The 57,671-nt window shown below is 65.5% G+C and carries 51 protein-coding genes and 1 pseudogene; all 52 read right to left on the reverse strand.

Translation table 11 applies throughout. The features are described 5' to 3' along the window. Positions 1-105 precede the first annotated feature (105 nt). Entirely contained in the window at positions 106-2,178 is a 2,073-nt protein-coding gene (gene flhA, locus ABQZ09_RS17265; protein WP_184440698.1) for a flagellar biosynthesis protein FlhA, read from the reverse strand. A gap of 17 nt (positions 2,179-2,195) precedes the next feature. Further along, positions 2,196-3,326 (reverse strand): flagellar biosynthesis protein FlhB, encoded by a 1,131-nt coding sequence (gene flhB / locus ABQZ09_RS17270; protein ID WP_184557557.1) that lies wholly within the window; start codon positions 3,324-3,326, stop codon positions 2,196-2,198. Positions 3,327-3,570: 244 nt separating this feature from the next. Then, complete coding sequence (locus ABQZ09_RS17275; RefSeq protein ID WP_349777486.1) at positions 3,571-6,492, reverse strand: diguanylate cyclase; 2,922 nt, start codon at positions 6,490-6,492, stop codon at positions 3,571-3,573. Positions 6,493-6,900: 408 nt separating this feature from the next. After that, complete coding sequence (locus ABQZ09_RS17280; RefSeq protein ID WP_503019347.1) at positions 6,901-9,864, reverse strand: ligand-binding sensor domain-containing diguanylate cyclase; 2,964 nt, start codon at positions 9,862-9,864, stop codon at positions 6,901-6,903. 93 nt (positions 9,865-9,957) lie between these two features. Beyond that, positions 9,958-10,749 carry a flagellar biosynthetic protein FliR gene (gene fliR / locus ABQZ09_RS17285; protein WP_184557566.1) on the reverse strand — a complete coding sequence of 264 codons (792 nt, stop codon included), beginning with the start codon at positions 10,747-10,749 and terminating at the stop codon, positions 9,958-9,960. Positions 10,750-10,762: 13 nt separating this feature from the next. After that, positions 10,763-11,032 carry a flagellar biosynthetic protein FliQ gene (locus ABQZ09_RS17290; protein WP_005917968.1) on the reverse strand — a complete coding sequence of 90 codons (270 nt, stop codon included), beginning with the start codon at positions 11,030-11,032 and terminating at the stop codon, positions 10,763-10,765. Positions 11,033-11,527: 495 nt separating this feature from the next. Next, positions 11,528-12,373: a flagellar type III secretion system pore protein FliP gene (fliP, locus tag ABQZ09_RS17295; protein ID WP_039565001.1), complete on the reverse strand. Its 846-nt coding sequence runs from the start codon at positions 12,371-12,373 to the stop codon at positions 11,528-11,530. A 1-nt stretch (position 12,374) separates the two neighbouring features. Continuing rightward, positions 12,375-12,782, reverse strand: a complete 408-nt coding sequence (gene fliO, locus ABQZ09_RS17300; protein WP_184557569.1) for a flagellar biosynthetic protein FliO — start codon at positions 12,780-12,782, stop codon at positions 12,375-12,377. Beyond that, entirely contained in the window at positions 12,779-13,117 is a 339-nt protein-coding gene (gene fliN / locus ABQZ09_RS17305) for a flagellar motor switch protein FliN (RefSeq protein ID WP_039565006.1), read from the reverse strand. Before fliN ends, fliO begins: the two co-directional genes overlap by 4 nt. Beyond that, on the reverse strand, positions 13,114-14,127 hold the full coding sequence (gene fliM, locus ABQZ09_RS17310; RefSeq protein WP_349777487.1) for a flagellar motor switch protein FliM: 1,014 nt from the start codon (positions 14,125-14,127) through the stop codon (positions 13,114-13,116). The genes fliN and fliM overlap by 4 nt, the downstream gene beginning before the upstream one ends. A 9-nt stretch (positions 14,128-14,136) precedes the next feature. Beyond that, a complete protein-coding gene (locus ABQZ09_RS17315) occupies positions 14,137-14,679 on the reverse strand; it encodes a flagellar basal body-associated FliL family protein (protein ID WP_179455335.1) in 543 nt (180 codons plus the stop codon). A 166-nt stretch (positions 14,680-14,845) separates the two neighbouring features. After that, the gene (locus ABQZ09_RS17320) at positions 14,846-16,129 is read right to left on the reverse strand and encodes a flagellar hook-length control protein FliK (RefSeq protein ID WP_349777488.1); all 1,284 of its coding nucleotides are present in this window, start codon (positions 16,127-16,129) and stop codon (positions 14,846-14,848) included. Next, positions 16,126-16,581 carry a flagellar export protein FliJ gene (gene fliJ, locus ABQZ09_RS17325; RefSeq protein ID WP_039407767.1) on the reverse strand — a complete coding sequence of 152 codons (456 nt, stop codon included), beginning with the start codon at positions 16,579-16,581 and terminating at the stop codon, positions 16,126-16,128. Before fliJ ends, ABQZ09_RS17320 begins: the two co-directional genes overlap by 4 nt. Before the next feature lie 3 nt (positions 16,582-16,584). Continuing rightward, a complete protein-coding gene (locus tag ABQZ09_RS17330; RefSeq protein ID WP_039407763.1) occupies positions 16,585-17,961 on the reverse strand; it encodes a FliI/YscN family ATPase in 1,377 nt (458 codons plus the stop codon). Continuing rightward, positions 17,958-18,578 carry a FliH/SctL family protein gene (locus tag ABQZ09_RS17335; RefSeq protein WP_039407761.1) on the reverse strand — a complete coding sequence of 207 codons (621 nt, stop codon included), beginning with the start codon at positions 18,576-18,578 and terminating at the stop codon, positions 17,958-17,960. The genes ABQZ09_RS17330 and ABQZ09_RS17335 overlap by 4 nt, the downstream gene beginning before the upstream one ends. Beyond that, complete coding sequence (gene fliG / locus ABQZ09_RS17340; protein WP_039407758.1) at positions 18,575-19,564, reverse strand: flagellar motor switch protein FliG; 990 nt, start codon at positions 19,562-19,564, stop codon at positions 18,575-18,577. Before fliG ends, ABQZ09_RS17335 begins: the two co-directional genes overlap by 4 nt. 10 nt (positions 19,565-19,574) lie before the next feature. Next, positions 19,575-21,299 (reverse strand): flagellar basal-body MS-ring/collar protein FliF, encoded by a 1,725-nt coding sequence (gene fliF, locus ABQZ09_RS17345; protein ID WP_184557578.1) that lies wholly within the window; start codon positions 21,297-21,299, stop codon positions 19,575-19,577. Positions 21,300-21,312: 13 nt separating this feature from the next. Then, on the reverse strand, positions 21,313-21,684 hold the full coding sequence (fliE, locus tag ABQZ09_RS17350) for a flagellar hook-basal body complex protein FliE (protein WP_010373676.1): 372 nt from the start codon (positions 21,682-21,684) through the stop codon (positions 21,313-21,315). Between the two features lie 320 nt (positions 21,685-22,004). Beyond that, positions 22,005-25,514 (reverse strand): glycosyltransferase, encoded by a 3,510-nt coding sequence (locus ABQZ09_RS17355; protein WP_349777525.1) that lies wholly within the window; start codon positions 25,512-25,514, stop codon positions 22,005-22,007. 235 nt (positions 25,515-25,749) lie between these two features. Next, a complete protein-coding gene (locus ABQZ09_RS17360; RefSeq protein ID WP_184557581.1) occupies positions 25,750-26,493 on the reverse strand; it encodes an FkbM family methyltransferase in 744 nt (247 codons plus the stop codon). After that, positions 26,490-27,362 (reverse strand): 3-deoxy-manno-octulosonate cytidylyltransferase, encoded by an 873-nt coding sequence (locus tag ABQZ09_RS17365; protein WP_349777489.1) that lies wholly within the window; start codon positions 27,360-27,362, stop codon positions 26,490-26,492. The genes ABQZ09_RS17360 and ABQZ09_RS17365 overlap by 4 nt, the downstream gene beginning before the upstream one ends. Continuing rightward, a complete protein-coding gene (locus ABQZ09_RS17370; protein WP_349777490.1) occupies positions 27,283-28,557 on the reverse strand; it encodes a hypothetical protein in 1,275 nt (424 codons plus the stop codon). Before ABQZ09_RS17370 ends, ABQZ09_RS17365 begins: the two co-directional genes overlap by 80 nt. Positions 28,558-28,784: 227 nt before the next feature. Further along, positions 28,785-28,997: pseudogene (locus tag ABQZ09_RS17375) on the reverse strand (transposase); the annotation flags it as partial. 58 nt (positions 28,998-29,055) lie between these two features. Continuing rightward, on the reverse strand, positions 29,056-30,579 hold the full coding sequence (locus ABQZ09_RS17380; RefSeq protein WP_184557591.1) for an FkbM family methyltransferase: 1,524 nt from the start codon (positions 30,577-30,579) through the stop codon (positions 29,056-29,058). Then, positions 30,576-31,199, reverse strand: coding sequence for an LbetaH domain-containing protein (locus ABQZ09_RS17385; RefSeq protein WP_046342572.1), 624 nt, complete (start codon positions 31,197-31,199; stop codon positions 30,576-30,578). Before ABQZ09_RS17385 ends, ABQZ09_RS17380 begins: the two co-directional genes overlap by 4 nt. Beyond that, positions 31,189-32,334 (reverse strand): aromatic ring-hydroxylating oxygenase subunit alpha, encoded by a 1,146-nt coding sequence (locus ABQZ09_RS17390; RefSeq protein ID WP_046342573.1) that lies wholly within the window; start codon positions 32,332-32,334, stop codon positions 31,189-31,191. The genes ABQZ09_RS17385 and ABQZ09_RS17390 overlap by 11 nt, the downstream gene beginning before the upstream one ends. Before the next feature lie 13 nt (positions 32,335-32,347). Then, positions 32,348-33,013 carry a PglD-related sugar-binding protein gene (locus tag ABQZ09_RS17395; protein WP_249047570.1) on the reverse strand — a complete coding sequence of 222 codons (666 nt, stop codon included), beginning with the start codon at positions 33,011-33,013 and terminating at the stop codon, positions 32,348-32,350. Next, the gene (locus ABQZ09_RS17400; protein ID WP_167707212.1) at positions 33,010-33,789 is read right to left on the reverse strand and encodes an SDR family NAD(P)-dependent oxidoreductase; all 780 of its coding nucleotides are present in this window, start codon (positions 33,787-33,789) and stop codon (positions 33,010-33,012) included. The genes ABQZ09_RS17395 and ABQZ09_RS17400 overlap by 4 nt, the downstream gene beginning before the upstream one ends. Continuing rightward, positions 33,786-34,553 carry an SDR family NAD(P)-dependent oxidoreductase gene (locus ABQZ09_RS17405; RefSeq protein WP_014090117.1) on the reverse strand — a complete coding sequence of 256 codons (768 nt, stop codon included), beginning with the start codon at positions 34,551-34,553 and terminating at the stop codon, positions 33,786-33,788. The genes ABQZ09_RS17400 and ABQZ09_RS17405 overlap by 4 nt, the downstream gene beginning before the upstream one ends. After that, complete coding sequence (locus ABQZ09_RS17410; protein WP_349777491.1) at positions 34,550-35,590, reverse strand: ketoacyl-ACP synthase III; 1,041 nt, start codon at positions 35,588-35,590, stop codon at positions 34,550-34,552. Before ABQZ09_RS17410 ends, ABQZ09_RS17405 begins: the two co-directional genes overlap by 4 nt. A gap of 5 nt (positions 35,591-35,595) precedes the next feature. Next, entirely contained in the window at positions 35,596-35,820 is a 225-nt protein-coding gene (locus tag ABQZ09_RS17415; RefSeq protein WP_104603725.1) for an acyl carrier protein, read from the reverse strand. A gap of 64 nt (positions 35,821-35,884) precedes the next feature. Further along, the gene (locus ABQZ09_RS17420) at positions 35,885-36,994 is read right to left on the reverse strand and encodes a DegT/DnrJ/EryC1/StrS family aminotransferase (protein ID WP_047696145.1); all 1,110 of its coding nucleotides are present in this window, start codon (positions 36,992-36,994) and stop codon (positions 35,885-35,887) included. A gap of 120 nt (positions 36,995-37,114) precedes the next feature. Continuing rightward, positions 37,115-38,599, reverse strand: coding sequence for a sigma-54 dependent transcriptional regulator (locus tag ABQZ09_RS17425; protein WP_228315194.1), 1,485 nt, complete (start codon positions 38,597-38,599; stop codon positions 37,115-37,117). After that, positions 38,592-38,975, reverse strand: a complete 384-nt coding sequence (locus ABQZ09_RS17430; RefSeq protein ID WP_005997154.1) for a response regulator — start codon at positions 38,973-38,975, stop codon at positions 38,592-38,594. Before ABQZ09_RS17430 ends, ABQZ09_RS17425 begins: the two co-directional genes overlap by 8 nt. 8 nt (positions 38,976-38,983) lie before the next feature. Continuing rightward, positions 38,984-40,387: an RNA polymerase factor sigma-54 gene (gene rpoN, locus ABQZ09_RS17435; protein WP_349777492.1), complete on the reverse strand. Its 1,404-nt coding sequence runs from the start codon at positions 40,385-40,387 to the stop codon at positions 38,984-38,986. Positions 40,388-40,635: 248 nt separating this feature from the next. After that, positions 40,636-41,268 carry a response regulator transcription factor gene (locus tag ABQZ09_RS17440; RefSeq protein ID WP_003482986.1) on the reverse strand — a complete coding sequence of 211 codons (633 nt, stop codon included), beginning with the start codon at positions 41,266-41,268 and terminating at the stop codon, positions 40,636-40,638. 70 nt (positions 41,269-41,338) lie between these two features. Then, complete coding sequence (locus tag ABQZ09_RS17445) at positions 41,339-41,905, reverse strand: PilZ domain-containing protein (RefSeq protein ID WP_349777493.1); 567 nt, start codon at positions 41,903-41,905, stop codon at positions 41,339-41,341. Further along, positions 41,905-42,198 carry a hypothetical protein gene (locus ABQZ09_RS17450; RefSeq protein WP_184557619.1) on the reverse strand — a complete coding sequence of 98 codons (294 nt, stop codon included), beginning with the start codon at positions 42,196-42,198 and terminating at the stop codon, positions 41,905-41,907. Before ABQZ09_RS17450 ends, ABQZ09_RS17445 begins: the two co-directional genes overlap by 1 nt. 8 nt (positions 42,199-42,206) lie before the next feature. Further along, on the reverse strand, positions 42,207-42,620 hold the full coding sequence (gene fliS, locus ABQZ09_RS17455; RefSeq protein WP_047696154.1) for a flagellar export chaperone FliS: 414 nt from the start codon (positions 42,618-42,620) through the stop codon (positions 42,207-42,209). A gap of 150 nt (positions 42,621-42,770) precedes the next feature. Beyond that, positions 42,771-44,096 (reverse strand): flagellar filament capping protein FliD, encoded by a 1,326-nt coding sequence (gene fliD / locus ABQZ09_RS17460; protein WP_349777494.1) that lies wholly within the window; start codon positions 44,094-44,096, stop codon positions 42,771-42,773. A 218-nt stretch (positions 44,097-44,314) separates the two neighbouring features. Continuing rightward, the gene (locus ABQZ09_RS17465; RefSeq protein WP_228315190.1) at positions 44,315-45,499 is read right to left on the reverse strand and encodes a flagellin; all 1,185 of its coding nucleotides are present in this window, start codon (positions 45,497-45,499) and stop codon (positions 44,315-44,317) included. Between the two features lie 320 nt (positions 45,500-45,819). After that, positions 45,820-47,025 carry a flagellar hook-associated protein FlgL gene (gene flgL, locus ABQZ09_RS17470; RefSeq protein ID WP_349777495.1) on the reverse strand — a complete coding sequence of 402 codons (1,206 nt, stop codon included), beginning with the start codon at positions 47,023-47,025 and terminating at the stop codon, positions 45,820-45,822. After that, positions 47,025-48,899 carry a flagellar hook-associated protein FlgK gene (gene flgK, locus ABQZ09_RS17475; protein WP_228891248.1) on the reverse strand — a complete coding sequence of 625 codons (1,875 nt, stop codon included), beginning with the start codon at positions 48,897-48,899 and terminating at the stop codon, positions 47,025-47,027. Before flgK ends, flgL begins: the two co-directional genes overlap by 1 nt. 11 nt (positions 48,900-48,910) lie before the next feature. After that, positions 48,911-50,089 carry a flagellar assembly peptidoglycan hydrolase FlgJ gene (locus ABQZ09_RS17480; protein WP_349777496.1) on the reverse strand — a complete coding sequence of 393 codons (1,179 nt, stop codon included), beginning with the start codon at positions 50,087-50,089 and terminating at the stop codon, positions 48,911-48,913. A gap of 1 nt (position 50,090) precedes the next feature. Beyond that, entirely contained in the window at positions 50,091-51,209 is a 1,119-nt protein-coding gene (locus tag ABQZ09_RS17485; RefSeq protein ID WP_017112473.1) for a flagellar basal body P-ring protein FlgI, read from the reverse strand. 10 nt (positions 51,210-51,219) lie between these two features. Next, a complete protein-coding gene (flgH, locus tag ABQZ09_RS17490) occupies positions 51,220-51,912 on the reverse strand; it encodes a flagellar basal body L-ring protein FlgH (protein ID WP_047696166.1) in 693 nt (230 codons plus the stop codon). 38 nt (positions 51,913-51,950) lie between these two features. Beyond that, positions 51,951-52,736: a flagellar basal-body rod protein FlgG gene (flgG, locus tag ABQZ09_RS17495; protein ID WP_047696168.1), complete on the reverse strand. Its 786-nt coding sequence runs from the start codon at positions 52,734-52,736 to the stop codon at positions 51,951-51,953. An 851-nt stretch (positions 52,737-53,587) separates the two neighbouring features. Next, complete coding sequence (flgF, locus tag ABQZ09_RS17500; protein ID WP_019300290.1) at positions 53,588-54,343, reverse strand: flagellar basal-body rod protein FlgF; 756 nt, start codon at positions 54,341-54,343, stop codon at positions 53,588-53,590. A 144-nt stretch (positions 54,344-54,487) separates the two neighbouring features. Then, positions 54,488-55,711 (reverse strand): flagellar hook protein FlgE, encoded by a 1,224-nt coding sequence (flgE, locus tag ABQZ09_RS17505; protein ID WP_047696172.1) that lies wholly within the window; start codon positions 55,709-55,711, stop codon positions 54,488-54,490. Between the two features lie 31 nt (positions 55,712-55,742). Continuing rightward, the gene (locus ABQZ09_RS17510; protein ID WP_349777497.1) at positions 55,743-56,408 is read right to left on the reverse strand and encodes a flagellar hook assembly protein FlgD; all 666 of its coding nucleotides are present in this window, start codon (positions 56,406-56,408) and stop codon (positions 55,743-55,745) included. Positions 56,409-56,442: 34 nt separating this feature from the next. Next, positions 56,443-56,850 carry a flagellar basal body rod protein FlgC gene (flgC, locus tag ABQZ09_RS17515; protein ID WP_005914451.1) on the reverse strand — a complete coding sequence of 136 codons (408 nt, stop codon included), beginning with the start codon at positions 56,848-56,850 and terminating at the stop codon, positions 56,443-56,445. A gap of 3 nt (positions 56,851-56,853) precedes the next feature. Then, complete coding sequence (gene flgB / locus ABQZ09_RS17520) at positions 56,854-57,255, reverse strand: flagellar basal body rod protein FlgB (RefSeq protein WP_039415202.1); 402 nt, start codon at positions 57,253-57,255, stop codon at positions 56,854-56,856. Positions 57,256-57,671 lie beyond the last annotated feature (416 nt).

Raw genomic sequence — 57,671 nt, forward strand, 5'->3', positions numbered from 1 at the left:
GGAAGGGAGGCGTTGGTGCAACGCCGCTGCAGCGCTGGCAACCCGTTGCCTTCTCCCGCAGGCGGGAGAAGGTGGCGCGTAGCGCCGGATGAGGGGCGCTCGTCTTTAGCTGATGGTGCCGACCAGCTTCAGGCGCTTGTCTTCCGGCACTTCGCTATAGGCCAGCACCGACAGGCTGGGCACGCTGTGGCGCACCAGGCGGGCCAGCGCCGCGCGCACCTGGCCGGGGACCAGCACCACCGCCGGTTCGTTGCGGGCTTCCTGCTTGCCCACGCAATCGGCCAGGCTCTGGTGCAGGCGCTCGGCCAGGCCCGGTTCCAGCGCCACGCCATTGCCGTGGGTGGATTCCTGCAGCACGCGCTCCAGCTGCGGGGCCAGGGTGAACACCGGCAGTTCGGCGGACATGCCGGCGATCTCCTGCACGATGAAGCGGCCCAGCGAGGTGCGTACCGCTGCAGTGAGGGTGGCCGGGTCCTGGCTGTGCGGGGCGTGCTCGACCAGCGCTTCGACGATCTTGCGCAGCTGGCGTACCGGAATGCGCTCGATCAGCAGGTTCTGCAGCACGCGCACCACCACCGACAGCGGCAGCGCCTTGGGGGTGAGGTCCTCGACCATCTTGGGCGCCGTCTTGGCCAGGGTTGCCAGCAGCTGCTGCACTTCTTCGTGGCCGAGCAGTTCCGGGGCGTGTTCGCGGATCAGGTGCGACAGATGCGTGGCGACCACGGTGGCCGGGTCGACCACGGTATAGCCCATCGATTCGGCATAGGCGCGCTGATGCGGCTGGATCCAGGTGGCGTCCAGGCCGAACGCCGGGTCCTTGCCGGGAATGCCGTCGAGCTGGCCGAGCGCACCGCCCGGGTCCAGCGCCAGCTCGCGGTCGGGGTAGATTTCGGCGGTGGCCACCGGCACGCCGTGCACCAGCAGCCGATACGCGTTGGCGGACAGCTCCAGGTTGTCGCGGATATGCACCGGCGGCACCAGGAAACCGATGTCCTGGGTGAGCTTGCGGCGCACGCCCTTGATGCGCGCCATCAATTCGCCGCCCTGGTGCTTGTCCACCAGCGGGATCAGCCGGTAGCCCACTTCCAGGCCCAGCGGGTCGATCGGGCGCAGTTCGTCCCAGCTCAGTTCCGCGCTGGCCTGGGCGGCAGTGGCCGCCGCAGCCGCCTGCGGGTCGGCGGCCGCATCGCCTGCCGCCGGCGCCACCAGGCTGCGCTTGTACATTTTCCAGGCGATCACGCCCAGGATCAGGCCCAGCGTCAAAAACGCGACGTTCGGCATGCCCGGCACCAGGCCGACCAGGCCCAGGATCGCCGCTGCCACCGCCAGTGCGCGGTGCTGGCCGAACACCTGGCTGACCATCGCCCCGCGCATGTCCTGCGCCCGCGAGGCGCGGGTCACCAGCAAGGCCACCGAGGACGACACCAGCAAGGCCGGCAGCTGTGCCACCAAGCCGTCGCCGATCGACAGCAGGGTGTAGGTGGAGGCGGCATCCACGAAGCTCATGCCGTGCTGGAACATGCCGACGGCCATGCCGCCGACCAGGTTGATGAACAGGATCAGGATGGCGGCGATGGCGTCGCCGCGGATGAACTTGTTGGCACCGTCCATCGCACCGTAGAAGTCGGCTTCCTCGCGGACTTCCTCACGGCGGGCCTTGGCTTCCTCGCGCGTCAGCAAACCGGCGTTGAGGTCGGCGTCGATGGCCATCTGCTTGCCGGGCATGGCGTCCAGGATGAAGCGCGCGGTCACTTCCGACACGCGCCCGGCACCCTTGGTGATGACCACGAAGTTGATGATGGTCAGGATCGCGAACACCACGATACCCACGGCGTAGTTGCCGCCGATCACGAACTGGCCGAACGCCTCGATGACCTTGCCGGCCGCGGCGTGGCCGTCCTGGCCGTTGATCAGGATCACGCGGCTGGAGGCGACGTTCAGCGCCAGCCGCAGCATCGTGGTCATCAACAGCACGATGGGGAAAATGGTGAATTCCAGCGGGCGCTGCACATACACCACCGCCAGCAGCACCATCAGGGAGATGGCGATGTTGAAGGTGAACAGCGCGTCCAGCACCGGTGCGGCCAGCGGCACCATCAGCATGGCCAGCATGGCCATCAACGCCAGCGGGGCACCCAGGCCGTTGCGCAGCAACTCCATGACGCGGCGGGCGTTCATCGGGGCAGGTTGGGCGCTCATGCGCTGGCCCCCTTGCCGAACTCATCCACCTCGAGCGAGGGCAGTTCCGGCATCGGGCCGCCGTTCCACCCGCGCAACTGGTAGACGTAGGACAGGACCTGGGCCACGACCGAATAGAGTCTCACGGGAATTTCCTTGCCGATTTGGGCTTCCCTATACAAGGCGCGTGCCAAAGGCGGGGCGGTGACGATCGCCACCCGGTGCTGTTCGCCCGCTTCGCGGATGCGGAAGGCCATTTCGTCCACGCCCTTGGCCACCACGATCGGGGCGCGCATCTTGCCGCCTTCGTACTTGAGCGCCACCGCGTAGTGGGTCGGGTTCATCAGCACCACGTCGGCCTTGGGCACCGCTTCCATCATCTGCCGCTGCGACATCTGCATCTGCATCTGGCGGATGCGGCCCTTCACCTCCGGGCTGCCCTCGCTTTCCTTCATCTCGCGCTTGATCTCTTCGCGGGTCATCTTCAGCTTCCGCAGCCAGTTCCACTTCTGGTACGGCGCGTCGATGGCCGCCAGCAGCACCAAGGCGCCTGCGGTGTAGAACAGCAGGCTCTTGGTGAAGTCCAGGCCGTTGCCTACCGCCTGTTCCAGCGGCTGGTTCACCAGCGCGCGCAGGCCGGGCAGGCTCTTGGAGATGCACAGCCAGGCGGCCAGGCCGACGAACAGCAGGCGCAGCACCGACTTGACCAGCTCGGCCAGGCTGTTGCTTCCCCACATGCGCTTGATCCCGTTCATCGGGTTGAGCTTGGTGAGGTCGGGCATGATCGCCTTGCTGGAAAAATGCAGGCCGCTCATCATCAGCGGCCCGGCCAGCCCGGCCAGCAGGCACACGCCGATCAGCGGCAGCATCACCCACAGCAACTGCAGCAGCAGGTCGCCGAAATGGCCGAACAGGGCCATCGGGTTTTCGCGCATCTTGGGGTCGGGGCTGAGTGCGGTCTTCATCCAGACCGCCGCGCCATCGCCGATGCCGCCGGCCAGTGCCATCAATCCGAACACGCCGGCGCCAAACACCGCGGCGGTGGACAGCTCACGCGATTGCGGGAAGTTGCCCTGCTCGCGGGCCTCGCGCAGGCGTTTTTCGGTGGGAAGCTCTGTACGCTCGCCGCCGTCTTCGGACTCGGACATGGGGATGCCGGTGGGGGATTACGCCCTCTGATGCAAGCGGCATTCCAGAACCGCGACCACCAGCCCCGGACGCCGGCAGCGACACAGCGTGCCAAGCCTGCAGGCGGCGATCGTCCTGGACCGTGATCGTCCTGGACCGTTCACCCGCTTTGCCGCTTTGCCGCCCAGCGGCCGAGCAGGGCACGCGCAACGCACCGACGCGCCCCCACGGGGAGCCTGGGTCCCCGGCGCATGGGCCGCGCGCTCAGGCCACCGAAATCTCCGGTTCTTCCGGCTCGATGCGGTTGCGGCCGTGGCGCTTGGCTCGGTACAAGGCCGCGTCCGCACGCGCCAGCACGGTGGCGGCGGTGTCGCCGACGCGGTACCACGCCACGCCGATCGAGCAGGTCACCTGCAGCGCGCGCGCAGCGCCCACCTCGTAGGGCGACAGGCTGATCGCCTCGTGGATGGCGCGCAGCCGATGCTGGCCCTGACGGGTCATGCCGGGCAGCAGCAACAGCAGCTCTTCGCCGCCGTACCGGCCCACCTTGTCCGAATCGCGCAGGCAGGCGGTAAGCCGCGCGCCCACCTTGGCCAGCACCGCATCGCCGACCAAGTGGCCATGTTCGTCGTTGACCTGCTTGAAGTGGTCCAGGTCGATCAACACCACCGCCAACGGGTGTTCGGCTTGCGCGCAGGCCTGCAGTTCCTCGCCCATGGCCTCGAGAATGCCGGAGCGGTTGAGCAGGCCGGTGAGCGCGTCGTGGCTGGCCTTCAGCGCCAGCGCGGCGCGTGCGCTTTCCAGCTCGTGCTTCTCGCGCTCGAGCTGATAGGTGCGCTCGGCCACCAGCTCGGCCAGCATGCGCTCGCGCGCCATCAGATGACGGTGGCGCCAGCTCCACAGGCCGATCAGCAGGCCGCTGCAGATCAGCAGGTACAAGGCAATCGCCGGCGGGCTGCGCCACCACAGCGGTGCCACCGCAAAGGTCAGGTCCACGACCGGCGAGGCGGTGCGCCGATAGCGGTCCAGCACCTGCACCTGAAGGCGGAAGTGCCCGGACGGCAGCGGCGGTTGGTCGATCGACAGGTCGTCGCTCTGGATCCATTCGTCGTGCAGGCCGAGCAGGCGATAGCGCACGGTCAGCCGGCTCGGGTCGTCGTAGACCTCCATCGTGGACAGTTCGATATGCAGCGGTTTGTCGCTCCAGCCCAGCAGCTGCCCGCTGCGGATCGGGACGCCGCCGCGGCTCACGCTGTCGATCCGCACGCTGGGCTGGCGATCGTCGAACAACCGTGCCGGGTCGGCCAGATGGCTGACGCCGCGCGCGGTGCCGATCCACACCGAACCATCCGGATCCTCGGCGAACGCCGCTTCGGACACGTCGTCCCAGATCAGCCCCTGTGACTGCGACAGATGCGCCCAGCGTTCGCCGTCATAGACCTCCACGCCACGCGCATGGCCCACCCAGATCCGGCCCACGCTGTCGCCGCGCAACAGGTACACACCCACATCGCGCAGCGCGTCGTCGCTGATGGCCTGCAGGTCCACGCCGTCGGCCAGCACCATGCCGTGCCAGACGCCGGGGCGGTAGAAGGCCAGCCACACTTCGCCGCTGTCGCTGATATGGAACTTGCTCACCCACGGCTCGGCATCGCCACCGTTGACCTTCACCGGCACCTTGGTCCAGTGCGCGCCGCGCAGCCGGAACAGACCATTGGCGCTGGACACCCACAGCGTGCCGTCGGCGGTCTGCTGGATATCGGTGTAGGCAATGGCGGGCATGCCGGCAACCGGCTGCAGCGCGCCACCCTCGAGCGGACGCTCGATCACGAACAGTCCGCCGGCGGTGAGGATCCATAGCCGGCCTTGCCGATCCAGGAGCAGGCGTCTGGCGGTGCGCGGGAGTTTGGCCACCTCGGTGTTGCGACCATCGGGCCAGAAGCGCTGCAGGTGGCCGGCCGAGTTGAGCGTCCACAGGCTGCCTTCGCTGCTGCGCTGCATGCCCACGATCTGGATGCCGGCTTGCGGCAGCGCCGGTGCAAAGCGTCCGCCCGGGTGCGCCTGTCGTCCCACGCCGTGCTCGTTGCCGACCAGCAACGCGTGCTGCGCATCGCGTGCAATGGACCAGGTCGGGGCGGGCGGCATGCCCTGTGTGGCGTCCCAGTTCTCGATCCATTCGTAGCCGGCCCAACGCACCAGGCCTTCGCCGTCCACGGTCATCCAGAGGTCGCCGTCGCGATCGACCACGATCGCGTCGCTGCTGCCCGGTGGCAGCCCGTTGCCGGCGCCGAAGGTCCGCCAGCGGCCGTTTTCCCAGCGCACCAGGCCATCGTTGCGGCGCACCAGCACGCGTCCTTCGCGATCCAGCACCAGCGGTGCCTGTCGTCCGACCGTGCTGCCGTCCAGCAGCGGCAGCGGCCGCACGCGGAAGCGGTCGTCACCCGGCGCGCGGTGGAGCAGGGTCCCGGCGCCGCGGGCCCACAGCCCCCCGTCGCGATCGCGCAGCACGCTGGACCAGCGATCCTCCGGCACGCCCTGGTCGGGGCCATAGACCTGCACCCGGCGCTGCGCGTCGATGGCGCACAGCTTGCGCGCGCAGCCCACCCACAGGGTGTCGCCCTCCACCGACAGACTCATCGCCTTGGACAGTTCCGGCACCCGCACCCGCGTGGCGGTATCCAGCAGGTAGTCGCTATGCCACTTGCCGTTGCTGCGCGGGCGCAGCACCTCCAGTTCGCCGCCGTTGAGCATCACCGTGCCCCACGGCGGGCTGGCCAGCAGCATGCCGTCCTGCAGATGCTCGGCCTCGTCGCGGGCAAGCTTGCGGAAGCCATGTTCGTCGCCGACGAACAGCGCCTGGAAGCCGGCAACCCACAGGCGACCGTCCGGCGCTTCGCTCATGGCGGTGATCGGTTCGTTGCGCAGGCCGTCCAGCGGAACCTGCTGAAAGATGCGGCCGTTGTAGCGATACAGGCCGCTCTCGGTGCATACCCACAGCAGGGTATGACGGGTCTGCAACAGGCAGGTGCCGGCCAGGCCGAGCAGGCCCTGATCATGGGCGTAGCGCCGAATGCTGGCGCTCTGCGCACCAGCCAGGTCCGCAAACGACAGCAGGGCCAACAGCAGCACCGCGGTCAACGGTGGCATTCGGCCTGACGACCTCGATTGGCGGTGCAGGAACCCCACGGGCGTTTCGATCTCCCACGCATCCAAGCGTATGGTCCGCGCCCTCGCGCGGACGTCTCACGCTTGCCATTGGCGGCCCCATCCCAGGCCACGATCTATCGACTAGCGGCTGTGCATGCGATTTACTTTAATTGCATTTGACAATCGATCGACGCGGTGAATCAGCGGGCCGGACCGTGCCGCAGTCCTGTCGTGGAACGGCCGAGACCAGCGTCAATGCACGATCTGGATCGCGATCAAGGCTGTAGCGCAAAGCTGGACGCCAGGGCCGCGGGGGGCTGGCGCGGCGCATCCATCACGCCGCTGGCCAACCAGCGCGCCGTGCGCTGGACCGGCACTTGTGGCAGTGAGGGCGCGCACGCCATGTCGGTGCACACGCCGGCCCTGCGCAGCGCGGCACCGGTCGGATCAGTCGAGATGACCGGCCGGTGCGGCAGGGCGCACCGGCCCATGGTCGTAATCGATGCGATTGCGGCCGCTGCGCTTGGCGGCGTACAGCGCTGCATCGGCGCGGGCCAGCAATTGTTCGAGGGTTTCGCCGGGCTGGAACCAGGCCACGCCGATCGAGCAGGTGACATGCAGCCAGCCGCCATCGATGGGGTAGTCGCCGCAGATGCCGCGGTGCAGGGCATCCAGCCGATGCGTGGCCTCCTGCGTCAGCCCCGGCATCAGCGCCAGCAATTCCTCGCCGCCGTAACGGCCGATGCGGTCCTCGCCACGCACCAGCGTATCCATCCGCCGGCCCACCCCGGCCAGCACCGCATCGCCGGCCAGGTGGCCGTGCTGGTCGTTGACCAGCTTGAAATGGTCCAGGTCGATCAGCACCACCGCCAACGGCCGCGCCGTCGCATCGGCGCGTTCCAGCATGTCGCGCAGGGCCGCGAGGATGCCGGCGCGGTTGAGCAGGCCGGTGAGTTCGTCGTGGGTGGCCTTGAGCGCGAGCGCGGCACGGGCCGATTCCAGATCGCGCTTGTCCTGCTCCAGTTCGGCGGTGCGTTCGGCCACCAGCTGCTCCAGCTCGTGCTTGCGGCGCAGCAGCTTGGCGGTACGCCAGCGCAGCAGCGCGATCACCGCTGCAATGGCCAGCACCCCATAGCCGATCAGTGCGGGGATGCCGCGCCACCAGGGTGAGCGCAGCACGAAGTGGAACCGCGCCACGGCGCTTGCGCTGCGTTGATAGGCATCCAGCGCCTGCACCTCGAGCGTGTAACGGCCCGGTGGCAGCAGTGGGTAGGTGAGATGGCTGAGCGAGGTGGTGGTCCAGCGCGCCTGATGGCCTTCCACGCGATAGCGGAAACTGATCCGCTCGGCGCCGCCTTCGACGCCAGGCGTTTGAAGCTCGATGTCCAGCGGCGTTTCCGACCAGTCCAGCGCGCTGCCGGCCCGGACGATCTGGGTGCCGCGACGGACCTGGCCGATCTCGACCTTGAGCGCCTGTGCCGCAAACAACCGCTGCGGGTCGCGCAGATGGCTGAGCCCTCTGCTGCTGCCGATCCAGATGCTGCCGTCGTCGTCTTCCAGAAACGCATTGGACGCGAGGTCGTCCCACAGCAGGCCTTCTGCACGGGTGATGCGCGACCAACGTCCATGCTGGTACAGATCCAGTCCCTGGCTGCTGCCCACCCATAGCCGCCCCTTGCGATCGTGACGCAGGATGAATGGCATCACCCTGGACAACAACGGGTCGTCCACCGCCTGGACCGGCAGGCTGCCATCGGCCTGCAGGCGGCCATGCCATAGCCCGGTTTCGCGCAACGACAGCCAGATTTCGCCATCGGGTGCGAAATCGATCTGGTACATGTCCTGCGTGGGCAAGGTCCCGGTGACCGGCACGTGCACCCATGTCGTGCCGTCACGCCGGTACAGACCATCGCCGGTGGCGGCCCACAGGCGGCCTTGGGGGTCCAGGTCGATGTCACCAATGAACCTGGTCGCCATCGCCGGATCGGAGACCAGCGTATAAGGCGGGCTGGCTTGGCCGTGTCCGAGCCCGCGCGAGGTCGCAATCCAGACCGAACCGGTGGCGTCGAACAGGATCTTGTAGCCCGGCCGCGGCAGATCCATCACCTGCCGGGTCACTCCGGTGACTGGATCGCGCCGCGCGATGGCGCCGGAGTAATACGACAGCCAGGCCGCGCCGTCCGGTGCCACCGCGATGTTCAGCGTCTGCGACAACGGCTTGCCATCCTCCAGCCGCCACGGCTGCGCACGCACGGCGTGGCGCGCGAGCAGGTTGGCACCGCCGTCGGCGCCCACTGCGAGCGTGCCGTCGGGCAGGCGCTGCATCGACCAGATGGGCGCCGACGCCATGCCCTGCGCTTCGGTGAGGTGCTCGATAGTGCCGTAGCCGAGCAGGCGCTGCAGCCCGGTCCCGCGCGTGCCGATCCACAAGGTCCCGGTGCTCTGGAACAGCAACGGGCCAACCATCGCATCCAGCTGCAGGCCCTGATCGGTGCCGATATCGGTCCAATGCGAACCGTCCCAACGCACCAGGCCGTGATCCGACCGCGTCAGCATGCGGCCATGCGCGTCTTCCACCATCGTGGTGGCGCCGGACATGGTGTCGAAGCTGTTGTGCGGATTGGCCGGACGCTCCTGGAAACGGGAGGCGCCCGGTTCGCGCGACACCATGATGCCGCCGCCGCGCAACCACAGCCGGCCGCCACGCTCGCGAAAGATCACGCGCCACCGCCTGGCCGGTACGCCATCGGCGTCGGACAAGGTTTCGACCACGGTGCCATTGGCGTCCAGACGACAGACACCGGCATTGCAGGACACCCACAGGAACCGGCCATCGGCCAGCAGGGTAGGGCCGGTCTTCAACACGGTGCCAGCGCGCGTTTGCAGTGTCAGCGTCTGCACCTGCCAGGAACCGTCGGCCGCCGGCGTCAGCGCCAGCAGCGCGCCATCACTGATGACGGCCACGCCATTGCGGTAGCGCGCGATCACATTGCCGGCATCGGCCCTGATGCGCTTGCCCTCCTTCAGCACCTGCACGAACCGCTCGCCGCTGCGCACGAAGACGCCATTGGCGGTGGCAAGCCACAGCCGCCCCGCATCGTCCAGCGTCAGCGCGCGCGTATAGCGGGCATCCAGCCCGCTCTCCCGCTCGACGGGAATGAAGCGGTCGCGTTCGAAGCGGTGCAGCGCCAGCTCGGTCGCCACCCACACCTCGCCGCGCCGGTCTTCGACCAGCCCGTTGATGGTCATGCCCTGCAAACCGTCTGCCTGCCCGTAATTGCGAAGGCTGTAACTCTGTGCCTGCGCGCCGGTCATGCAGGCCAGCAGCAGCGCAACCGCCAGCAGCCACAGACGCGCCCGCGACGCAGCGCGTCGCGAAGCAGGGCAGGCGAACAGCGCTGAGATGAGCATCGGTTTCCGCGGAAAGAGGAGTGTGCCGATTGAACGGGCCAATCGTCCCCAGCGTTGACGGCGACTGGTTACAAAACTTGAGGTGTGGCGCGGTCAGCCCGTCAGTTCTCTGGCGGCATCGAAGGCAGTGTCGAACATGCGTTGCACTGGCGGGGCGAATTCGCTCGCAAAGCTGGACAACAGGAACAGTCCCAGCAACACCGTCAGCGGCAGGCCCAGCTGCATGGGGTTCAGCGCCGGTGCCGCCTTGGCCAGTGCGCCGAAGGCCAGGTTGACCGCCAGCATCGCCACCATCATCGGCAACGCCAGGGTCAGTCCGCCGCGCAGGATCTGCAGGAACAATGTCGGGGCGACCTCGGCAAAGGCGCTGGCGTCGGGGATTGCGGTGCCGATTGGCAGCGCCTTGTAGCTGTCCACCAGCAGCGCGATCACCGCCAGGTGGCCATTGGCGGCAAAGAACAACAGCCCGAAACCGATATAGAACCACTGTGCGATCACGCCGGAGGTCACCCCGCGCATCGGGTCGGACATCTGCGCGAACGACAGGCCGGTGGACTGCGACACCAGCTCGCCGGCCAGCGCGCCTGCCTCGAAGATCAGCTTGAGCATGAAGCCCATGCTCGCGCCCACCGCCAGCTCGCGCGCAATGCTCAGCACTGCGCTGGCGGTGAACCCGTCCCACTCGGGCACCGGCGGCAGGATCGGCGCCAGCGCCATCGCCAGGGTCCCGGTCAGCATGACCCGCACCCGCGCGGGCACCGCGCGCGTGCCGATCAACGGCATGGCGGTCAGCAATGCCCCGGTCCGCAGCATCGTCCACATGATCGCCCCGACCATTGCAAACGCGCGCTGGCCGTCGATCACCATCTGGGTGGCAGCATCCATCCGCGCCGGCCCGCTAGCCGATCAGATGCGGAATGCGCTGGAACAGCGCGATGGTGAACTCCACCAGGTGCCCCAGCAGCATGCTGCCGGTGGCAAACAAGGTGGCCGTCAACGCGACCGCCTTGGCCACGAACGCAATGGTGGGTTCGTTCAACTGGGTGGCGGCCTGCACCACGCCAATGACGACACCGACCACCAGCACCGCCAGCAACATCGGTCCGGCAATCCACAGGACGGTGACCAGGCCACCACGCAATTCAGTCAGGGCGATTTCAGGGCTCATGGGGTGCTGTGATGCAAGTGGGGTGCCAATGGGGGCGGGGATTCGGGATTCGGGATTCGGGATTCGGGATTCGGGATTCGGGAATCGGGATTCGGGATTCGGGAATCGGGAATCGGGAATCGGGAGGCGGGAATCGGGAGGCGGGAATCGGGAGGCGGGAGGCGGGAGGCGGGAGGCGGGAGTGTGAATAGGGGAAGGAGAGCTGAGCTGGTTCGACGGTGTATGGGCTCAGGAAGCTGCGGGCTGCAGGAGCTGGCCCCTCTCCTGCGGGAGAGGGGTTGGGGTGAGGGTGCGGGGCGAAGCCACCCGTGTTGCGTGGCTGCGCTGGGGCATTGCTCCGCTGTAGGCTTCGGCCGCTACTGGCTGCACTGGCTATCGCCGTTGTTGTTTGCTCTGCAGTAGCGTCGGCGTCTGCTGCTCGATCTCGGGACCGCCCACTGAAGCCGGCGAACCGGTAGACACGCAAGCAGGGCGGCGCGCATGCAGACCTTGCGGCTACGAGGCGTTGAAGCTTGCCGCCAGCGTGCCGACCACCAACACCCAGCCATCCACCAGGATGAACAGCAAAATCTTGAACGGCGCGGAGATCAGCATCGGCGACAGCATCATCATGCCCATCGACATCAGCACGCTGGCCACCACCAGGTCGATGATCACGAACGGGATGAAGATGAGAAAGCCGATTTCGAAGGCTGTCTTCAGCTCGCTGGTCACGAACGAGGCCACCAGCACCGGGAACGGCACCGCGTCCGGGCCGGCGTACTTGCCGTCGCCGGCCATGCCGGCGAAGGTCATCAGATCGGTCTCGCGGATCTGCGCCAGCATGAAGGCGCGCAGCGGCTGGGTGGTCAATGTCCAGGCGGTGGAGAAGTCGATCTGGTTGTTGAGGTACGGCTGCAGGCCGGCGCCCCACATCTTCTGCCACACCGGCATCATCACCAGTGCGGTCAGAAACATCGCCAGGCCCAGCAGCACCTGATTGGACGGGGTCTGGCCGGTGCCCAGCGCCTGGCGCAGCAGGCCCAGCACGATGGTGATGCGGGTGAAGGCAGTCAGCACCAGCAGCATCGACGGCAGCAGGGTGATCGCCGTCATCAGCAGCAGGGTCTGCAGCGGCAGGCTGACCGGCTGGTCGCCGATGCGGCCCACGCTCACGTTGGGCAGGGTCGGCAGCTGGTTGGAACCGGGCGGCACTGCCGCCGGGGCAGCGGCAGGGGCGGCGGCCTGGGCCATCGACGGCAGCGCGGCCGGGGCGGCGGCGGCCAGCAGCGGGCAGCTCATCACCAGCAGGATCAACACCAGGCGGAGGCTGCGCCCCCAGCGATTCCAGCTACTGAACATGTCACGGATCCTTGCGCAGCTTCTGAGCGAGCAGCTGGGCGAAATTGGGGAGTTGCTTGAGGTTGGGCAGGGTGGGTGCAGGCGTGGGCGGCAGCGGTTCGGGCAGGGTATGCAGGGTGCTGATGCCGCCGGCGGTGACGCCGAGCAACAGCTGCTGGCCGTTCACCTCCACCACCACCACGCGCTCCTTGGCACCCACCGCCAGGCTGGTCACCACGCGCAGGCCCTCGCTGCTGCGAAATCCGCTGCCGGGCATGCGCTTGAGCAACCAGCCCAGGCCGACGATCAGCGCGAGCACCAACAGCAATGCAAAGACTGCGCCAAACAGGCCGGGCGAGGACGGCGCCTGCGTGCCGACCTGGGTGGCCTTTGCCGCGGCAGGCGCCGCGGCGGCCAGCAGCCCGATCACCGCAGCCTCCGGATCCGTTCGCTCGGGCTGACCACATCGGTCAGACGGATGCCGAAGCGGTCGTTGATGACCACCACTTCGCCATGCGCGATCAGGGTGCCGTTGACGTAGACGTCCAGCGGCTCGCCGGCGCCGCGCTCCAGTTCCACCACCGAGCCCTGGTTGAGCTGCAGCAGGTTGCGGATCGGAATACGCGCACGGCCCACTTCCAGCGACAGCGTCACCGGCACGTCCAGGATGACGTCCAGGTTGAGGTCGGCGGCATTGTGGTCGTGCTCGGCCTGCAGGCTGTCGAAGGTGGCGGGCGCGGCGTCGAGGATGTCGGAGTTGATCATGAGTTGGAGTCCTGGGAGGGAACGGCGCGCGGGGCTTGCACGCCCGGCGGGCGCACGGCGGTGATCTTGACGGCGTTGTTGCCGTTGGAGACGCCGAATTCGCCGGTGAACAAGGGGATGTCTTCAACGCACAGCGGCACCTGGGCGGGCAGGTCGATCGGCAGGATGTCGCCGACCTTCAGGCCGGTGAGCTGGCGCAGGCTCATGCGCTTGCTGGCCAGCACGCTGGACAGGGTCACTTCGGCGGTGTCCAGCTGCTCGCGCAGCATCACGTTCCAGGAGTCGTCGCGGTCGTTGCGATCGCTCTGGATGCCGGCATCGAGCAGTTCGCGGATCGGCTCCAGCATCGAGTACGGCAGGGTGATGTGGATCTCGCCGCCGCCGCCTTCCAGCTCCACATGGAACCGGCACACCACTACGTACTCGCGCGGGGTGACGATGTTGGCGAAGTGCGGGTTGATCTCTGAATTGATGTACTCGAAGTCCACGTCCATCACCGGCGCCCAGGCTTCCTTGAGGTCGGCAAAGGTCTGCTTGAGCAGCAACTGGATCACGCGCATCTCGGTGGCGGTGAATTCGCGGCCTTCGATGCGGGTATGGAAGCGGCCGTCGCCACCGAAGAAGTTGTCCACCACGGTGAACACCAGGGTGGGTTCGAACACGATCAGGCCGGTGCCGCGCAGCGGCTTGAAGCGGATCAGGTTGAGGTTGGTCGGCACGTACAGCGAGTGCATGTACTCGTTGAACTTGACCAGGTCGATGCCGCGCACCGACAGGTCGGCCGAACGCCGGATCAGGTTGAACAGGCCGATGCGCCACAACCGCGCAAAGCGCTCGTTGACCATCTCCAGGGTCGGCATGCGACCGCGGATGATGCGGTCCTGGCTGGACAGGTCGTATTGACGCGCCTCGCCGGGCAACGGCTCCGGCTCGGTGTTGACCGCACCGGAATCCACGCCGTGCAGCAGGGCATCGATTTCGTCCTGGGAAAGCAGGTCACTGACGCTCATCGGGCAGCCTTACTGGGTAACGAAACTGGTGAACAGCAGTTCTTCGACGCACTTCTTGCCGGTTTCGCTGGTCATGACCTTCTGCGCTTCGGCCAGCGCGGACTTCTGCAGCTTCTGCTTGCCGGCCAGGTCGGCCACGTCGGTGGCCTTGACCTGGGACAGCAGCATCAGCAGGTGCGCGCGGATGGCGGGCGCGTTTTCGGTAATGAGCTTGAGCTCTTCGGGGTCGCGGGTGACCAGCTGCACTTCGACCTGCAGGTACTGCGGGCCATCGCCCGGGTCGGCCAGGTTGACCACGATCGCCGGGTCCATCGGGAAGTACTGGGCCGGCTTGGGCACTTCGGCCACCTTGGGCGCGTCGTGCTTGCCGCCTTTCTCTTCACCCTTGTGACCCAGAAAGAACCAGGCGCCGCCGCCGGCCGCGGCCAGCACGACCACGCCAATGGCGATCAGCAGAAGAGGCTTCTTGCCGCCTTTCTTCTTTTCGTCCTTGTCTTCGCTCTTTTCGGGTTTCTTTGCGGCTGCCACGGTGTGCTCCAGGGGAATGCTCACCCGATGGATGCAATCGGCATGCCAAAACTGCGACGGTTTCCTGGCGCAGCGTGCGCGCAGACGTGAAAACCCCCCGCAAGCCTTGCGCTGCAGGGGTGTAAGGCGGGCGGCAGCGGCGCCGGGGCGGCCGGTTTGCGCAGTGCGCCGGCCGATCCGGCGCGCTGGCTCAGGCGTAGGCGTCCAGCAATCCACGCTGGCGTAACACCACCGACGGAATTCCGACGGGCGGGCTGTCGTCCAGGCTGAGGCCATTGCCGTCGCGGCCACCGCCACTGCGGTTGCCGGTCTGGCCCTGCTGTTGCTGGCCTACATCGGCCTGCCCGAGCTGGAAGCCGTTCTGGCCGAGCATGTCGCGCAGCCGCGGCAGGCTCTGTTCCAGCGCCTGGCGGGTGTCGGCATTGGCGGCGGTGAAACTGGCGTTAACCTTGTCGCCGTCCAGATGCAGGCGCACCTCCACCGGGCCCATCTCGTTCGGGGTGACCTTGATGTGGGCGTGGCCAATCTTCTGATCAGCCAGCCAGCTCAGGCGCGCGCCCATGGCGTCGTCGAAGCTGTCGCTGCCCAGCTCCGGAGTGGGGGTGGGCGAGGCGCTGAAGATCGGTGCCGCCTCCTGCAGGCGGTTGAGTGCCGGCGCGGTGGTGGTCGGCAGGACGAACGCCGGGGCGTCCGGCGCGGCCGCAGTCGCGCTGTCGTCGGCGACCGGTTCCAGTGCCTTGGCGGCCATGCTCATCAGCGCGGCGGTCTGCGCATCGCCGCTCACTGCCGTGGTCGAGGTGGGCTTGGCGCCGGCAAGGGCGGCCGGCGCCAGCGCGCCCAGGGCGGGCAGGGTGGTCGTGGCCGTCGCGGTGGCGGCGGGGGCGGCTGCGTCGGTGGGCAATGCGGTGGCTGCGGGCGTGGCGCTGGCTGCGCCGGCCATGCTGGCGGTCAGCGCTGCGGCTGCGGCGGCCAGGACGTCGCCGCCCGGCAGCGCCTGGGCCAACAGGCCCATGCCGAAGCCGCCCAGGCCTTGCGGCGGCCAGCCGGCATCGGTGGCGGTGGCCGTTTCGGCGGTCGCGTCTTCGCTGGCAGCGGCGGCCTTGGCGGTCCTGCCGCTCTTGCCGGCGCCGGCGGCCGTGCTGCTATCGGTAGTTGCCGGATCCTTGGTAGCGCTGGAGGCGGCGGGCTTGGCCTGGCCGTCCTGCGCACGCGGCCGTGCGGTGGCATCGCCGGCCGCATCGTCGCGCGTGTCGTCGTCGCGCTGGGTGTCGGACTGCTTGGGCTTGGGTGCGGCCGGCTTGGCCGGCACGCGCTCGGGCGCCTGCGCGTGGCCGGGCGTATTGGCCGGATGGAGCATGCGCGCAAACTGGTCCTTGGCCGGGTCCTGCTCGGACGACGGGTCGCTGTAGCTGGACTTCTTGCCGTTACCGGCAAGCGCGCCAAGGCCGGCGGCGAAGGCGGACAGGGGGTTCATGCGGATTCTCCGTGAGTATCTTCGGCCCGCGCCAGGCGCGAGCGACGTGCGCCCAGATCGTCCATCTCGCGCTGGTCGCGGCGTTCGATCACCTTGTTCTCCTGGGCGCGGTAGCTGGCCGCCAGTTGCTCCAGCACCTGCTTCTCGCGGCTGGCCAATAGCAGGCGGGTGCGCTCGGATTCGACCTTGGCGATGTTGCTCTGCACGGTCTGTGCCTGCTGCAGCACGGCGCTGTCGAGCCGGTCCAGAAAGGCGCGGCGGTTGCTCAGTGCTACCGCGCTGGTGCCGGCCATGTGGCTGTTGGCGTATTCCTCGGCGTAGCGGCGCAGTTCTTCCAGGCGCGACTGATGGGTCTCCAGGGTGCGCTGGCGCTCGGCCAGGTCGCGGGCGACCTTGTCTTCCTGTTCCTGGGCCCGCCGCAGCAGGGGATCGATTCGCTTGGACTGCATCATGGATTAGTTCTCTGGTTCCACCAGCTGCTGCAGTGCAGACAGGCTGTCGCTCAGCACCGAGGCCTTGTGCACGTCCTGGCCGAGGAATTCGACGATCTCCGGCCAGCGCGCCAACGCTTCGTCGGTGGCCGGGTCGCTGCCACGCTGGTAGGCACCGATGGCGATCAGGTCGCGGTTGGCGGTGTAGGCGGAGAGCAGCCGCTTGAGCTTGCGGATGCGCAGGCGCCAAGGTTCGTCGGCGATGTCCTGCACCACGCGGCTGACCGAGGATTCCAGGTCGATGGCCGGGTACAGGCCGCTGTCGGCAACCCGACGCGAGAGCAGGATGTGGCCGTCCAGGATGGCGCGGGCGGCGTCAGCGATCGGGTCCTGCGGATCGTCGCCTTCGGTCAGCACGGTGTAGAACGCGGTGATCGAGCCACGGCCCTTGGCGCCGTTGCCGGCACGTTCCACCAGCGCCGGCAATTTGGCGAACACCGACGGCGGGTAGCCGCGGGTGGTCGGCGGCTCGCCCACCGACAGGCCGATCTCGCGCTGCGCCTGCGCAAAGCGTGTCAGCGAATCCATCAGCAGCAACACGTTCAAGCCCTGGTCGCGGAACCACTCGGCAATGGCGGTGGCGCGGTAGGCGCCGTGCAGACGCGCCAGCGGCGGGCGGTCGGCCGGAGCAGCCACCACGACGGCGCGGCGCAGGCCTTCTTCGCCCAGGGTGGTTTCGACGAAATCGCGCACTTCGCGGCCACGTTCGCCGATCAGCCCGACCACGATGACGTCGGCCGAGGTGAAGCGGGTCATCATGCCCAGCAGTGTCGATTTACCGACGCCGGAGCCGGCGAACAGGCCCACGCGCTGGCCGCGGCCGATCGGCAGCATGGCGTTGATGGCCCGCACGCCGACGTCCAGCGAGGTGGTGATGGGTTCGCGCGCCAGCGGGTTGATCGACACGCCGGCCATGCCGACGCTGCCTTCGGCGCGGATCGGGCCCTTGCCGTCGAGCGGGGTGCCGTCGCTGTCGATGACGCGGCCGAGCAGGCCTTCGCCCACTTCCACGCCGCCGCGGCGCCGCGAGGGCACCACGCGCGCGTTCGGCAGCAGGCCGTGCAGTTCGGCGCTGGGCATCAGATAGGTGCGTTCGCCGGCAAAGCCGACCACTTCGGCATCCACCCAGCCGCCATCGACCTCGACCTTGCAGGTCGCGCCCATCGGCGCTTCGCAACCGGTGGCTTCCAGGGTCAGGCCAACCGCGCGGCGCAGGATGCCTTCGCGGATCAGCGTACGGCCGGCGGTGGGCTCCAGGCCAAGCGCGCCCAGGCGGGTGGCCAGGCGCAGATTGCGTGCATCCAGCCAATCGGCCGGGGTGGCGCCGAACAGGGCGCTCACAGGCCTGCCCCGGATTTGCGCATGACTGTCTCCAGCGCGGCCCGCAGGCGCGCATCCAGGGTGCCATCGACGCGCACGCTTTCGGCATGCACGCGCAGGTCGCCGCGGCTCAGGCTCATGTCCGGGGCCACGCGGGTGGTGCTGCTGGGCGCCAGATGCGGCAGCAGCGCGGTGATGTCGTCCGGGTGCAGGCGCACCTCGACCTCGCGGCCGGCACCGCCCACCGCATCGACCGCCTCACCGACCAGGTCGGCCAGCAACTGCGGTTCCACCTGGTAGGCGCGCCCGACCAACTGGCCGGCGATGCGCACGGCCAGCTCGCCGAGCGCGCCGACCACTTCGTTTTCCAGCCGCGCCAGCGGGCGGGTGAAGTTGTCCAGGATGCCGTCGATCTGCGCGGTCAGGCGGCGCACCTCGGACTGGCCCTGGGCAAAGCCTTCGGCATGGCCACGCGCAAAGCCTTCCTGCTGGGCGGCGTCCTCGATGGCCTGGATCTCTTCCAGGGTCGGCGGGCGCAGCACCGGCTCGAGCATGGCCGGTTCGTCGTACTCCGGCTCCGGCAGGGCCGGGGCCATGTGCAGGTCGGGGGCCAGCCAGCGCGTGACCACGTCGTTCATACCATGGCCTCCGCACCGGCACCGCCGAGGCTGATGGCGCCCTCGTCAGCCAGGCGGCGGACGATGGTGAGGATTTCCTTCTGCGCCGCTTCCACATCGGCCAGGCGCACCGGGCCGCGCGCCTCCATGTCCTCGATCAGGATCTCGGCGGCGCGCTGGGACATGTTGCGGGTGATCTTCTCGCGCACCTTGGTGTCGGCGCCGCGCAGGGCCAGGCCCAGCCGCTCGCCGGAGACTTCGCGCAGCAGCGTCTGCAGGCCGCGGTCGTCCAGGTCCACCAGGTTGTCGAACACGAACATCAGGTCCTGGATCTTGCCGGCCAGGTCGGCATCGATCTTGCCGATCTCGCCCAGCACGCCCTGATCGGCGCCGGTGTCCAGGAAGTTGAGAATGTTGGCCGCCACCTTGATGCCGCCCACGTTGGACGATTTGAGGTTCTGGTTGCCGGCAAACTGGCGCTCCATGATGTCGTTGAGCTCGCTCAGCGCGTTGGGCGGAATGCCGTCCAGGGTGGCGATGCGCAGCAGCACGTCGGCGCGGGTGCGCTCGGGCAGCAGCTTCAGCGCTTCGGCGGCTTGGTCGCTGTCCAGATGCGCCATCACGATCGCGATGATCTGCGGGTGTTCATTACGCACCAGGTCGGCGACCGCGCGCGGGTCCATCCACTTCAGGGTGTCCAGGCCGGTGGTGTTGCGGCCCAGCAGGATGCGGTCGATCAGGCCGCCGGCCTTGTCGGCACCCAGCGCCTGGATCAGCACGTTGCGGATGTAGTCGTCGGCGCCCACGCCCAGCGAGGTCTTGCCCGCCAGTTCGCCGTTGAAGTCGTCCATCACCTTCTCGACCTGGTCGCGCGAGATGCCGGTCATGGTGGCCATGGCGATGCCGATCTTCTGCACCTCCTTGGGGTCCATGTGCTTGAGCACCTCGGCCGCATCGCTCTCACCCAGCGACAGCAACAGCACCGCGGCGCGCTGTACTCCAGTCATCGGTTGTGTATCAGGCTTCACTGGCGACCCATCCCTTCACGACTTGTGCGACACGTTTTGAATCGGCTTTGACTGCCTCGCGAGCCACGCGCATGCGCTCTTCGTAGGCGTCCGGCAGAGCGATCGGGGTCTTCTTGTCCTGACCGATCTGCGCGGTGTCTTCTTCCAGGCGGGGCATCAGGTCGTCGTCTTCGTCGACCATCCGCAGGTCAGCACTCTGTGGAGTGCCATCCTTGCCATCCTTGCCTTGCTTGTCCTTGACCGCGGTCACGCCAGTGAGCTGACGCAGGGTGGGGCGCACCACACCGAACAGCAGCGCCAGCACCACCACCGCACCGACCAGCAGGCGCAGACCGTTCTGCACGCGCGGGTCTTCCCACCACTTCGGGCCTTCCTCGCCCGCCACCGCTTCGCGCACGAACGGGGCATTCATGACCGACACCGTGTCGCCACGTGCCGCATCGAAGCCCACTGCCTGCTTGACCAGGCCCTCGATGCGGGTGAGCTCGGCGGCGGTGAGCGGCTGCTCCACCATCTTGCCCTTGGCACCGGGGCGCGGGACGTTGTCCAGCAGCACCGCCACCGACACCCGCTTGATGCGGCCGGCCGGCTGGCGGGTGTGTTGCAAGGTTCGGTCCAATTCGTAGTTGCGGGTGGCGCTCTTGGAACTTTCGGTCGGCGCGGCGGGTGCGGCGGCCTGGCCGTTGGCAGCTGCTGGAGCCCCGGGGGCGCCTGCGACGGCCGGTGCCGGCGGCTGGCCCGGGCTGTTGCTGGTGGCGCCCGGAGGGCCCTGCGGGCCGGTGGCGCTGGTGCTGGTGTCGCTGACCTGCTCGCTGCGCAGCTTGGCCGGCTCGCCGTTGTAGAGCTCGCGGGCTTCTTCCACCACCGAGAAGTCCATATCCACGCTGACCTCCGGGTTGACCCGGCCCGGGCCGGTCATCGGCTCGAGCAGCTCGCGGATGCGCTGGTTGTAGGAGCTTTCCTGGCGGCGCACCTGTTCGAACTGGGCGGCGTGCTGGGCAGCGTCACTGTTGGGGTCGGCGATGGAGAGCATGCGCCCGCTCTGGTCGACCACGGTGACGCGCTCGGGGGTCATGTCCGGAATGCTGGAGGCCACCAGATTGACGATGGCATCGACCTGGTTGCGCTCCAGGCCCTGGCCGCCGCGCAGTTCCAGCACCACCGAGGCGCTGGCCACATCGCGCTGGCGGGTGAAGGCGCTGGGCTTGGGAATGGCCAGGTGCACACGCGCCTCGCGCACCGGACGCAGGGTGCCGATAGTGCGCGAGAGTTCGGTTTCCAGCGCATGCTGGTAACGGGCGTTTTCCACGAACTGGCTGACGCCGAAGCCCGGGTCCTTTTCCATCAGCTCGAAGCCGCCGCCGGTTTCCTTGCCGGTCAGGCCGGAGCCGGCCAGCTTCAGGCGCGCGTCGTACAGGCGGTCTTGCGGCACCGAGATCGCGCCGGTGCCTTGGTCGATCTTGAACGGGATCTGCGCGGTGCGCAGCAGGTCGGCGGCTTCCGCGTTGCCCTTCTCATCCAGGCCGGTGTACAGCGCCTGGTAGCCGGGCTTCTGCGACCAGAAGAACACCGCCAGACCGGCCGCGACCGCTAGGGCGATCATCGCCATCATGGTCAGCTTGCGGGTGATCTGCAGGCTACGGACACGGTCGAACCATTGCCCCGCCTTCTCGGCGTTCTGGTTCATGTTTTCTTTGCTGATCGCGAGAGCCATGTGTCGTCAACCTTTACAGCGGCATGTTCATGACGTCCTGGTAAGCCTGGACGAGACGGTTGCGGACTTCCACGGTGGCGCGGAAGGCCACCTGGGACTGCTGGGAGGCGACCATGACCCGTGCCAGATCGGCACTGGGGTCGCCCATTTCGAATGCTTTGGACAGCGCGCCGGCCTTCTGCTGCGCCTCGTTGACGCCGCCGATGGCGCCGCGCAAGGTCTCGCTGAAGCTCGGTGCCTGGGTGGCCGGTGTTCCCTGTGCGCCGGCCAGCCCCTGGATCTGATTGCCGCGCGCCGCATCGCCCACCGCGCCCATCGGGCCTTGGCCCATCTGCGTCTGGTAGCTGCGGATCTGCGAGAGGATGGAGGTAACGGAGTCGCTCATGGGTGCGGTCAGCCAGGGAGGCATCCACACCAATGCAAGCGGCGTGCCGAAACCGCGCCGGGATTCCGGCGCCGGGGGCGGGGAGGGGCTTTAAGTCAGCTGCGGATGGGTCCGGCGCTGGGCGATCCCAGGAGTATTGGGTGCAGAGCGTCGGATCTGCGGCTTGGCTGCAGGGCCCTTGCCCGCCCACCCTCGCAGGACACGCCGCAAGGACGTCCCTGTAGGCGCTTACGCGGCATCCCTGCCGCGTAAGGTCCCGCGACGGTGGGCGGACAAGGACCAAGCGAGACGGTAGTGCATGCACCCGCGGCCTCGATCCGCTAATCCGGCAACCACGCCTCACGCCAGCGATCAAGATTGCGTCCGGTCAGCATCCAGTCGCGGCGCACCACGTCACGCAAGGCCGCGCCCTTTGCCGCTGAAGCGGCCGGGTCGGCCAAATGCTCGCGGATCGCGCCGATCCAGTCGCGGTAGCGGTTTTTCACCAGGGTCACCGGCAGGTTGCCCTGGTAGCAGCGCACATCGCTGGCGATCACCGGGTAGCCGCAGGCGCCGTATTCGAGCAGGCGCAGATTGCTCTTGCACTCGTTGAACAGGTTCTGTTCCACCGGCGCCAGCGCCAGGTCCAGATCCAGCGCCGCCAGTGCGGCCGGGTAATGATCGATCGGCACGCCAGGCTGGAACTGATGGATGTGCTGGCGCAACGCGAACGGGTACATCCCCATGAACACCCATTCGACCTCGTCGGCCAGCTCGCGCACCAGATCGGCGATCAGTTCCAGGTCGCCGGTGTGACTGACGCCGCCGGCCCAGCCGATGCGTGGCTTACCGCCCTGGCGCTGCTTGCGTTCGCTGCGTGCGGGCAGGGGCTCCCACCAATGCGGCGGCAGGCGGTTTTCGGCCACGCGGATGTCGCCATGCAGCCCGGCGAACGCCTCGGCCAGGGCGGGGGTGGACACCACGAAGCGGTCCACCATGCCCAGCCCGCGCCGCACCGTCTTGAGGATGTCCTTGGGCATGTGCTCGCGATGCGCGTTCTTCAGCGGCAGGTTGGGCAGGTAGTCGTCCAGCTCGTAGACCTTGAACGCGCGCGAAAGCGCCTGCATGCGCCGCATCGCTTCCAGTCGCGGCTCGCCGACCTGGCGTTGCAGGATCACCACGTCGGGATCCTGGCGCGCCAGCTCGCTGATCTCCAGATAGCCGTTGAACAGCACGCCTTCGACCATGCCGGCTTCGCGCAGGGCGCGCAGCGGCTGGATTACCCGGTAGTGGCCGCAGCCTTCGATATCGGCGGGCAGGGCGATCATCGTCGGCAGCGGTCGCCACGACTGCAGCGGCCGCCAACTGGCGCGCGGGTCGGCCAGCTGGAAGCCGGCGCCGGGATCCAGCGAGAAGCCCGGGTTGTAAGCCGGGTCGTTGGCCATCACCGGCAGCCAGCGCGCATACATCGCTTCTTCGTCGAGTGCAGTGGCGGGCGTCGCGTCGGGCGGGTCGATCAACAGCTGCGCGCGCGCGGCGTAGACATTGAGATAGCCGGCCTGCTGCAGGCGCAGACACAGGTCGACGTCGCTCCATTGCGCCAATGCCGGTTCCTGCGCAAAGCCGCCGGCGTCCAGGAACAGCTGGCGCGGCAGCATCAGGCATTCGCCACTGAGCGCGCTGTAGTTCTGATCCAGTTGCAGGCGCTGCAGATAGCCCGATTCGTCGAACGCCGCACCTGCGAAGGCGCGTGCTGCCGGTGCACCCAGGCCCAGCAGCAGGCCGGCGTGATGCACGGTGCCGTCGCCGCGCAGCAGCTTGCCGGCCACCGCGCCGACCTCCGGGCGCAGCGCGTGGTTGAGCAGCTGCGCCAACCAATCAGCCTTGATCGCTGCCGCACCGGCCGCCAACCACAGCAACACCTCCCCACGTGCCTGTTCGGCTGCCGCATTGCAGGCTGCCTCGCGCGAGGGCGCACCGTCGAAGCGCAGCACGCGGATCTGCTGCAGGCCGAGGTTGTCGATGCCCGCCAGCCAGTCGCGCAACGCCGGCTCGGCGCTGTCGCCGCGATCCAGCAACAGCAGTTCGTAGTGTGGATAGCCGGTGTTGGCGAGCACGCTTTCCAGGCAGCGCTGCACCTGCGCCAGGCGTCCATCCACCAGCACCAGGATGCTGACCAATGGTTGCTGTGCATGACGGTAGTCCACCGCGTGCCGGCCGGGGCCGTTGCTGCTCACCACCGCGTCCACGTACCCGCGCGCGGCAAGATGGCGGCTGATGGCGCGCTGCTCGTCTTCGTCGCCATGCCGCGTGGTGGCCGATGCCACCAGCAAGGGTTCGGCGATGTGCTGGATGCAGGCCAGGCCGTAGCGTTCGACCAGCCCAAGCTGGTAATCCAGTTCGAAGGCGTCGCTCGTTTCGGTTGCAAAGCCGCCATCGGCCACTAATGTCTGGTGCCGGAACAGCCAATGCCGCGACATCGTCGACGGTGAACTGAGCAACATGTCGAGATACAGCGCCGGCCGCATCGCCAGCCCCAGCTGACCGCCGTCCAGCGCGACCACTTCATCGGCGTAGATGGCCTGACACGTGTCCGGCAGCGCGAGCATCTCCAGCGCCAGCATCAACAGGCCACTGGCGGTGAACAGGCTGCCGGCCTGGACCAGCAGCACCCAGTCGGTGGACTGTAGCGTGGCGATGGTCTGATTGAGTGCGGGCACCAAGCCGTCCGGACCGATCAGCACACCGCGCCCGCCGTGCTCGGCGGCCTGCTGCGGCGAGCTGCTGATCACCCATGTCTGCTGGTTCCGATAACACGCCACTGCCGCCAGGCTGGCCTGGGTTGCGGACACCGCTGCCGCATCGCCGTCGCTGTCGACCACAATCAATGCGATCCGCGGGCCGCCCGCATGCGCCTGCAAACGTGCATCGATCAAGGCGCGCTGCACGGTGCTGGGATGACGCGCCCCCAACCAGGTGGCCGGCGACACCCGCTCGGTCATTCCTGCGCTCTGCATCAAGGCGTTGACCAGATCCACCGACTTGAACACCCGCGCCTTGTGCGGGCTGAGCGGCGCTACGCGCACCTGACGGTTGTCGCCGCCCTCGCGTCGCCAGCCGAGTTGGCGGATGCCCTGGCGCAAGTCCTCATGGCCCTGGTCGCCGATACCGGGCTGATCGCGGCCGGCCTGACTGAACTGCGCACTGGACACGCGAAAATGCGTGAGCGGGCTGGACAGAAAGGCCAGGTTGCCGTGACGCAGCAGCTTGACGTAGATCGCCAGGTCGCCAACCCAGTGGATGGCCTTGCCGTTCAACATCATCAGCTCGCTACCCAGCGCCACCAGGTCGGCGCGCCGTGCAAGCACGCAACTCGGCTCGCCGATGAAGTTGATGGCGTGGTCGGCCAGGAACGACACCAGCTCCGGCCCGTCGATCAGCACATCCTCGGCAAACGGGAAGCTGGTGGCCAGGATGTCCGGCAACGGCGCACCGTCGTCGTCGATCCGCAGCCGGCGCGAGGACGCCAGCGCGGTGCCGGGGTTGCGCTCCATTGCGCCCACCAGCTGCGCGACGCAGTCCGGCTCCAGCACGTCGTCGTCGTGCAGGAACTTGACGTACTCGCCCTGCGCCAGGCCGATCCCCTTGACCGTGCTGCCGAGTTCGCCGAGGCGGGGGGTATTGCGGTGGTAGCGGATCGGAAATGGGGCGTCAGCCAGCCTCGACGCCAGCACGGCCTCGATGGCGCCATCGGCGTTGTCGTCGCAGATCACCAGCTCCAGCGCCGTGTAAGTCTGCGCCAGCACGCTGTCCAGCGCCTGCGCGAAATAGCGTGGCTTGTAGGTCGGCATGACGATGCTGACAAGGGCGTTGGACGTCATCGGCGATCGATTGTCTTGAACAGTCAAAGGTGCATCCACGGCGCAGCAGCGGGGGGAGGGAAGAGGGCCTCACAGTGCACCGGAAGACGGCGAACCTGGGCGCACTCAGCCTAGCCGAAGATGCAACAAGCGTGCCGTGGTGCGTAAAGTGGGACGAGCCGGTTGGGGCGTGCCGCCGCACCCGGGACTGCGAGGAAGGTCGCAGCTAGGCGGCGTCCTTGCGGTACACCACCTCGATCCAGTCGGTGCGCAGGCTCCTGGGGTTCTTGGACAGCTTGGCGATGTCCCATAGCGAAAAGCCGGCTGCCTGCATCAAGTTGACCACGTCGACGAAGCTGGTGGTCTTGCCGTAGAAGTCGTACAAACCGATTTCGATCACTGCGCAGTCGGTGTGCTGCAGGATCGCTTTCGCGCCCTCCAGCACCTGACGCTCAAAGCCCTGCACATCGATCTTGAGAACATGCGCATGGGAAATCCCCAGTTCCGCGCACGCGTTGTCTAGGGTGGTCTTGCTGACTGCAATCTGCTCGTTCGACGCCTGGCGCGCATATCCAAGAGAATCGATGGAATCCGCATTGATCGGCAGCAATCCACCCAGGTGCGAGATGCCTTGCCGGTAGTACGGACTGACCTCTTCCTTCTCGCCCAGCGCCAAGCACACGGCTTTGCTGCCGAACTGCGCGGCTACTTCTTCCAGTGCGGCGAAATTCTGCGGATCCGGCTCGAACGAATAAAGCTGGCAGTCCGGATAGATCGATTTGAAATACCGGATCGACTCACCGCGATGCGCGCCAACATCCAGCACAACCGGTGCATCCGTCGTCAGCAACTGGTCGAAGAACCTGCGAGGCGAGTACGCCTGAGCATGTTCCTCATTTCTGAGATCGGACGCGCCACAGATTGGCGAGTGCATACCGGGCTGTGCGTTGGCTGTCTTGTCCTGGTTCATGGGGAGTTCTGCTCACCATGCTGTAGCGCACGCAGCGCCGTTTCCACCCGAACCACATCCGCTGGTGTATCGACTGCAATCGATTGGTTGCTCATCTGCACCATGCGCACTTCGAAGCCCAGTTCCAGAAAGCGAAGGATCTCGATGTCCTCGATCTCTTCCAACGTGGTCTTGCAAGACACCGAAGCGAACGCCTGCAATGCCTGCCTGGGAAATGCATATGCACACACCTGCCGCCAGGCACGCCGGAACTCGCCTTGCTTGGTGACCGGGATCGCCGCGCGCGACATGTACAGCAGACGCCCATCCGGGCGAACCACCACCTTGGGCACGCTCGGATTACGGAACTCGTCGATGTTGGCGACAGGGCAGTAACCGTTGATGACATCATTCGGTGAAGCTGCCGCAGCGTCGATCAGCAGACGCACGTCCTGCGGATTGAATAGCGGATCGTCACCTTGCACATTGATATAGGTGTCCACATCGAGCTGCTGCGCGACCTCGGCAACACGATCGGTGCCGGTCAGGCAGTCGCTGGAGGTCATCAAGGTGCGGATGCCGGCCTGCTCGCAGGTAAGTTGAATCACATCGCAATCGGTGGCGACGAGAATGCGCTCGGCTGGCGCCGCCTTGGCGCATTGCTGATAGGTGCGCACGATCATGGGCACGCCGCTTAACTCGATCAGCGGTTTTCCGGGCAGGCGCGAAGAGTCGCGCCGCGCGGGGATGATGATGGCGTAAGTCATGGAAGCCTCCTGGCACCCGATGGCATTGAGTAGCGAGGACGGCTCAACCGACTTTGCCTTGCCAAAAATCTGTGGAGTTGAGATCCAGCCGGCTGACTGCCTCGGCAGCCTCCAGCACCGCATCGCTGTCGGTGAACATCCGGTTCCACAAATCCATCGAAAAACCGTAGCTGTTGTCGCGAGCCACATTGAACAACGGGACGAACTTCAACGATGACCAGCTCAGATGCGGCTCCAGTGCCAGCAGCCGCGATTGCGCAAACCTGTAGCTATCGACCAGGGTCTCGGCCGGGAATCCAAGCCGGCGTGCGTAGTCTTTCCACAACGACGATTCGAAGGCGTACTGGCTGAGTTCTTGAAAATGCCGATTTGGCGCAAGTTCGTTCATTGGAGAGAATTCGTCATCCGCATAGCTTGCCGGTCGCGGATCTTCTGGCATCGACCATAATGCCTTCATGTCCTGCGTCCTACCAAGCATGGCTTTCTCGGTGAAAAGGAACGGGATGTTTCGACACCCTCCCGACAAAGAAATTGCGATCTTTCCCTGATTGCGCTTGCCTCTAAAATGCACATTGATGGCGTCGTGGGTTGAGCCGGTCAGTACATTGTCGCTACGGCAACGCACCGCAAACTCGATACCTTGCTCAGCAAGATGTTCCACGCCCAGGCGTGCGGAGCGCAGCACCGCATTACGGTATTGCAGACCCAGGTTATCCGGCTGAGGTACTAAAATCAGCTTATCCAGCCAGAGCCTGCAGCGGTCCAGCAGCTCGCTTGGTTGGTGGTCCCAGGTCACCATGCACTGGTACGCCCAAGGGAAATGCAGGCGATTCCAGGCAAGTACCAAGGGAGTAAAGTCGAACGCGAGCCCCTGCACGAAGATGCCGGTATCCGCCTTAGTCAGTTGGCGCGAAAGTTGCAGCCCGGGCAACAAGCGCGAGAAACTCTGCAATTCCTGCAGTAGTGCAATGCTGCCCTGGTCGTAATCGACGGCACGTACCGTGCGGAAACGGCCATGTGCCTTTGCGATCTGGTTCATCACCTCTGCTGCGTGATTGGAGAAGATGACCATCAGCACATCATCGACCGATTCGTCTTCCAGCGCCGAAGGTGCTCTGACCGGCAAGCCATGGACAGTCGTTCCCTGATTCTCCGGCCGTGGGCAGATGGTGTACTGCAAGTTCAACTGCTGAGCGATGGCTGGATAGAAGTCGCGAAAAAATTGTCCCGCACCCCAGCCGATCAACTTAGTGTTGCGCGGACTCAGTCCTGGATATTTGATGGTGGCTCGCTCGATCGAGCCGATTGCTAACGCCATGACAGGGCTTCCTTGTGTGCTTTGCTCGTCTTGCTGTGTCATCGAATTCGGAAATGTGGTTGTTTTCTATCGAATACCTCTGCGCCGGTTGCGATGGCGATCATTCAGCGCCATGTCGCGATCGAGTCGGCGAAATGGCGCCGGGCGCCTGACGGGTGCGTCGCATATGCGCTCATTTTCGGATAAGGCAGGTAGTGCGTATCGTGACAAGTTTTTTGATGCGTCCCGCGCAAACGTTCGGCCACCGGGAAGCCATAGGCCGCGATGCGGAGCGTGGCGTGATGGTGGAGCCCCCGCCAACTACGCCCGTCGTCGTGGTCCAGGCCGAAGTCCTGCTTCAACTCCTTGTGATCGCGCTCGATCCACCAGCGGGCCTTGATCGTGTTCACCAGTCCCTTGCGCAGCGTGTCTGCAGGAAGGTTGGACGAGAAGTAGGAAGAAAAACTTTGCGGGCGTCAGTCATCGCTCTATCTCTCCAAGCCGTGAATTTCCCTGGGCTTACTCCGCCCAGGGTGGTGGTGCGGCACCGGCGACGGGCGATGCATACAAAACGAGGTCGTAGTAGTGGCCGGGAGAGTGCTGGCGTAGACGGAAGTGATAGCCATCCACCAACTTGTCCAGTTGTTCCACGATATCCAGTAAATCCTGGGCGTAGTGGTACACACAGATAGCCATGCGGGGGCGCTGGGTGCGGATGAGGTGAGATGCGCCTTCGAGTGCCCTGGCTTCGAACCCTTCAATGTCCAACTTCAGTAATGTCAGCTTTTCCAATTCATCGTCAAGACGAGTAGTAGCAACGGAGATTCCGCCATCCGGCGACACATGGCTGGAAACAGTGCCGGTCTCCTCGAAGCGCAACGTCGTGTGTTCGTTGGAGATCGCTTTTTTGATGGCCCTGAAATCGTGCGGGGGAAGTGGGAGGGCGCTTGCGACGCCCTCCAATTTCTGGAAGTTGATATTGTCGGGTTCGAAGGCGGTGATGCTTTCGTAGCGATGGCGGGATGCTTCTAGAAACTTGTGGACGATGGGGCCTTGGAAGGCACCGCCATCGCAGAAATGTTCACGCGTGCCCAGCTGGAACGTGCTGGTATCGGCGTATTCTGAAAAGTACTCGCTGATCGGCGTCGCCCAGCAGCCCAGCAGGAGGCTGGAATCGTAGGTCAGGCGGAACAACAGGTTGCTATAGAGCGTAAAGATGCTGAATTCGTCGTCCAGTCGATCCGCAAAACGCAGAAATTCTTCCAGGCGCAAAAGCGTCCGCTGACGGTATACCTGGGCAGGCTCGTATACGGCGAGCAGCCCACAGTGGGCAACGGCCAGGCAGGCATCTACCCTTTCAATGCCTGCTTGGTCGCAGAGCTCGCGGGCCAAGCCCGATTCTCCCGGGCTATAAGAAAAGTCGATGGCCAATGCCTGGGGATGCTGGGCCGCTTGTTCGATGAACTGGCGAGAACTCCAGCGCGGCACCCCATGAACGGTGTCGCTGTCGCTTCGCTGATCATCAACGGCGGCGATTACATGGCCGGCGTGCTGGACGATCTTTGAGCCATAAATGTTGCCAATGCCCGAGCGTGGATGGAGCAGAAAGAGGGGGCGCTGCTCGAAGTGCGGGATCAGCGGATCCAGGGAAGGCGCAACGCTCAGTTGCTCAATACCCGCGCTGGTGCACAGGTCATTTGCAAACGCCCGTCCGCGCGGGCTGCAAGAGAAATCGATAGCGATCGCATCGGCATACTGCCCCGCCTTGGCAAGAAACTCCTGACCGCTCCAGCGCGGCGCGCCGTGAATGCGGTCCTGGTGGATGCTTTGATCATCAATTGCAGCAATAACATTGCGCAGGTGGGCAACGACCCTGGGACCATGCACCATGCCTGCATAGGATTCGGGAGCGACGAGGAAGACAGGACGGTTGGCAATCGCGGGTAGGCGCGCAATGACATCCTCCAGCGCAGGGCGCTCCTGCTCCGCAATACGGAGAATCCGTTGGCGAAGCTGCTCATTTCTTGAGTTCATGAACGTCATCTCTCGTAGGTATGAATGGGGGCGTCGTAGCGGGCGTCGAAATAGGTCTTGGCCGGCACGTCCTCGCGGTAGATACGCGGCCAGCCAAGTTCGCAGCTTCGTCCCACCTTGACGCCCCCACTCACGATGGCGCCGGTGCGCAGGATGCTGTTGCCGCCGATCTCGACGCCCGCGCCGATTTGCACACCGTTCTCTATCCAGCATGACGATTTGACGCGGCATGCCGGCCCGAGGTGTGCGCCGGCGTGGATGACGGTGTTGTAGTCGATCCTGCACCCGTGCCCGACGACAGCATTGGCACCCACGAATGCGTTGAGCCCGATGACCGTGTCAGAGGCGATGGCTGCGCTGGAGTGGATGAAGGGCTCCAGCTTGAAGCCACGTTCCATCGCTGCCTGCATCAGTTCTAGGCGCTTGAAGTTGCCGAAGCGTTCGTCGAACGCCACAAACATGGCCCCAGCGGTCGGATCCAGTCCGTCCAGCACGGCCAGATCGAATTCGTATTCCGCGTCTTGTGGCACATCGATCCTGATAACCGCCTCGTCCTGACGCGCCTGCTTCCAGGCGTGAAAGGCCAGGTCGAGGTATACGCTGCTGCCGATGATCCACCTAGATTTCATGTTCGGTCTCCATCAGCACCGTGTACCAGCGTTCGACCAGGCGATTCATGGATTCGTAGGCACCCTGGGTGGGTAGCGGAGCATCCGTGTGTAATGCCGCCTGCACCCGCTCCATGATGTCCACGTCTTCGCCCACCACCACCTTGCTGCCGTGCATCTGTGCCAGTAGCACTTGGCTGGAAGAACCGTAAGGCTGTTTCCTGCGTGCGCTAAACCAATAGATTTCCAGGTCGGTCCGGTCCGGTGCGACGGGGATGTGGTGTTCCAGCGTGAAGGAATAGCCGCCGTTGGGACTGGCGATATGCAAGTTCGGGAAGGCCAGCCAGTTGAAGTAGGCATCCTGCTTGCCCCAGCGTTCCACTTTCTCGTGCCAGCCGAAGTGCTGAAGCCTGGGGATGGGTGCTTCCGGGCCGCCGAAGCTGAAGCGACGCATTTCGCACCGCAAGGCTGCGGGCGATGTGTCCTGCAAGGCTCCCATGGACTCCTTGGCTTGTTCCTCGTTTACCTGGGGAACAAAGCTGACGCTCTTGGCCAGTGTCTTGGGGTGGACGAAGCGCGGGTGATTGGCATCCCGCAGATTTTCGTAAGCGAGTTTCCAGTTGTACCGGCCACGCCATGTGGTCACCATGACCTCGGTGTCATAGGCATTGGAACTGCTTTCCAGCAAGGCGATGAAGTCCGCCGAAAACTGTTCTTCGAGTGGCATCGGGTCGGGATCGAGGTTGACGAACAGCAGGTTGCCCACCTCGCGCAGCGCGAACTCGCGCAGCTTCAGACCGTGGCGTTCCTCATCGCCGAAGCCATAAAGGGCATCGCACTCGGGGATGTTCTCGACCTGGCCGTCGGCGTCGTATTTCCATGCATGGTAAGGGCAGACCAGCGGGCGCTTTCCCACCGCAGCGGTCTGTAGCAGCGCGCTGCGGTGCAGGCAGACGTTCTCGAACGCGCGCAGCCGGCCTTGGAAGTTCTGGATCAGCACCGGAATGCCGGCGAGCCTGCGGGTGATGAAGCAGTTGTTGTCGGGCAGCAGCATCTTCAGGCCGGCAAACAGCCAGGCCTTGCGGAAGATCTTGCGCTGTTCGCGGGCGAAGATGTCCGTGGACACGTAGTAGCTAGGGTGCATTCGCGATCGCATCGGCGCGGCTTCCTCACGAATCCTTGTAGTAGATGACCCGGGCCGGGTTGCCGAACACGCTGGCGCCCGCCGGCACGTCTTTCACCACGACCGTACCGGCGCCGACCACTGCGCCGTCGCCGATACGGATGCCGGGCAGGATGGTGGCGTGCGGGTGAATCGTCACTTCGTTGCCAACCACCGCGCCGCCGCCGATGAAAACGAAACTGCCGATCTGTACGTAATCGCCGATGCTGACTTCGTGCGCGATGATGGACGTAGAGAGTACGGTAACGAACTCGCCGAGCCGGCTACCCGACCCAATGGAAACGCGCGAATCGAATACACCTCCGCGCCCGATGTAGCCGGCAGCGGCCTCGCGCGACGGCGGCGGATGAAACACGATAAAATCCGCACCCTTGTCGATCAGCGCACGGGAATAGCGCCGCCGCGCTGCAGGGTCTCCGATCGCGCAGATGAAGATATCGCCTTCGACGGGGTGATAGGTGGAGGGGTCTCCTACGATCGGCCAACGCGATGTGCCATGCAGATGCGTGCGGCTATCCAGAAATCCCTTGATGTCCCACTCAACCCCGTGGGCTGGATCTTCGTGATACGCCAGCGATGCGATATCCCGCCCAAAGCCACCGGCGTTGACGATCAGCAGATGGTAGGGCGGGGCAGGTGTATCGGCGGTCATGCGAATTCCACGCCTCCATCCATGCTGAAGGCCTGTCCGGTCACCTTGCTGCTCGCATCGGAAAGGAAATACAGACAGGCCAGCGCCACGTCGTCGGGCTGTCCGATGCCCAGCGGATAGCGCTTGCGGCTTTCTTCGAACCAGGCCTTGTCCTCATTGATCAACGAGGTCTCGACCAGGCCGGGGCAGAGCGCGTTCGCGCGGATCTTGCGGCGCGCCAGTTCCAGCGCCAACGGCCGTAGCGTGCCGACCAGTGCAGCCTTGGAGCCGGCGTAGGGCCCCACACCCACCGTGCCGGTGAGTGCAGCGATGGATGAAAGGAAAATCACCGAACCTCCAGGCTTCAGCGATTGCCGCGCCAACAGGTGGCGGGTCAGCATCACAGGCGCCAGATAGTTGATGTCCATAACCTCGCGCAGGAATTTTTCGCTCACCAGCTTCATCGGCGACAGCCCGCGAATGCCGGCGCTGTGCACCACACCGTCGACGGGCCCGCAATCGGCAGCGAGTTGTTGCACGACAGCCGCATCGCTCAGGTCGCCAGCAAACAGGCGATGGCCATCGCCGTGCAGCGATGCCAGCGTGGTTTGCAGACGTTCCGCATCGCGCCCGGTGACGATCAGGCGTGCCCCTGCCGCGGCGCATGCACGTGCGACCGCTTCACCGATGCCTTTGGATGCGCCGGTCACCAATACGGTCTTGCCGTGCAGGCCATATAGGTCGCGCAGCAGCGCGGAAACAGGATCTTCTGCTGCCATGGTAGTGTCAATGCTCATAGGCGGATGGGCAGGGAAATCCCGCCATCGATGGTCAAGGCGCTGCGGGTAATCCAGCGGCTGGCCCCCGATAGCAGATACACCGCGCCTTTGGCGATGTCATCCGGGTCGATGCGCCCCAGGGGCGTCAGTCCGATCTTGTCGTCCAGGTCTGCTGCGGCGCCCAATTTCTTCAGCATGGGCGTGTCCACGTAGCCTGGCGCGATGCAGTTGGCGCGGATGCCGTGTTTGGCCTGTTCGAGCGCCAGCGTGCGGACCGCAGCTTCCAGCGCTGCCTTGGATGCTGCGTAGCCGGCGGCGGCCTGAGGCGCCGCGCGTGCGGACAATGCCGAGATATAGACCAGCGATGCGCCTTCGCTCAGGCGGCGCTTGACCAGCAACTGCTGCGTCAGCGCGATCGGTGCCAGATAGTTCACCGACAGCATTTGTTGCAGATGCTTTTCTGCGGCCATGCGGAACGGCACCAGCGCCGCGATGCCTGCACAGGAAACCAGCCCGTGATACCGTTCTGCAGCGTTGATCAGACGTGTACGGGTGTCTTCTTCGGTCAGATCGCCGGCCACCACCGCATGCCCATTGCCCTGCAACGCGACTGCAACCGCGTCCAGTCGCGCGATATCGCGGCCGGTGAGCACCACCCTCGCGCCCAGACGCGCACACAACGTGGCGACTGCAGCGCCAATGCCCGACGACGCGCCGGTCACTAGAACGGTCTTGTTTTGCAGCCCGAACGCATCAGTGGTTGCTGCAGGTGTGGCCGTCATGACTCGATCAAATCAGGAAACACCGCGCCCTCGATATCCACCAGGCAGGTGCCCCACGACAGCCCGATGCCGAAGCCGCATAGCAGCACGCGCTTGCGGCCGGATTCCAGTTCCTTGTTAATGCGCGCGGTCATGGTTACCGGCAGCGAGGCGCCGCTGGTGTTGCCGAAGTCGCGCAGTGTCGAAGGCACCTTTTCCACCGGCAGGCCGAGCTTTTTGCGAATGGTCTCGTTGATCATGCGGTTGGCCTGGTGGAACACGAAGTAGTCTATGTCCTCCTTTGCCACGCCTGTATAGTCGAGCAGCGTCTGCACTGCCGGCGGGATGCGTTGGGTGGAGAAACTCAGCACTGCCACGCCGTCCAGGATCAGGTCCACGCCACGCTTCCAGGCACCATCCGCCTCGTCGCGATACGGCACCAAGTGCTGGATGCCGACTGGTTCGCGGTGACCACCCACCGGCAGGATGATGGCTTTGTAGCCGCTGCCATCGCTGTTGAGGTCGAAATACATCGGCGGCGCGTCGGCGCTGAATTCCAGCGCCGTGGCGGTGCCGGAATCGGAGAAGATCGGGTCTTCCAGATTGGCGCTGCGGTCGCCGACCAGCAGCAGGCCCTTCTTGACGCCGCCGGCAGCGATCATCGAGCCGAGCAGGTTGATACCGAACGGATAGGCCGAGCAGCCCAGGTTGACGTCGAAGGCGACCGTGGCGTGCGACAGGCCGAGCCGGTCCTGCAGGATGATGGCGGTGGCCGGAATCGGATAATCCGGCGACTGCGTTACCACGATCAGTGCATCGATTTCCTCGCGCTTCCATTGCAGCCGCTCCAGCAACACCTCAGTTGCATCGAAGGCCATGTCCGAGAAGCACTGCCATTCCGAGGCCATGCGGCGCGTTTCAATTCCGATGTTGCGCACCAGGCGCTCGCGTTCGGAGCGGATCTGCGGCCGGCAATCGGTGAGGTTGGACACGACCCGCTTCGGCACGCAGGTCGCCATGCCGGCAAAGCGAACATTGTGCAGTGTGGAGGTCGGCATGGTGCTTACGCCTCGGTCAGTTTGTAGAGATCGCCCACGGTGACGGCGGCAGAGAGATCTTCGCCGGTGATGGTCTTGCCGTATTCCATGTCGAACATCACGATCACGCCGAGCGCCGCCAGCGAATCCCATTCCGGCAATTCCAGCAGCACAGTGTCCAGCGTGACCTCCACCGGTTCCTGGAAGTCGGTGGCGGAAAGGAAGTTCTCGATAAATGTTGCCTGGGTCATGCGATCTCGCCTGGTTGCCTGTTGAAGATGCGGGAGTCTGGAAACACGGTGTTGCGTGTCGCGGTCATGTGGCCTGTTCGCCGGCGATGATGTCGGCGATGGTATCGACCTGGTCGGCGGTCAGGCCGGGAAAGATCGGCAAGCACAATACTTGCGCGGCCACCGAGCGCGCTACCGGCAACCATGCCGGCGCGGACGAAGGGAGCGCGCGATACATCGGGAAGTCGCTGATCAATGGATAGAAGTAACGCCTCACCAGAATGCCGTGTTCGCGCATCAACTGATACAGTGCATCGCGCGACAGCGGGTAGTCGTCCTGCACCAGGATCGGAAAATACGCGTAATTGGCGCTGGACTGTTGCGGGCGTGCCACGCACTGGATGCCACGCACCTCGCTGAGCCGCTGCCGATACTGCGCATCGATGGCGCTGCGTTGCGCGATGGCCTCGTCGATGTGCTTGAGCTGCAACAGGCCGAACGCTGCGCTGATCTCGTTCATCTTGCCGTTGATGCCCGGTGCCACCACCGTGGTTTCGTCGACGAAGCCGAAGTTCTTCAAGTGCCCGATGCGCTGGTAGGTCTTTTCGTCAGGGCAGACAATCGCGCCGCCTTCGAAGGTGTTGAACACCTTGGTGGCATGAAAGCTCAACACGCTCAGGTCGCCGTGGCGCAGGATCGAGCCGCCCTCATCGCGCACCCCGAAGGCATGCGCGGCGTCGTAGATCACCTTCAGGTTGTAGATGTCGGCGATGCGCGTGATCGCGCTGGTGTCGCAGGCAGTGCCATAGCAGTGCACCGGCATGATCGCGGTGGTCTGCGGGGTGATGGCCGCTTCGATCTTGGACGGGTCCATGTTGAGCGTGACCGGGTCGATGTCCACGAACACCGGGGTAATGCTTTTCCACAACAACGAATGCGCCGTGGCCACGAACGAGTAGGGCGTGGTGATCACTTCGCCAGTGATGCGCAGCGCCTGCAAGGCCGTGATCAAGGCAGTGGTGCCATTGGTCAACAGCGCCAGATGCGGCACACCCAGGTAGGCGCACAACGCCTGCTCCAAGGCGCGGTGCATCTCGCCCCCGTTGCTGACGATGCGGCTGGTCCAGATCCGTTCCAGGTACGGCAGAAACTCTTCCAGCGGCGGCAGCAGCGGACTGGTGACGGGGATGGGCATCAATGCCTCGCTGGTGCGGGTGGATGTCGGGATTCCGCCGCAGCCGATGGCTGCGGACGGTGTACGCCTGAGCAAGCAAGCGCTATGCCAGCGAGCAGGACCTTGCGTGCGCCGGCACGCTCAGTTGGCCAGCTCGGTCTGCTCGCGGTCGATGCCGTACTTGCGCAGCTTCTCCACCAGCGTAGTGCGGCGCAGGCCTAGCAGTTGCGCCGCATGGGCCACCACGCCCTGCGTGCGTTCCAGCGCCTCGTTGATCAAGGCCAGTTCGATGTTGGCCATGTGGCCGCGCAGGTCGATGCCGTCGTCGGGCAGGCTGGCGGCCGAGGCCGGTTCCGCATCGGCGGCCTTGGGCTGCAGCGTGACCACATTGCTCGGCAGTGCAGCCACGTCGGTGGGCGCGGCCAACAGTGCCGGCTCGGGCGGCAACTCGACCGGAATGGCCGAGGCAAAATCGCCGCGATACCGCGCCGGAAGATCCTGCACGCGCACCAGACCGCCCGGGTGCAGCACAGCCAGGCGCTCCACCAGGTTGGTCAGCTCGCGCACATTGCCGGGCCAGTCATAGCTGCGCAGCGCCTGCAGGGCTTCCTCGGCAAAGCGCACTTCGCCACGGCCGGTACGCGCCAGCTGCCCGGCAATCGTCTGCACCAGCATGGCCAGATCGTCCACGCGCTCGCGCAGCGCCGGCATCTCGATCGGGAACACGTTGAGACGGTAGAACAGGTCCTCACGGAACTGGCCGTCGCTGATGCGCGCTTCCAGGTTGCGGTGGGTGGCAGCGATCACGCGCACGTTGCAGCGGATGGTCTGGCCACCGCCCACGCGCTCGAAGCTGCGCTCCTGCAGCACGCGCAGCAGCTTCACCTGCATTGGCAGGCTCATGTCGCCGATCTCGTCCAGCAGCAGGGTGCCGCCTTCGGCCATTTCGAAACGGCCCTTGCGGGCGCTCAGGGCGCCGGTGAAGGCGCCTTTCTCGTGGCCGAAAAGTTCGCTTTCCAGCAGGTCCGGCGGAATTGCGCCGCAGTTGATGGCGACAAACGGCCCATCACGGCGCGGCGAGTGCTGGTGGATCGCACGTGCCACCACTTCCTTGCCGGTACCGGACTCGCCCAGCACCAGCACGGTGGTGTCGAACGCGGCCACCTGGTCGATCAGCCGGCGCAGGCGGGTCACCGCCTCGCTGTTGCCGGTCGGTCCGGTGTCCTGTTGCACACCGGCCTGATGCTCGGCATCCAGCCGCTTGAGGCTTGCGCGTCGCAGCAGGGCTTCCAGCTGCGCGTGCCGCAACGGGGTATCCAGCGCCCAGACATTGGCCTCGTGCAGGCCATGGGTCTGCGCGAACGTGACCGGGCTGCCTTCCATCAGCAGCACCGGCGGCGGCAGCTTGGCATCGGCCAGCCAATCGAAGAACTTGTCGGCCTGCGCCGCATCCTGCGCCGAACCCACCATCACCGCCATCCATTCGTCGTGGCGATGACGGCCAGGATTGATGTCGGCGCCGTCGGTGACCCAGCGGGGATTGAAGTCCATGAATTCGAGCAGCGACACGGTGCGCTCGGCGCGCACGGCGTCACTGTCGATCAGCAGAATGCGGGACTCACTCATTCCTGGCTCCTTCCGTCAGGCCCTCCAGGATTGGCATGACTTCCTGGATATAGGACAGCTTGCTGACAAAATTGTCAGCACCCGCGCGAAGAGCGTGTTCACGATGCTCGGCATCGTCGAAGTGGCTCGCGATGACAATATACGGCGGATCGTCCTGCGTCTTGATCAGGCGCGTGGCCTGCAGCCCGCCCATCTCAGGCATCGCCAGGTCCATCAGCACGACGTTGGGGCGCAGCGACTCAGAGCGCTCGATCGCTTCCAGCCCATTGGCGGCACTGCCCACGATGTTGAGCCACTCCACTTTGCGAAAATGACGCATCGCAGCGTTGATGAAGCCCTCGTGGTCGTCGACCAGTAGCACGGTGAGTTTGCTCATAGTAATCCTTATCCTGCCCGGGCAAGCAGCGGTTTGTTGGTGCGGCGGCGCTCGCGTGCCGGGGCGATGTCGAGTTGTTCGCGGTACTTGGCCACGGTGCGGCGCGCAATGTTAACGCCTTGCCGCGACAGCAAACCGGCAATGGCTTCGTCGGCCAGCGGCCGGCCGGCCGGCTCGCTTTCGATCAAGCGGCGCACCATTGCCTTGACCGCCTGACCGGAGACGCTGGCGCCTTCCAGGCGCACGGCGAAGAAGTGCTTGAGTTCGAAGGTCCCACGCGGCGTCTGCAGGTACTTGCCGGTGGTGATGCGCGAAATGGTCGATTCGTGCATGCCGATCTCGTCGGCGATTTCCTTCAGTGTGAGTGGCGCCATCGCTTCCTCGCCACGCGCCAGGAACGCGGCCTGCCGTTCGACGATGGCGCGCGTGGCGCGCAGCAGGGTTTCGTAGCGCATCGACAGCCCACGGGTCAGCCAGCGCGCTTCCTGCAGCATGTCGCGCAGCGGCTGCCCGGCATCACCGGCGTCGGCCAGCGCGCGTTCGTGCACCGGGTTGATGCTGACGCGATGGGTGGTGGCCGGATTGAGTGCCACGCGCCAGCTGCCGTCGGCATGCCAGGCGAGCACGTCCGGGATCACGCTGGTATTGCTTTCCTGCAGGAGGTCGTCGCCCGGGCGCGGTTGCAGCGACAGGATCAACCGCACCGCCTCGCGCGCGTCGTCCACTTCGGCATCGTGCGCGCGCGCCAGCACCGCGTAGTCGTGGCTCGCCAGCAGGTCCAGGTCGCCAGCCAGGATGCGCGCGGCCAGATGCCGTGCCGGGACGCGGCCGGGCAGGGCGGTCAACTGCGCCTGCAGGCATTCGCGCAGGTCGCAGGCCCCCAGGCCGGCGGGGTCGCCGTGCAGCAGGCGCTGGCGGACTGCTTCGACCGCCTCGACCGTCATCCCCAGACGGGTGGCGCCCAGCTGCTGCAGCGTCGCCAGCGCTTCGGTCAGATACCCGGCGTCGTCGGTCTGCTCCAGCCAGAACGCGGCCGCCCCCAGCGCGGCCTCGTCCAGGTCCAGCGCCAGCTCGCGCAGGATGCGCACATGCGAATCGGTGGATTCGCCGGCCGCCACGCGCTGCATGCGGTCATCGTCGCCATCGTTCCAACTGCTGCTCTGCACGTCCCACATCGTGCTTTCCGGCAGCTCGTCGAACGCGGCGATATCGCTGGCGCCATCGTCGTTGGTGGTGGCCTCATCCCCGTGATCGGCCAACTCTTCCAACTCCAGCAACGGATTGGTTTCCAGGGCGCGCCGAATTTCCAGTTCCAACTGCATGCCGTCCAATTGCAACAGACGGATCGACTGCAGCAACTGCGGGGTGAGGTGCAGGTGCTGGCCAAGCTGGGCGGAAATGGTCGTCTTCATGGAAGCGCTTCCGATGGGCGCTGCACGCAGCAGCGATGGAACGCATCTTGCAGGACAACACGACGGGTTTCTAATCGGGGAGTCAGGTGAGGTGACTCGTGATTTTCCTGACAGCCTGTCAGGAATCCCCTGACGTTTTCGGCGAGCTCGAGCGTGCCTGACGGAATTCCGTCACTGTTTTGGGCCGAAGTGGCCCGGATGCCCCTTTCACCATCCTGACAGCCGGGCAAACAGCCTGCGGGAGTAGCTCAGACCAGCTCGTTATGGTGCTTGGCCGCCAGCAGCACCAGGTCGTTCGCACGCCGGCAGCCCAGCGACTCCATCATGCGCGCGCGATGGGTTTCCACCGTCTTGACGCTGATACCGAGGTCGGCGGCAATTTCCTTGTTGCTCTGTCCGCGGCCGATCTCGCGCAGGATCTCGCGCTGGCGCGGCGACAGGGCAGCGATGCCGACCGGTTTTTCGCGGCCCAGCATGGGCGCGATCATCTTCGAGGAAATCTGCGGGCTCAGAAATACCTGGCCGGCGGCGGCGGCACGCAGTGCCAGCTCCAGTTCGAGCGGTGCGGCGTCCTTGACCACGAAACCCACGGCGCCGCGATCGAGCGCATCGCGGACGTGCACCGGGTCGTCGTGCATCGACATCATCACCACATGCGTGCGCGGGGCGGCGCGCAGCACATCGGTCATGGCATCCAGGCCGCTGCGGCCGGGCAGGGACAGGTCCATCAGCACCAGATCCGGGCGATGCAGGGATGTCATATCCAGGGCTTGTTGCGCGTTGCTGGCCTCACCGACGACATCGATGCCGGCGAAGGTTTGCAGCAGCCTGGACAGGCCTGCACGGACAAGGGTGTGATCGTCGACGATGATGACTCGCACGGCGCAGAAGGGACCTTTTTCGGTATTAGGGCACCTTAGCTGACCCGGCGCCTGACGCCAACCATCGGGATCAGCGCTGGCGGCGGGCGTCGGCGATCTGACGGCGATGCAAGCGAAACAAATGACGTTCCAGCGCGTCCTGCAGACCCGGCGACAGGGGCGCGAACCGCAGCCACAGCCACTGATCGTGACCATCGCTGGCGCTGGCCAGGACCTCGGCGGGAAGCTGTACCAGTTCAGGAAGCCAATCGGAGGGCTGTAGGCAAACGCTGCCGAAGGTGCCCGGCGGATGCGGGGTTGCGCAATTCAGGCGGATGCCGCGCACCGACCAGTGCACCAGATTCTGGATCAGGCCGCTGTCGCCCTGGCGCACCAGGCGGCCGATCAGCGCCAGCATCAGATCCAGTTTGGCATCCATGCGCTGCACCAGCAGCGGCAGCTCGCCGCGGTCTTCGCTGGTCTCTTCGCTGCGCAGGTCTTCCACCTGGCCGAGGCTACGCAGCAGGGTCTCCGCGGCGCTGTGCGCGCCCGCATCGCCACCGGCACAGAAGCCGGCCGGCAGGCGCAGTTCGCAGCTGAGCGTGTCGGCAAACAGCTCGGCCTCGGCCGCTGGCGCGAGTATGCCGAGCGCGGACATCAGATCCGGCCGACCCGGGCATAGGCGCGGCTGGCCGAGGACGAGGTGCGCTGTGCGCGGATCAGGTCCAGCAACTTGCGCTGACGCTCGCGCATCATCCGCATCAGGTCCTGGTGCATCGTCAGCAGCGTCTGCAGTGCCGCGCGATCCTGATCAACGTCCACGTGCTGCGCGTACTGGCGCAGGTGCAGGTCGTGCGCATCCAGCATCGGCGGCATGACTTCGAAGTCCTCGTTCGCCATGGCGATCCGGATGTCGGCCATTTCGGCCTGAAGGCTTTGCACGCTATGCATGGCGGGACTCACGAAACGGCGGAAAGGCCGCGTTGTTCGAGGGGAATGGAATTCCACGCCGAATCGATTTCACTGAGCAGATCCAGCGCTTCGGTCAACGCGGTGTCGTCGTTGTGCAGATTGGCTGCGGTCAGGCGCTGCATGACGTAGTCGTACAGGGCCGACAGGTTACCCGCAATCTCGCCGCCGGCTTCGTGATCGAGCGAACCGTTCAAGTGACCGACGATCGCGCAGGCCTCGCCAATGGCCTTGCCCTTGCGCGCCTGGTCGCCCTGCGCCAGGCAGGCCTGGGCCAGACGGATGCGCTGGCAGGCACCGGCAAACAGCAGCGACACCAGCTTGTGCGGGTCGGCTTCGGTCACGCTGGTGGACACGCCGACCTTGCGGTATTGCTCGGCGTACTGACGATTGGAACCGTACATGGATGACTCCTCAATGGGCTGACCTTCGCGGGTCCCGGAGCGCTGTGCTCCTGCGACGACGCTCCTGCCGGAAGGCAAGGCCGAAATCACGATAGGCCCTTCTTGTATCGGCAAGACCCTTGCAGGACTTGAGGATCTGCATCACGGAAATCAGCTGTTCAACAGGCTGCTGAGCGAGCTGGTGCTGCCCTGCAGCTGGGTGATCATCTTCTCCATCGCAGTGAACTGCTTGGTGTACATGTCAGACAGCTTTTCCATGCGGGTGTCGAGATCGTCCAGCTCGTTCTCGTAACCTTTTATCTCTTTGTTGAGCGTGTCCGAGCGAAGGGTGAGCGCGCCGTTGTTGGCGTTGAGATGGGCGTCCAGCAGCTTGGCCATGCCAGCGCCGAACTTGCTGTCCTTGCCCAGCACGCTGGCAGCGGCATCCGGGTCGGCGTTGATGGCGGTATCGAACTTGCTGCCATCGAAACTCATCACGCCGTCCTTGTCCAAGGTCAGGCCCAGCGCCTTGAGCTCGTTCAAATTACCTGCCACCTGGCTGCGCAGCTGCGTCTGCAGGCCGCGCACCAACGAATCGCCGGTCAGTGCCGAGGCGGTCTTGGTGGTGGGGTCGTAGCTGCTGCTCTTGGTCAGCAGCGTATTAGCGGTGTTGTAAGCCGCAGCAAACGCCGTCAGGTTGCCCTTGAGGCTGCTGCTGTCAGGCGCGATGCTCAGGTTGAACTTGGTGCCTTCAGCTGCCTTGGTCAGGTTGAGCACGGCACCGGGCACCAGGTCGGTGATGGTGTTTGAGCTGGAGGTACGTTCGAACCCGTCCACCCGCACCAGTGCATCGGCCGCGGCCACCGCTTCGGTCATGCCGCCGGTAGCGCCATTGCCGAAGGTCAGGGCATTCAGGCTCGGGTCGCTGGCGCTGACGGTCAGCGCGCCCTTGGTACCGGTGTCGACCGCGTTGAACACCAGGTGCTGGCCGTCGTTGGCGGTCACCACGCTGGCGGTGACGCCCTTGCCACCGGCCGCCTTGTTGATGGCGGCGGCGATGTCGGTGAGCTTGTCGGTGCCGCTGATGTCGACGGTGATGCTCTTGTCACCATAAGCCAGGGTCAGTGTGCCGCTGCCGACGGTCGCATCGGCGACATAGGCGCCGGAGGATAGCTTCTGCGCGGTGGCCAGCTTGACCACCTCCACCGAGTAGTTGCCCGGGGCAGCGGTGCTGGTAGCGGTGGCAGTAAAGCCCGCGTCGGTCTGCACAGTGGCCTTGAACGCTGGCGTGTCGGCACTGCTGGTCACCTTGTCCAGCGCGGTCTTCAGCGTGGTCATGCTGCTCTTGACCTGGCTGATGGCCGACAGCTTGGTGGTGGCCGCCGTGCCCGCCTTGTTGATCACCGCCGCAGCAGGATCCTTGCGTCGCGAAACCAAGGTGGACACCAGGGTAGGGATATCCAGTCCTGAGCCGGTGCTGATGCCAGACGTCGCCATGTTGCATTCCTCGCATGGGCGTCCGGTGCGGACGCATGGGATTACGAGACGGGTATCGGCCGCATCCGGGTGGACTTTAGCGACAGCGACACGTCTCGCGCACGTGCGGCGTTGATGCAATTTCCGTGCCCGGGCGGCGTCAAGGGCGGGTGCCGATGCCTGGCAACAAAAAAGCCCCTCCGACGAGGGGCTCTTGGTCTGCCAGGCGTCGCTGCGGATTACTGCAGCAGGCTCAGCACGTTCTGCGGAACCGACTTGGCCTGGGCCAGCATCGCGGTACCGGCCTGCTGCAGGATCTGCGTGCGGGTCAGTTCGGCGGTTTCCTTGGCGTAGTCGGTATCGCGGATACGGCTACGCGAGGCCGACAGGTTTTCCGAGGTTGCGCTCAGGTTGGCGATGGTGGAGGTGAAGCGGTTCTGCACCGCACCCATGTCGGCGCGCGAGGAGTTGACCGCGGTCAGCGCCTTGTCGACGATTTCCAGGGCCCGCTGCGAACCCGAGAACGACGAGATGTCCAGATCGTCCAGGGTGCTGGTGGTGCCTGCCGCGGCAGTGGCCGAGGCGGCGATGCCCGCGTTGGAGAAGGTGATGCCGGTGGCGCCGGTGCCCGACCCTGCGGTGAAGCTGAAGTCCTTGCCCGCCTTGAGCGATTCCAGCTTCAGCGCGCCGGTGGTGGAATCTACCGAAGCGTAAACACCCGTCTGGTCGAGCTTGTCATTGATGGCTGCAGCGATCTTCTTGGACACATCCGAGCCCGCATCGCCCGCTGCAACCGAGACGCTGGCGATCGAGACGCCATTGACCGACATGCCCGAGAAGCTACCGCTTGCGGTTGCGGTACCGGACGCCACGGCGGCCGAGCCGGTCTGGGTGGCGGCAAAACCTGCCTTGCCCAGCGAGTCGACATTGGCGTCGACGATGGTGTTGATGCCGATGGTCTGGCCGGCGTCGGCGCCGACCTGGAACAGCGCGCCGGAGAACGAACCGTCCAGCAGCTTGGTGCCGTTGAAGTTGGTCTGGTTGGCAACGCGGTCGATTTCGGCGGTCAGCTGCTTGACTTCCGAGTTCAGCGCATCACGGTCGGTCTGCGAGTTGGTGGCGTTGGACGACTGCACCGACAGCTCGCGGATACGCTGCAGGTTGCTGCCGATTTCCACCATGGCGCCTTCGGCGGTCTGGGCCAGCGAGATACCGTCGTTGGCGTTGCGCGAGGCAACGTCCAGGCCACGGATCTGCGTGGTGAAACGCTCGGAGATCGCCAGACCGGCGGCGTCGTCCTTGGCGCTGTTGATGCGCAGACCAGACGACAGACGCTGGATGCTCGTCGACATGCTGGCGCTGCTGGTGTTGAGGTTACGCTGAGCGTTCAGCGACATTACGTTGGTGTTGATTACCTGTGCCATTTTGATTTCTCCTAAGCGATTTTTCCGGCAAGGGGGACTTGCCCGGAGCCTCCGCAGGGGGGCCATCAAGTTGGCCGTTGCCGCTGCTGAGATGAATAACGGCGTTGCGTCAGGAACCTTTAGCAAAATTCAGTATTTTTTTACTGTTTTTCTGCCGCGGGACGAAAAGCGTAAGCGTTGTGTATCAAGGGGTTTGGTTTATTCGGCAGCACCCCGGAGATCTTTAGCGTTGGTATAAAACTCAAGCAATAAACTCCGTCTGCCTGCACCGGGACCGCCGTGCAGGAGCGAAGCAAAAAACGCAGGTTTGCTGCGGAAAATCAGCGGATCATGTTGAACAAGGTTGACGACTGCATCTGCTGGAAGATCGTTTGAGCGGCCTGCAGGGAGGCCTTCTCGAGTTCGTACTGCCCGATCGCCGAGGCGTAGTCCAGATCGCGGATCGACGACAGGGTGGTCTTGAGCGTGACTTCGTTGGAGTCGAGCAAGGAGTTGGCGTTGTCGATGGCCGACAACTGCGCGCCGCCGGACGCGCGCGCATCGATCATCTTCGACGAGGCCTGCGCGATGTCGCGCATCGACGACTGCAAGGTGTTGATCATCGCCGCCTTCTGCGGCTGCGTCAGCGTGTCGGAATTGAGCGCGCCGACCAGATCGTCGATGGTGGAGAATACGTCCTTGGTGGTGGAGGCGCCGATCTGGAAGCTGTCGCCTACCGCCGGTGCGCCGCTGATGCGCATGCGCACGCCGGCCGCGGTGATGTCGTCGCCATCCTTGTAGGTGCCGGTGCTGACCACTGCATTGGTGCTGTCGCGCACCTCATAGGTGTCGGCGGCGGTGAACTGCACGCTGTAACTGCCCCCGTTCCAGCTGCCGGTACTGGCATCGCGGCTGAAATCCAGCAGCAGCCCGGTGCCGGTATTGGCATTGGAAGGGTGCGCATCCACGGTGCCGTCGCCGGTGCGGATGCGCATGAAGATTTCGCTGCCGGGCAGGGTGTCGCTGACAAAGGTGTCCGGCGCCACTTCTACCTGCTTCTGGGTCTGGTCGCCGTTGTAGGTGACCCCGCCATTGCCCTTGATGAAGGGCGCGCTGCCGTCGGCGGTACCACCGAACAGATAGCGCCCGGTGCCGTCGGTGCTGTTGGCCAGGCTCACCATGCTGTCGCGCAGCGCGGTCAGCTCCGAAGCGATCGCCTTGCGATCGTCGGGGCTGAGCGAGGAGTTGTTGGCCTGCACCGCCAATTCGGTGACGCGCGCCATTTTGTCGCCGGCCTGTGCGAGCGCGTTTTCCTGCAGCCCGAGGCGGTTCTGCACGTTGTTGGCGTTCTCGCCGAAGCGGGTGATGGCGGCCAGCGCGCGATCCAGGCCGACGGCTGTGCCGGCGGCGACCGGATCGTCCTTGGCGGTAACCAGGCGTTGCCCACTGGACAGCTGCGATTCGAGCTGGTTCAGCCGCGCCTGCTTGGCCCCCATCGAGGCAACCGACTGGCTGTACATCATGCTGGTGGAGATACGGTCGGTCATCAGCGTACGGCGCCCAGGATGGCTTGGAAGACGGTGTCTGCGGTGGAGATCATCTGTGCGGCGGCCTGGTAGGCCTGCTGCAGTTTCAACATATTGGCGGCTTCCTCATCGAGGTTGACGCCGGAAATCGAATCACGGCTGGCCTGCGCCTGGTCGTTGATGACCTTCTGCGCGTCCGAGGCGTAGCTGGCTGCGCGCGCCGCCGAACCCACCGAGGTGGTCAGGCCCGACAGCGCGCCGTTGAGGGTGACCGTGCCGCTGCTGAGCGCCTTGGCATCGTCGATCTTGGCCAGCAACTTGGCATTGCCGTTGTCGCTGGAGCCGGCACTCATCGGACCCACGCCGAAGGTGTCGCCGGCCTTGGGCGCACCATCCAGTGCAAAGCTCCAGCCGTTGGCGCTGATGGTCTGGCCCGCGGTGTAGGCAAACGGGCCGGCGCCGTCGACGGTGTACTGGTTGGCATCGATGAACTCGATCGAGGACGGGGCCAGCAGCGCGGGATTCTGCGCATTGGTGACCTTGACGTCGCTGATCTTGCCGGTGCCCAGGTTGGCGACGGTGGCGGTGGCCTTGACCGGGGTGGCTGCCGCAATGCGCGAAGGGTCGGTGATGGCCACCGACAGGGTACCCGCCAGCCCGGCGGTGGGCTGCAGCAGGAACTTGTCGCCGCTGGCCGGAGTGCCGCCGACCACCATGCTCACGCCCTTGAGCACCAGCGGATCGGCAGCGGTGCCGGTGCCGGTCATCGGCACGGCCGAGCCGGTGCTGGCGCTGGTGGCCTTCCACGCAGTGCCGTCGAAGCTGAGCGTGACGTCTTGCCCATCCACGGCCGACATGTTGCTGAAGCTTGCGCTCAGCGACGCGGTGCCGGTGTTCTTCGGGTTGGCAGCAGTGGTGGGTGCGCCGATGTTGAAGAAGTTGCCGCCCATCGCGCCATACAGGTCCATACCCTGGCTGTGGCCGGCGTTGAAGGTGCTGGCCATGCCGACGGCCAGGCGGCCCAATTCGGCCTGGGTCGGTTCCAGCACGCTGCTGCGGAACTCCAGCAGGCCACCGATCTGCCCGCCCAACGAATTGGCGCTGAGGCTGACGTTCTGGCCCTGCGTCTGCATTGCCACCTGCAGCTTGGTCGGCTGATACGGGTCGGCGACGGTGGTGAGCTTGGAGGCCGTGGTGCCGACCACCAGCGCCTGGCCGCCGGCGGTGAAAACGTTCATGAAGCCGCCGTCCTGGATCACCGCGGTACCGCCGGTGTAGCCCACCAGCTTGGTCACCAATGCGTCGCGCTGATCGAGCATGTCGGGCGAGGCGCTGTCGATGCTGTTACCGATGGCGCCGTTGATCTTGGCGATCTGCTGCGTCAAGCGATTGACTTCGTCCACCGAGGAGGTCAGGCCACTGTTGACCTCGTTGCTCAGGCTGTCCATCTGCCCGTTGAGCTGCTTGAAGCGCGTCGCCAGCGAATTACCGCTGTCGAGCATGCTCTGGCGCTCGGCAGTGGAGGAGGCGTTAGACGACACCGCGCTGGTGGAGTCGAAGAAGTTCGACCACAGCCCGGCCACGTTGGTGGCGGTATTGGAGTACAGCGCATCCACGCGGTTGGACAGCGAGGACAGCTGCTGCAGGCGCGAGAGCTCGCCGCCGCTGTCGAGCAGGCGCGAAATGGCCAGCTGGTCGGCCACGCGGCCCACGTCGGTGATCTTGGCGCCATTGCCCACGAACGCGTAGCCCATGTCGGTGGGCGTGCGCGTTGCAAATTCCACACGTTGGCGGCTATAGCCTTCGGTATTGATGTTGGCGACGTTATGGCTAACGGTCGACAACGCCCGTTGGAAGGCGATGAGCGCGCTGGTCCCGGTGGACATGATGGACATGAGCGTTTACCTCAACGACGGATGGTGCCAAGCCCGGCAGGCTCGGCGGTGCTGGCATAACGGTTGGACAGATCGGCCGCCGCGTTGCCGATGGCGGCCACCGCACGGTCGATGGTCGGGCCGTTGGCGATCGCTGCGATCTTGGCGGCGTAGCCCGGATCGGTGGCGTACCCGGCCTGTTGCAAGCCGCGTGCAAAACCCTTGATATCGGTGCCGGCCTGCAGTGCGCCCTGGTAGCGGCTGTTGTTCTTCAGCAGGCGCACATAGTCGGCAAAGCTTTCCTCGGCCGAGCCGTAGGCGCGGAAATCTGCGGTTTCGGTGGTCTTGACGCCGTTGACGTATTCGTGGGTGCCGGTGGTGACCCTGGCGCCGTTCCAGCCAGTGGCCTTGATGCCGAACAGATTGTTGGAATCGCCACCATTACCGATGCCGCGCCGGCCCCAACCGGTTTCCAGCGCCGCCTGCGCCACCAGCGCGCGCGGGTCCACGCCGAGTTCGCGCGCGGCCTTCTGCGCATGCGTCCAGATCTTGGCGACGAAGCCTTCCGGAGTGCGTTCGCCCAGGCTGGCCGCGGCGCTGCTGGCGGCGCTGGCGTTGACGGCGGCATTGGCGTCGGCCGCGTCGCTGGCGGCCACATCGGCCCAGCGGTCGTTGGCCGACGGCCAGCTCAGTGCGGCCGCATCGTCGCCGCCGGATTCGCCACCACCGGTGCGCCCGGCAATCAGGTCCAGCACCTGGCTCATGCCGACGCCGCCCAGCGCACCTGCGCCGAGCTTGGCCGCCGCGCCCAGGGTCGCGCCGACGCCGCTGGCGGCGCCATCCCGGGCGGGCAGCGGCAACGAGGCATCGCGCTTGCCGGCAACCAGCGAATAGGCCTTGGCGGCGTCGGCGGTGCTCAGCGAGGTGTTCAACGCCGGGCCGCCGGTGTCGCCGCTCAGCTGCTTGGAGATCATCGCAGACAGGCCCAGGCCGTTGCCCTCGGTCAGCGCCTTGGCCATCTGCTGGTCATACATTTCGCGGAACATCTGGTTTTCGCCCGGAAACATCGGGTCGCCGGAGCTCGCATCGCGCATGCTCTTGACCAGCATCTGCGCGAACTGGCCTTCGAGCTGACGGGAGACCTTGTCGATCTTTGCCGGATCGGCCTTGGTGCTCGGGTTGAGATCAATGGGCGAGGCTGCGATACGCATGTCAGATCACCTCCAGCTCCGCCGTCAGCGCGCCAGCCTGCTTCAGGGCTTCCAGGATGGCGACCAGGTCGCCGGGCGCCGCGCCCACTTCGTTGACCGCGCGGACGATCTGATCGAGCGTGGTGCCGCCTTCGAACTTGAACATGCGGCTGCCTTCGGAGGTGGCCGTGATGGTCGATTGCTGGGTCACCGCGGTACGGCCGCCACTGAAGGCGCCCGGCTGGCTGACGTTGGTGTTTTCGCTGATGGTCACGGTGAGCGAGCCATGCGCGATGGCGGCCGGCATCACCCGCACCAGCTGGCCGATGACCACGGTGCCGGTACGCGCATTGACCACCACCTTGGCCGGTGCATCGCCGGGCGAGAGTTCGACGTTTTCCAGCCGCGACAGCAGGCCGATGCGCGCGCCCGGGTCGGTCGGCGAGCGCACCGCCACGGTCACGCCATCCACCGCACGCGCGGTGCCGGCGCCGAAGCTGCTGTCGATCGCCGCGACCATGCGCGAGACGGTGGTGAAGTCGTTCTGATGCAGGTTGAGGGTGATCTCGCCGGTGCCGGCAAACACGTCCGGCAAGGCGCGTTCGACGGTGGCGCCGTTGGGAATGCGGCCGACGCTGGGAATATTGACCGAGACGCGCGAGCCGTCCTTGCCCTGTGCGCCGAAGCCGCCGACCACCAGGTTGCCCTGGGCCATGGCATAGACCTGGCCATCGGCGCCCTTCAACGGCGCCATCAGCAGCGAGCCGCCACGCAGCGACACCGCGTTGGCGATCGAGGATACGGTGATGTCGATCGGCTGGCCGGGCTTGGCGAACGGCGGCAATTCGGCATGGATGGCCACGGCCGCGACGTTTTTCAGCTGCGGGTTGACGTTCGCCGGAACATTGACGCCCAGCTCGCCGAGCAGGTTCTTCAGGCTCTGCACGGTGAAAGGCGCCTGGCTGGTGCGGTCGCCGCTGCCGTCCAGGCCGACCACCAGGCCGTAACCGACCAGCGCATTGCCGCGCACGCCGCCGACCTGGGCAAGATCCTTGATGCGCTCGGCGCTGGCCGGTGCGGCGATCGCACACAGCGCAACGGCGGCAGCGAGCAGACGGAAGGGCAGGGAAGACAGGTTCATGGTCGCAGGCTCAGTAGGGCGACAGACGGGAATTGAAGAAGCGGCTCAGCCAGCCCATCGCGTTGGATTGGGCGATGGCACCGCGGCCGCCGTAGGCGATGCGGGCGTCGGCCACCTTGCTCGAGGGCACGGTGTTGTCCGGAGAGATGTCGGCGGCGCGCACGATGCCCTGCACCTGGACCAGTTCATCGCCCTGGGTCAGGCGGAGCTGCTTCTGCCCCTGGATCACCAGGTTGCCGTTGGGCAGGCGCTGCATCACGGTGACGGTGACGCTGCCCTGCATGCGGTTGCTCTGCGCGGTGTTGCCCTTGCCGTCGAAACTGCGATCGCCGCTGGTGGAATTGCGCAGCACGTCGGTGCCGTTGACGGTGAGCGGCACGCCGAGCAGCGTGGGGGTGCTCATGTCCACGCTGTCGGACTTGCTGACGGTGGTGTTGGCGGTGGATGAGGCGGTGGTGTTTTCGATCAGGTTCACCGTGAGGAGGTCACCGACATCGCGGGCGCGGCGGTCGCCATACAGATTCAGGCTCGGGCCGGCAGCGTAGATCGCACCGGCGGTGGGCTGCGCCACCGGCGCGACCACCGGCACGATCGGCGCCATCGCTGCAAACGGCCGCACATCGCCGGCGGCCACGCAGCCACCCAGCAGCGCGCTGCAGGCGATGGCCAAGCACAGAGAGGAGAGGGAAGGCAGGCGGGACATGGCGTAAGTTCCTGAGAGGGCGGTGAGCGGCAAGCCGATCAGACGTTGTTGTTCAAGTAACCGAGCATGGAGTCGGTGGTGGAGATGGCCTTGGCATTCATTTCGTAGGCGCGCTGCGTCTCGATCATGCTCACCAGCTCTTCCACCGTATTGACGTTGCTGCCTTCCAGCGCGCCCTGCACGGTGTTGCCCAGGCCATTGAGGCCAGGGGTGCCGTTCTGCGCGGGGCCGGAGGCGGTGGTTTCGACGAACAGGTTCTCGCCCTTGGACTGCAGGCCCGAGGGGTTGATGAAGTCGGTGAGCGTCAGCGCGCCGATTTCCTGCGCGGCGGCCTGGCCGGCCAGGGTGACGCTGATGGTGCCGTCGTTGCCGATGGTCAGCGACTGCGCGCCTTCCGGCACCTGGATACCCGGCTGCAGCGGGTAGCCGCTGTTGGTGACCAGCTCGCCCTGCGCGTTGATCTGGAAGGTGCCGTCGCGCGTGTAGGCGGAGGTGCCGTCGGGCATCTGCACTTCGAAGAAGCCGCGGCCGTTGACCATCACGTCGAGCGCGCGGCCGGTCTGCTGCTGACTGCCTTGGTCGAAGCCCTTGAAGGTGGACACCACGCGTACGCCGGTACCCAGTTGCAGGCCGGTCGGCAGCTGCGTCTGCGCGGATGTCGAGCCGCCAGGCGCACGTACCTGTTGATACAGCAGGTCTTCAAACGCCGCACGGTCGCGCTTGAAGCCGGTGGTATTGGTATTGGCCAGGTTGTTGGAAATGACCGACATGCGCGTCTGCTGCGCATCCAGTCCGGTTTTGGCGACCCACAAAGCCTGATTCATGACCCGATTCCTCGTTAGACCCGGGGATGTGTTCCGGGTACGGGTGGGTATATGCACGTGGCGTGCCAAAGTGGCGCCGGATTTCTGCCGGGTGTGCGCGGGATCACGCGGGCTGGGTGCGCGGCGGGCCGGTGCAGCAGAGAGGGTGGCGGCAGCAAGTAGCAAGCGGCAGCGGTAGCAACCGGATTTGAGGGCTGGCGCGTGTGCTTCGTTTGCCGCGCTTTTTTGGATGTAGCAAAGATCCAGGGCTAAAGCTGAGTCGGTCGAGGGCGCGATGCCCTCACCGCTCGCGGGACACGCCGTAGACCCGTCCATGGGGGCTCGTTGGCGGCATCCATGCCGCCAACGGTCCCGCAATCGGTGAGGACACCGCACCAGACAGGTGGCTGGCGACCAACCGAAAGCGGGCAGTTACATGCCTCGGTCAGTTTTGCTGCTCAGGCTCGCTCATTTGAGCGTTTGATGAGCACGCGATATGCGCGACGACGGGATAAGCGCGTAACGGCCAACACGCACGTCACGCACTGCTTTCACAAAGACACCGACCATCTTCACTGGTCCTTGCCCGCTCACCCTCGCGGGACCTTACGCGGCATGGATGCCGCGTAAGAGCCTCCATGGACGGATTCACGGCGTGTCCCGCGAGGGTGAGCGGGCAAGGGCCCTACAGCCAAGTCACGGACTAGCCGCTCTGTCACGGACTAGCCGCTCTGCAGCCAATGCCGTAGATCAGTCGCTCTGTAATGAAGCCCCGGACTTCTCTGTATGCCGAATCCGGTCGCCAAGCACGCCTTACGGTTGGCGGCGGCGTTGGCAACAAATTGCAAGCTGGCTGGCGGCATGCGCCGCGCTTAGCCGCTCACCCGCAGCAGCGAATTGGCCGATTGTGCGTTGTCGTCGCCGTTCTTGATGATCTTGACCTGCATTTCGAACTGCCGCTGCAGCTGGATCATCTCCACCAGCGCGCCGGCCGCATCCACGTTGCTGCCTTCCAGCATGCCGCTGTTGATGGTCTTGCCGGTGGCCACCGCAAACGCCTGTGCCGGGTCGGTGCTGGTGTTGCGCATCAGCCCGTCCGGGCGCCGCGTCAAACGGTCGGCGGGGGCGTCGACCACCTTCATCTTGCCGACGATGGCCATCGTCTGTGGGCCTTCGCCCTGCGGGATGATGGAAATGCTGCCGTCGCTGCCGATTTCCATGGCCTGGTGCGGCGGGATCGTCATCGGATTGCCGCCTTCATCAAGCACGGCGTGGCCGTTGGCGGTGACCAACTGGCCATTGGCGGTGAGCGCCAACTCGCCATTGCGGGTGTAGGCCTCGCTGCCGTCGGGCGACTGCACCGCCAGCCAGCGGTCCTGCTGCAGCGATACGTCCAGCGGGTTGCCGGTGACCTTCTGATGGCCCTGGCTGCGATCGAAGCCCTGGTCCACATGCAGCGCATCGATCCGCGACGGATAGCCCTTGCCCTGGATCTTGAACGCCTCGGTATTGGCCAACGCGGCCTTGAACCCCACCGTGTCGACGTTGGCGAGATTGTGCGACACGGTGCTCTGCGCCTGCAGGGAGGCGCGGGCACCGGTCATCGCAACGTAGAGGGCTTTATCCATGGGACACCGAGATTTGAGATTCGGGATTTGGGATTCGTAAAAGCGGGCTGTTGCTGGCGGTGAGGTTGGGGCCGCGGGCTGGCATCCGATGGATGTGATACCAGCGTTTGCGAATCCCTAATCCCCAATCACCACTCCCGGCTCTTAACGAATATTGATGATCGTCTGGGTGACCTGGTCCTGGGTCGAGATCATCTGCGAGTTGGCCTGGAAGTTGCGCTGGGCCACGATCATGTTCACCAGCTGCTCGGTCAGGTCCACGGTGGAGGCTTCCAGCGAGCCGGACTCGATCTGGCCCAGGTCCGAGGTGTCCGGGGCGCCCACGCGGGCGGCGCCGGAGGTGTAGCTTTCGGCCCACATGTTGTTGCCCTGCGACTGCAGGCCCTGCGGATTGACGAAGCTGGCCAGCGACACCTGGCCCAGCGGCTTGTCGGCGCCATTGGAGTAGCGCGCAAACACCACGCCGCTGGTGTCGATGCTGATCTCGTTGAGCTTGCCGCTGGCGTAGCCGTCCTGGCGGGTGTCGCGCAGCGCGAAGGCTTCGCCGTACTGGGTGGAGCCGCTGACATTGAGCTGCATGTTCAGCACGCCGGCGCCAGTGCTCGGGGTGAACGGGTCCATGGCGATGATGCCGTTGGCCGGGGTGGTCAACGCACCGGTGTCGGAGAACTGCAGCGTGGTCGGTGCGCCAACTGCGGCGCCGTCCACGTAGTTGTGCACCTGCCACTCGTTCGGGTTGGCGGTCTTGACGAAGTAGGATGTCTGCACGTGGCTGACGCCCAGCGAGTCGTAGACGTTGATGCCGCCGGTGGAGTGGCTATAGGTCTTGTCGTCGGCCGGGCTGAACGGGGTCACCGTCGGTGCGGTGGCGTTGCCGGGCAGGGTGAAGGCCAGGTTGACCGTGGAGGTCGACTTGGGCGGGCTGTCGGTGGTCAGCAGCTGCAAATCCGACAGGCGGCCCACGTCGAAACCGTTGCCGCTCGGGTTGGGCGCGAACACCTGCAGGCGTGCACCCTGCGGGTTGACCACATAGCCGTTGGCGTCGGTCTGGAAGTTGCCGGCGCGGGTGTACATCTTGGCGCCATTGGATGACACGGTGAAGAAGCCTTCGCCGGAGACCGCCAGGTCCAGGCTGCGTCCGGTCGGGTCGATATTGCCCTGTGAGAACTGCTGCGCCACGTTGCTGACGCGCACGCCCGAACCCACCGCGTTACGCGACAGGCCGTAGCTGGTGCTCTGGAACATGTCGGCAAATTCGGCGCGCGACTCCTTGAACCCGGTCGTGTTGACGTTGGCGATGTTGTTGGAAGTGACGTTCAGATCGGCATTGGCTGCGTTGATGCCGGACAACGAGGTATTGAAAGCCATGGATGAGTTCCTTTAAGTGTCGGTTGCCGGCTCAGCTGACGCGGAGCACGTTGGCGAGCGGGGAGGTGCCAAGCCCCGTCAGGTTGAGATACAGGCCGTCCGAGCCGATGGTGACGCTGTCCACCGGTGCATCGACGTAGGTGGACAACTTGCTTTTGGAGCCGGCGGTGTCGGTCTGGGTCGCGGTGATGCCGTACTTGCCCGCGGCCATGCGGTTGCCGTTGGCGTCGGTGCCGTCCCAGGCGAACGGCACCTCACCGGCGGCGCTGGCCGGCACGCTGAGCTGCTTGACGAACGCGCCGTTGGCATCGGTGATTTCGAAGTTGACGGTGCCGGCCGAGGTCGCAGCGACCACGCCCTTGGCCGAGCCGGTGGCGTCGATCGCCACCTGCGCGGAGGGCACCAGCACGTTGTGGCCGACCAGCGCCGCGCCCTTGAGCACCTGGTCGCTGTTCATCGAGGTGGTGAAATTGCCGACCTTGGTATTGAGGTCGCCAATGCCCTGCACGGTGGAGAACTGCGCCAACTGGCCCAGAAACGCGCTGTTTTCCATCGGTTTGAGCGGGTCCTGGTGCTGCAGCTGCTCGGTCATCAATTTGAGGAAGTCGGCCTGGCCGAGTGCTTCTTCCTTCTTGGCGACGGTGCTGCCGGTGCTCAGGCCGAGACTTTTGTAGAGATCGCTACCGATCGTGCTCATCTGGAGTGTTCCGTTAGGGAATGGCTAGGACGGGTCAGCGACCCATGGTCAGGGTCGCGAGCGCCAGTTCCTTGGCGGTATTGAGCATTTCCACGCCGGCCTGGTAATTGCGCGAGGCGGAAATCATGTTGACCATCTGCGAGACCGGGTCCACGTCGGGCGAGAACACGTAACCGTCGGCATCGGCCAGCGGATGGCCGGGCTCGTAGCGACGGATCGGCGGCGCATTGGTGGTGGTGATCTCCTTGACGTTGACCGAGGTCAGGCTCGGGTCCTGACGGCTCTGCTGGGCCTGGAAGATCGGCTCGATCGGCTTGTAGGTCGCTTCGGCCGAGCCGGCGACAGAGTCCGCATTGGCCAGGTTGGAGGCGATGGTGCTCAGGCGCACCGACTGCGCGTGCAGCGCCGAGCCGGCCACATCGAAGATGGGAAGGTTGCTCATGACTTATTGGCCCGTGATCGCGGTGAGCATCGAGCGCACCTTGGATTCGAGGAAGCTCAGCGACGCGCGGTATTCCAGCGCGGCGCGGCCGTAGGCGGCGCGTTCGGCATCGGGATCGACGGTATTGCCGTCGAGGCTGGGCTGGTCGGATTCGCGGGTGATCTGGAACGGGTTGAGCCCGGCCGCTCCGCCCACTTCATAGTGCTTGGCATCGGTGGCCTGCATCAGGCCGCCGTCCTGCACGCCCTGGGCCGACTTCAGCGCCGCTTCGAAGTTGAGATCCTTGGCCTTGTAGCCAGGGGTGTCCACATTGCTCAGATTGCTGGCAATGAGCTTCATGCGCTGCTCGCGCAGCGCCAACGCGTCGCCATGGACGCCGAGGAATGAAGAGAAGGGACTGGACACGGTGCTCTCCCGCGAAGTGTTGCAAGGGAGAAAGCAATGTTTGTGCCAAAGCGAGGTGGTATGGGTGCGGAGCTGGCAACACATCCGCAGTGGCCGACGGACGGTCTTGGAGCGGCTAAACCTCGCGAGCAGCCATCAGGTAGGTACAGCTGCCGCACTGACGATCGGAGTGCACGCGTGGTACAGGCCGATTCGAGCACCGGCCGCGCTCGCCTGGCAGCTGCGCAGTGGATCTGTCAGCTGCGCTTGGCTGCCATCACCAGACGTGCTGCTGCTCGGGTAGGGGCTGCCACTGGCTGTGCAACTTGCAGGCCAACCAGGATTGTCTGGCGGGAATAACTCCGCGCAGCGTGTGATCAACTGCGCCGTCGCCTGTTCAAGGCGTGTGCTTGCGTACGGCAACCACTGTATTCCCA

Origin of the sequence: Xanthomonas sp. WHRI 6106 (genome assembly GCF_040202405.1) — a bacterium.
In the GTDB taxonomy this organism is placed as follows: Bacteria; Pseudomonadota; Gammaproteobacteria; order Xanthomonadales; family Xanthomonadaceae; genus Xanthomonas; species Xanthomonas cannabis.

Coding starts and splice junctions, on each gene's coding strand:
- flgK (WP_228891248.1), bottom strand. CDS start 48,899: ATGTCCATCATGTCCACCGGGACCAGCGCGCTCATCGCCTTCCAACGG.
- flhA (WP_184440698.1), bottom strand. CDS start 2,178: ATGAACGCCCGCCGCGTCATGGAGTTGCTGCGCAACGGCCTGGGTGCC.
- ABQZ09_RS17390 (WP_046342573.1), bottom strand. CDS start 32,334: ATGCGATCGCGAATGCACCCTAGCTACTACGTGTCCACGGACATCTTC.
- fliF (WP_184557578.1), bottom strand. CDS start 21,299: ATGGCTCTCGCGATCAGCAAAGAAAACATGAACCAGAACGCCGAGAAG.
- ABQZ09_RS17320 (WP_349777488.1), bottom strand. CDS start 16,129: ATGAACCCCCTGTCCGCCTTCGCCGCCGGCCTTGGCGCGCTTGCCGGT.
- ABQZ09_RS17400 (WP_167707212.1), bottom strand. CDS start 33,789: ATGAGCATTGACACTACCATGGCAGCAGAAGATCCTGTTTCCGCGCTG.
- ABQZ09_RS17380 (WP_184557591.1), bottom strand. CDS start 30,579: ATGACGTTCATGAACTCAAGAAATGAGCAGCTTCGCCAACGGATTCTC.
- flgH (WP_047696166.1), bottom strand. CDS start 51,912: ATGTCCCGCCTGCCTTCCCTCTCCTCTCTGTGCTTGGCCATCGCCTGC.
- flgE (WP_047696172.1), bottom strand. CDS start 55,711: ATGGCTTTCAATACCTCGTTGTCCGGCATCAACGCAGCCAATGCCGAT.
- ABQZ09_RS17370 (WP_349777490.1), bottom strand. CDS start 28,557: ATGGCGTTAGCAATCGGCTCGATCGAGCGAGCCACCATCAAATATCCA.
- ABQZ09_RS17485 (WP_017112473.1), bottom strand. CDS start 51,209: ATGAACCTGTCTTCCCTGCCCTTCCGTCTGCTCGCTGCCGCCGTTGCG.
- fliD (WP_349777494.1), bottom strand. CDS start 44,096: ATGGCGACGTCTGGCATCAGCACCGGCTCAGGACTGGATATCCCTACC.
- ABQZ09_RS17510 (WP_349777497.1), bottom strand. CDS start 56,408: ATGAGCACGATCGGTAGCGATCTCTACAAAAGTCTCGGCCTGAGCACC.
- ABQZ09_RS17355 (WP_349777525.1), bottom strand. CDS start 25,514: ATGCCGACCTACAAGCCACGCTATTTCGCGCAGGCGCTGGACAGCGTG.
- flgG (WP_047696168.1), bottom strand. CDS start 52,736: ATGAATCAGGCTTTGTGGGTCGCCAAAACCGGACTGGATGCGCAGCAG.
- ABQZ09_RS17410 (WP_349777491.1), bottom strand. CDS start 35,590: ATGCCGACCTCCACACTGCACAATGTTCGCTTTGCCGGCATGGCGACC.
- ABQZ09_RS17335 (WP_039407761.1), bottom strand. CDS start 18,578: ATGAACGACGTGGTCACGCGCTGGCTGGCCCCCGACCTGCACATGGCC.
- fliR (WP_184557566.1), bottom strand. CDS start 10,749: ATGGATGCTGCCACCCAGATGGTGATCGACGGCCAGCGCGCGTTTGCA.
- flgC (WP_005914451.1), bottom strand. CDS start 56,850: ATGAGCAACCTTCCCATCTTCGATGTGGCCGGCTCGGCGCTGCACGCG.
- ABQZ09_RS17290 (WP_005917968.1), bottom strand. CDS start 11,032: ATGAGCCCTGAAATCGCCCTGACTGAATTGCGTGGTGGCCTGGTCACC.
- flgL (WP_349777495.1), bottom strand. CDS start 47,025: ATGACCGACCGTATCTCCACCAGCATGATGTACAGCCAGTCGGTTGCC.
- flhB (WP_184557557.1), bottom strand. CDS start 3,326: ATGTCCGAGTCCGAAGACGGCGGCGAGCGTACAGAGCTTCCCACCGAA.
- ABQZ09_RS17465 (WP_228315190.1), bottom strand. CDS start 45,499: ATGGCACAGGTAATCAACACCAACGTAATGTCGCTGAACGCTCAGCGT.
- ABQZ09_RS17450 (WP_184557619.1), bottom strand. CDS start 42,198: ATGCATAGCGTGCAAAGCCTTCAGGCCGAAATGGCCGACATCCGGATC.
- fliG (WP_039407758.1), bottom strand. CDS start 19,564: ATGACTGGAGTACAGCGCGCCGCGGTGCTGTTGCTGTCGCTGGGTGAG.
- rpoN (WP_349777492.1), bottom strand. CDS start 40,387: ATGAAGACGACCATTTCCGCCCAGCTTGGCCAGCACCTGCACCTCACC.
- fliE (WP_010373676.1), bottom strand. CDS start 21,684: ATGAGCGACTCCGTTACCTCCATCCTCTCGCAGATCCGCAGCTACCAG.
- ABQZ09_RS17395 (WP_249047570.1), bottom strand. CDS start 33,013: ATGACCGCCGATACACCTGCCCCGCCCTACCATCTGCTGATCGTCAAC.
- ABQZ09_RS17415 (WP_104603725.1), bottom strand. CDS start 35,820: ATGACCCAGGCAACATTTATCGAGAACTTCCTTTCCGCCACCGACTTC.
- fliJ (WP_039407767.1), bottom strand. CDS start 16,581: ATGATGCAGTCCAAGCGAATCGATCCCCTGCTGCGGCGGGCCCAGGAA.
- ABQZ09_RS17280 (WP_503019347.1), bottom strand. CDS start 9,864: ATGCTCATCTCAGCGCTGTTCGCCTGCCCTGCTTCGCGACGCGCTGCG.
- fliP (WP_039565001.1), bottom strand. CDS start 12,373: ATGTTCAGTAGCTGGAATCGCTGGGGGCGCAGCCTCCGCCTGGTGTTG.
- ABQZ09_RS17365 (WP_349777489.1), bottom strand. CDS start 27,362: ATGCGGTGCTGGAGGCTGCCGAGGCAGTCAGCCGGCTGGATCTCAACT.
- ABQZ09_RS17445 (WP_349777493.1), bottom strand. CDS start 41,905: ATGTCCGCGCTCGGCATACTCGCGCCAGCGGCCGAGGCCGAGCTGTTT.
- ABQZ09_RS17425 (WP_228315194.1), bottom strand. CDS start 38,599: ATGAGTGAGTCCCGCATTCTGCTGATCGACAGTGACGCCGTGCGCGCC.
- ABQZ09_RS17405 (WP_014090117.1), bottom strand. CDS start 34,553: ATGACGGCCACACCTGCAGCAACCACTGATGCGTTCGGGCTGCAAAAC.
- ABQZ09_RS17385 (WP_046342572.1), bottom strand. CDS start 31,199: ATGAAATCTAGGTGGATCATCGGCAGCAGCGTATACCTCGACCTGGCC.
- flgF (WP_019300290.1), bottom strand. CDS start 54,343: ATGGATAAAGCCCTCTACGTTGCGATGACCGGTGCCCGCGCCTCCCTG.
- ABQZ09_RS17430 (WP_005997154.1), bottom strand. CDS start 38,975: ATGAGCAAACTCACCGTGCTACTGGTCGACGACCACGAGGGCTTCATC.
- ABQZ09_RS17480 (WP_349777496.1), bottom strand. CDS start 50,089: ATGCGTATCGCAGCCTCGCCCATTGATCTCAACCCGAGCACCAAGGCC.
- fliN (WP_039565006.1), bottom strand. CDS start 13,117: ATGATCAACTCCGACATCCTCGACGCCGCGCCCGCCACCTTCGACAGC.
- ABQZ09_RS17420 (WP_047696145.1), bottom strand. CDS start 36,994: ATGCCCATCCCCGTCACCAGTCCGCTGCTGCCGCCGCTGGAAGAGTTT.
- fliS (WP_047696154.1), bottom strand. CDS start 42,620: ATGTACGGTTCCAATCGTCAGTACGCCGAGCAATACCGCAAGGTCGGC.
- ABQZ09_RS17360 (WP_184557581.1), bottom strand. CDS start 26,493: ATGAACCAGGACAAGACAGCCAACGCACAGCCCGGTATGCACTCGCCA.
- fliM (WP_349777487.1), bottom strand. CDS start 14,127: ATGAGCGTCAGTGACCTGCTTTCCCAGGACGAAATCGATGCCCTGCTG.